Below are 57,671 nucleotides of genomic sequence, written 5' to 3'. Positions count from 1 at the left end.
CTAATAAAGATAAAGTTTTAGGATATTATTTTATAAGTAGAGAACAATAATCAAGGGTAAAAGATCTTGATTTACAAAAAAGCATAATTGCGCTAATTCGTTGAAGAGCTTCCTAATGGAAAGTTACTTAAAATGCTTTAAGTCAAATTTTTATTTTTTTGGAGCGCATGGTCACAGCAGCTATTAGCGTCTGTTCCCGTTCTCCGCTATATCCTTACGCTGCGCTTCAGGGATGCCGCTTCGCCCGGGGCTAAACAATTGGTGCTGCAAGAAATACAAAACGCCTACCTACCTCTTTCATAAGCATCCATTTTTTATTTCTTGCAAAGCCCCTCATTCAATAAACCTTATTGAAGCAGTTATCCTTTTTGTTGCACCACCAAAAATATACCGACTAACGATCACAAAAAGATAATAGCGAAAAGAAGGACTACCCGAACCGAAAAGCACCAAACTTGCTTTACAAAAGATTTAAATTGTTTTTTTTTGAAGCGCAAAGGCAGTAGCAACTATTAAGATTTGTTCCCGTTCTTCGCTGTATCCTTTCGCTGCGCTTCAGGGATGCCGCTCGCCCGGGGCTAAACAATTGGTGCTGCAAGAAATACAAATCATAACAAGGTTAAGTACCACAGTTGTCAGTCTGAGCGCAGTCGAAGACCTCTAGAGATAAATAAATTAAATAGACCTTTTGACTATACTAGCATTGATAGATTTCGATAGAATGATCGTCATCTCGACCGAAGCACCGCGAAGTGGAGAGATCTTTAAACTATATTATTGAAATCGAATTTAAAGATTTCTCCACTACGGTCGAAATGACGGTACTTCTAATTGACTCACCTCTTTAAATTCTCCTGTAATTATATTGATTTTATGAAATAAAATATCCCTAGGTTGACATTAATTTAATTTCTCGGCCAGCAATTTCATTTCGATATGTGGCGAATGGTTTTCATAAATAATACTGTGCACCGCCTTACAAATTGGCATATCTACATTGTACGCCTGATTTTTAATATGCATACATTTAACTGCATAATAACCTTCTGCAACCATATTCATCTCCAATTGGGCAGATTTTACGGTGTAACCTTTGCCTACCATGTTACCAAACGTACGGTTGCGGCTGAACTGCGAATAGGCTGTAACCAATAAATCGCCAAGATATGCCGACTCCATAATATCCCTGTTGATGGGGTGAACGGCATCGACGAAACGTTTAATCTCACGGATGGCATTGCTGATCAATACGGCCTGAAAGTTATCGCCATAACCTATGCCATGACAAATACCGCTGGCTACGGCATAAATATTTTTTAAAACCGCAGCATATTCCGTCCCGAAAATGTCGTCTGATACGTTTGTTTTAATGTAACGGGTATTTAAAAATGAAGCAAATGTTGATGCTTTGTCTACATCGGTACAGGCTATGGTTAGGTATGATAATTTTTCTAAAGCTACTTCTTCGGCATGGCATGGTCCGCTAACCACTAAAATATCATCGTATGGGATATTATAATTTTCGTGCAAAAATTCGCCGATAATCAGATTATCTTCGGGTACTATGCCTTTTATGGCTGAAATGATTTTTTTGCCCTTTAAATCTTCGGCGGTGATGGAAGTTAAAGTGTCTTTTAAAAATGCTGCCGGAACGTTTAGAATTACAAATTCGGCAGATTTTATGATGGAATTGATATCTGAAGAGATATGGTCTTCCTGAGTAAGTTTAATCTCAACAGAACTAATATAATTAGGGTTGTGTTTAAATTTTTTAATGTGCGCTATGGCTGCCTCGTTGCGCATCCACCAAAAAATTTCCTTTTCAGATAAATTATCTGCAAGCATTTTAACAATGGCAGTAGCCCAGCTCCCGCCCCCAATCATTGCTATTTTAGGTACCATGTTTTAAAGAGGTATAAGGCTTAAGGTAAAAGGCATAAGGTTATTATGTCCTACGTACTAAAGCTCAAGGTAAAAGATGTAAAGTTTAGGCTGAAGAACCATATTCCACATCCAAATCTTACATCTCAAGCTCGCAAGTTACTATTTCTTGTAGATATTTACGATAAAAAGTGTGAGGTGAATAGGCAAAACCCTACACCTCACACCTTTAACCTTACGCCTAAAAAGGCTATTTCTTAGCGTCTTTGCTAAACAATTGGTCTTTAGATGTTTTTTCTACAATCATTCCGTCTTTTAATTTGTTTTGGATGGCAGAATAAGGACCGGTAACAATTTCCTGGCCAGTTTTAACACCAGATTTCACGATAATAAACTGGTCATTTTGGATTCCTGTGGTTACCTCTGTCTTTTTAACCTTTTTAGTTTTAGCATCGTAAGCATAAATATATTGCTTCACTTTTTTATCGGTTAATTTAGATTTCTGTTTATCGGTGTTTTCCTGATTGCCCTGGTTTTGACCAGCATCGCCAGATTTACCACTATCAGTAAATACAGCCTGAATTGGAATAGCTAAACCTGTTAACGATTCGCTTTCGATATCAACTGTGGCCGACATGCCCGGGCGGAAAATAGATTGTTGTTTACCCGCTAGTTCTTCAGTAATTCTAATTTTTACAGAGAAATTGGTTACCTGATCTACTGAAGTAGATACCGCAGTACCAACAGCTGTTGATGAACTTGCAATTTCGGTTACTACACCTCTAAATTTTTTATCGGAGAAAGCGTCAACCTCAATCGAAGCTTTATCGCCAACTTTAACACGGGTAATATCGTTTTCGTTAACATCAACATTAACTTCCATTGATGATAGGTTAGAGATACGCATAATTTCTGTACCTGCCATTTGCGACGTTCCTAAAATACGATCTCCCAATTCGATTGACAATTTTGAAACCACACCATCAACCGGAGCATAAATTGTTGTTTTAGCCAAGTTTGCACCAGCTTCTTTAACATTTGCCCCTGTTTGCTCTAAAGTAAACTTAGCACCGGTTACATTTTCTTTTGCACTGGCCAAATTTGCTTTAGCTGTTAAAAAAGCAGCCTTTGCCGCATCAAACTCTGAAGCCGATATTACTTTTTTCTTAAAAAGCTCTACATTACGTTTGTAAGTTGCGTCTGCATTTACAAAGTTAGCCTGGTTTTGTGCCAATTGTTGTTGCGCAGCTGCAACACTTGATTTTTGCGCATTAAAACTCGCTACGGTTCTCTCGTAGCCTGATTGCAAAACATCAGGGCGTACTTTACAAAGCAATTGGCCTGCTTTAACAATATCACCTTCTTTTACCTTTAATTCTACTACCTCTCCCGATACTTCAGAACTTAATTTAACCTCAGTTTCCGGTTGAATTTTACCACTTGCAGTAACTGTTTCAACAACAGTTTTATCTGATGCTTTTTCTGTAGTTATTTTTTCGGTTTTGTTCCCGCCTATAACTCCAGTTAGCTTTAGTATAACTAGAAGAGCTATGATAGCAACTACGGTAATAATAATGTGCTTCAGTTTCATAATTTATTGATTGTATTTCGTTTGTTGTATTATGTTGTAATGTTTTAAAGTTAAAACGTTGTAATGTGACGGTATAAAACTAAAACTTTCGTTTTCTATTTTTCAGCTTTAAATCTTAAAATGTGATCTGTTTACCCAAATAATAATCAATTACTTTAGCCCTGAACAGTAAATCGTATTTTGCTAAGATAAAATCTATTTCGGCTTTGTTTCTATTGGTTTGAGCAGTACTGTAATCCAGCGAGTTTACCAATCCTACATTGTAACGTTGATCGATTACATAAAAAGCATCTTTCTGGGCCTGAAAAGCATTTTGGGTAGAAGAGTATCTACTTTGTGCGGCACTAAGATCGGCAACTGCCTGATTGATTACTTTGATCAAATTGTTTTTTGATAGCTGCTCATCAGTTTTGCGCTGCATCCAGTTAATTTTCGCTTTCCTTACCGCTGATCTTGTTGTAAAACCATTAAAAATCGGAATGGAAATTCCCATACTCACATACTGACCAAAGTTATCAGATAATTGATCGGTGAATTTCGATATTGGAAAACTCGAATTAAACTGATAGTAATAAGCCGATCCTAAACCAGCACCTAAACTAATCTGAGGAAAGAATCCACCCTTAGCTACAGCAATACCTTTTTCGGCTGCTTTACTGTTTAATTCCGCTAATTTAATATCAGGGAATGTGGCTAAAGCCTGGTTATAGATATCAGTAGGCACATAAGTGGTTTGAATATTACCCATCTCATTAACCAAAGGAGGCTGAACCTTAAAAGTCATTGGAGGTTGAATCTCCATCAATTGGCCTAAAGTTAAATAAGATATGGTTAGCTGGTTTTGAGCATTTGTTAAATTAAGCTCGGCTGTGGCTGCCTGCGATTTTGCCTGAGAAATATCGGCCAGGGTTTTATTTCCAACATCTAATAGTGCTTGTTCTCTTTTTAAAGTAGAATTGGCTACATCTAATTGTTGCTTTGTAGCCTTTACCTGATCTTCATTATTTAACACCTGAAGATAAGCCGTAACCACCTGAAGGATCAGATCGTTCTTTACCTTTTCTACGTTGGTTTCGTTAGCGGCCAGTAAAATTTTGTTTTGTCTGATCTGGTTCAGTTTAGTACCACCCTCAAAAAGCGAAACATTCGTACTTACGTTTGGACTTAAATTATAATTTTGAGTGTTTTCGAATAAACCTGATACCTGTTGACTTCTACCCCATTGCATCGACTGGTTAATGGTACCATTTAAGGTAGGTAAGAGTGCGTTTTTAGATTGACGAACAGTTTCTTCACTTAAAGAAGCACTAAAAGCGGCTTGTTTAATATTTAAATTGTTTTTTAATGTGTTTTCAACTGCCTGTTGAATACTGATAACTTCTTGAGCCTTAATTTTCTGACTAAAACTTAATGCTACTAATAACGCAGATCCGGTAATTAACTTATTCTTGGTAAACATCTTCATAATTTGTTTCAAATCTATATAAACAACTTTAATAATTTCAATCTGTACAGGCATTTAGTAACTTTGTAGCTAAAATGTACCTGATCAAATCACCGCTTCTGCTAAAATGGTATTATCCATCACTATTATGGAATAAATCCCGCACCGAAAAAGTTATTTATTTGACCTTTGACGATGGACCCATACCCAATGTTACAGATTTTGTATTAAAAACTTTAAAAGTCTTTAATGCTAAAGCTACATTTTTTTGCATTGGCGATAATATTGTAAAACACCCCGAAGTTTTTGAACGTGTAAAAAACGACGGACATGCCATTGGCAACCATACTTTCAATCATTTAAAAGGCTGGAAAACCGATAATGAAACCTACCTTCAAAATACACTAAAATGCCAGGAACTTACACAAACAAATCTTTTCCGCCCACCTTACGGAAGGATTAGGAAGAGCCAGATCCGCAGTTTGGAGTTTGGAGTTTGGNNCTCCAAACTCCAAACTCGAAATCGTAATGTGGGATGTACTCAGCGGCGATTTCGACACTAAGCTTTCGCCCGAAAAATGTTATCAAAACGTGATTAAACATACCGAAAATGGTTCTATAATTGTATTTCATGACAGTTTAAAAGCATTCGACCGTTTATCTTACGCACTTCCAAAAGTATTGGCTTATTTTAGTGAAAAAGGTTTCACATTTTCAACGCTTTAGCCTTAAGCTAATCCTATGCCAAGGCATTAAATACACGCCAACAATCTGATTATCAACAAATTAATATATCAAACAATAAATAACTGTTCAAAATCGCACAAATCTGTCCGATAACGAACGGTTAAGCCAGGTTAAGATCCTATCGTTTATAACTTCTTTATTACGTGATTAACAGCCGCCCAATTAACATGATGTTGTAGCGACCAGTTTTTAACTTTTTTTCTTGATGCGATCGTCATCAGGCTGCATCATATTTGTAACTCAATTAGAGTTTGTCACGTTGAGCTTGTCGAAACGCCTTTCGATCTATTTAAACAGGTCCTTCGACAGGCTCAGGATGACAATTCTATATTTATGAGACAGCCTCAGCTTTTCTGCTAGATAGACCTCGAAATGAATTACTTTCGGCAAGCTCGCTTAAAGCTCGGTTTACTACCTAGCTTTCCGCTGCGCTACAGATCAGTGTGACGATTATAATATAAAGCTGAAAGAATAGAGATTTTATTTATAACAGCCACTCAAAAAACACTTACTAATTGCATAAACCCAGCCATAACTTATGTGTTTTTACTGCCTTTAATTCCCCCTCTCTTTCGCTGTTTAGAATAATTCCAAATTACTTAATCGCCTGCCCAAATTACATTTAAGGGTTGTTTTTTGCTATTTTTGTTTTAACCAAAAAACTCGGCCCTATTGGCTCAGTAAACGCAAATTAATATACAAAAACAGTATTCTTTTTTGTAAAAAGCGGGTGTACATTTTGTTGCACAATCTTATAAGAAAAAGAATAAAATAGCTAAGATGAGTATTTATAACGATTATATCCAGGAGATTGAAGACAGAAAAGCTCAAGGTCTTCATCCCAAACCTATTGATGGAGCAGAATTATTGAGTGAAATCATCGATCAAATCAAAAGTGTAAATAATTTTAACAGGGCAGATGCTGTTAATTTTTTCATATACAACACCTTGCCGGGTACTACCGGAGCTGCTGGTGTAAAAGCAGAATTTTTAAAAGAAATTATTTTAGGCGGAACTATCGTTGCAGAAATTACACCTGATTTTGCTTTCGAATTGTTATCGCACATGAAGGGCGGATCTTCTATCAAAGTGTTGTTAGACATTGCGCTGGCCGATAATGGTGATAAAGCCCATAAAGCTGCAGATGTACTTAAAACACAGGTTTTCTTATACGATGCCGATACCGATCGTTTAAAAGAAGCTTACAACAATGGCAATGCCATTGCTAAAGAAATATTAGAAAGTTATGCCAGGGCTGAATTCTTTACTAACCTTCCCGAAGTACCAGAAGAAATCAAAGTGGTAACTTTTATCGCCGGTATTGGCGATATTTCTACAGATTTATTGTCTCCAGGTAACCAGGCACACTCTCGTTCAGATCGCGAATTGCATGGCAAATGCATGATTACGCCAGAGGCTCAGGAGGAAATTAAAGCGTTGCAGGCGCAACACCCTGATAAAAGTGTAATGCTGGTAGCTGAAAAAGGTACCATGGGTGTAGGTTCTTCACGTATGTCGGGTGTAAACAATGTTGCACTTTGGACGGGTAAAAAATCTAGCCCTTATATTCCATTTGTGAACATAGCTCCAATTGTAGGTGGTACCAATGGTATTTCTCCAATTTTCTTAACAACAGTTGATGTAACAGGCGGTATTGGTATCGACCTTAAAAACTGGGTAAAGAAAATGGATGAAAATGGCAATGTTATCCGTAACGAAAATGACGAGCCGGTTTTAGAGCAGGTTTATTCTATAGAAACGGGTACAGTACTTACCATTAATACAAAAACTAAAAAATTATACAATGGAGATCAAGAACTGATCGACATTTCAAAAGCGTTGACACCGCAAAAAATGGAATTTATCAAAGCTGGTAGTTCTTATGCTATCGTTTTTGGAAAAAAAATCCAAACTTTTGCAGCTAAAACTTTAGCTATCGAACCTTCGTTAGTGTTCGCCCCTGCTAAAGAGGTGTCTATTGAAGGTCAAGGTTTAACGGCTGTAGAAAAAATCTTCAATAGAAATGCAGTAGGTTTAACACAGGGCAAGGTTTTACATGCTGGTTCTGACGTTCGTGTAGAAGTAAACATTGTCGGTTCTCAAGATACAACAGGTTTGATGACCGCTCAGGAATTAGAAGCGATGGCTGCTACAGTTATTTCTCCAATTGTTGATGGCGCATATCAATCAGGTTGCCATACCGCATCTGTTTGGGATAAAAAAGCACAGGCAAACATCCCTAAACTGATGAAGTTTATGAATGACTTCGGCGTTATTACTGCCCGTGACCCTAAAGGCGAATACCATTCAATGACCGATGTTATTCACAAAGTATTGAACGACATCACTATTGATGAGTGGGCAATTATCATCGGTGGTGACTCGCATACACGTATGTCTAAAGGCGTAGCTTTCGGTGCGGATTCTGGCACGGTGGCATTGGCTCTGGCAACTGGTGAGGCTTCGATGCCAATTCCTGAGTCAGTAAAAGTTACATTCAAAGGTCAAATGAAAGAACACATGGATTTCCGTGATGTAGTTCATGCGACTCAATTGCAAATGTTGCAACAGTTTGATGGCGAAAACGTATTCCAGGGCCGTATCATCGAGGTACACATCGGTACTTTACTGGCTGACCAGGCCTTTACCTTTACCGACTGGACAGCAGAGATGAAAGCAAAAGCATCTATCTGTATTTCGCAAGATGATACTTTAATCCAATCTTTAGAAATTGCTAAAAATCGTATTCAAATTATGATAGACAAAGGTATGGACAACCATAACCAGGTTCTACAAGGTTTGATCAATAAGGCAAATAAACGTATTGAAGAAATAAAAACAGGTATCAAACCAGCTTTAATGCCGGATGATAATGCTAAATATTATGCTGAGGTTGTAATCGATTTGGATCTAATTGAAGAACCAATGATTGCTGATCCGGATGTGAATAACGTAGATGTTTCCAAACGTTATACGCACGATACCATCAGAGACTTAACTTTTTATGGTGGCGATAAAAAAGTAGATCTTGGTTTCGTAGGTTCTTGTATGGTACATAAGGATGACCTGAAAATCGTTTCTCAAATGTTGAAAAACGTAGAGAATAAAACGGGTAAAGTTGAGTTTAAAGCACCATTGGTAGTTGCGGCTCCTACTTACAATATTATTGATGAGCTGAAAGCAGAAGGCGACTGGGAATATTTACAAAAATACTCTGGATTTGAGTTCAGCGATGCCTTACCTAAAGCTGCAGCGCGTACGGAATATGAGAACATCATGTACTTAGAACGCCCGGGTTGTAACCTTTGTATGGGTAACCAGGAGAAAGCGGCTAAAGGCGACACCGTAATGGCTACGTCAACGCGTTTATTCCAGGGCCGGGTGGTAGAAGACAAGGATGGTAAAAAAGGAGAGTCTTTATTGGCATCTACGCCAGTAGTGGTTCTTTCTGCTATTTTAGGTCGTATTCCAAGTATCGAAGAATATAAAATAGCAGTAGAAGGTATTAATTTAACCAAGTTTACCCCTATTTCTACGAAACAATAAGAAACAAATAAACTATATTATTGTTAATAAAGCATTAAGGCTATCCGATAATCAGATAGCCTTTTTATTTACACTAACAATTGAATAGAATGGTTTTAAATAACATAATTTGACAAATCTTAAAAATAAGTATATTAAAAATTGTTTAATTTAGTTAGTGTTGTTATTAACAATAATTTAAAAAAAAATAAAGTATGGCTTTTGATATAGACATGATTAAAAAGGTTTATGCAAGCTTTGGCAGCCGCGTTGAGGCTGCGCGTAAAGTGGTTGGCAGACCTTTAACATTATCTGAAAAAATATTGTATACACACCTTTGGGATGGAGATCCTAAAACGGCGTTTAAACGTGGCTCTGACTACGTAGATTTTGCACCAGATCGCGTTGCGATGCAGGATGCAACAGCTCAAATGGCATTATTGCAATTTATGCAGGCTGGTCGCCCACAAGTGGCTGTACCTTCAACAGTTCATTGCGATCACTTAATTACGGCTAAAGAAGGTGCTGCAATAGATTTACCTCATGCTAAAACCGAAAGTGCCGAAGTTTTTGATTTCTTATCTTCTGTATCGAACAAATACGGTATCGGTTTCTGGAAACCAGGTGCTGGTATTATTCACCAGGTAGTTTTAGAAAATTATGCTTTTCCAGGAGGAATGATGATCGGAACCGACTCGCATACCGTAAATGCGGGTGGCTTGGGTATGGTTGCCATTGGAGTTGGTGGTGCTGATGCCTGCGATGTAATGGCGGGTTTACCTTGGGAGCTTAAATTCCCTAAATTAATCGGCGTAAAGTTAACAGGAAAATTAAACGGGTGGACTGCTGCTAAAGATGTAATTCTTAAAGTTGCGGGTATCCTTACCGTAAAAGGTGGTACAGGAGCAATTGTAGAATATTTTGGCGATGGCGCCACCTCAATGAGCTGTACAGGTAAAGGCACCATTTGTAACATGGGCGCCGAGATTGGTGCAACCACTTCTACTTTTGGTTATGACGAAAGTATGGAACGTTATTTACGCGCAACGGGTAGAAATGAAGTTGCTGATGAAGCAAATAAAATAAAGGAATATTTAACAGGTGATGCTGAAGTTTATGCTGATCCGGAAAACTATTTCGATCAGGTTATTGAGATCGATCTGGATACTTTAGAGCCTTACCTAAATGGCCCTTTTACACCAGATTTAGCTACTCCGGTTTCGCAGATGAAAGTGGAGGCAGAGAAAAACGGCTGGCCTTTAAAAGTCGAATGGGGATTGATCGGTTCTTGTACCAACTCTTCTTACGAGGATTTATCAAGAGCAGCCTCTATCGCAAACCAGGCTATTGTTAAAGGTTTGGTAACCAAATCGGCATTCGGTATCAACCCAGGATCTGAGCAGGTACGTTATACTGCAGATCGTGATGGTTTCCTAAAAACTTTCGAAGATTTAGACGCAACAATTTTTACCAATGCCTGCGGACCATGTATTGGAATGTGGGACCGTACCGGGGCAGAAAAAGCAGAAAAAAACACGATCGTACACTCGTTTAACAGAAACTTTGCTAAACGTGCAGATGGGAACCCTAATACTTTCGCTTTCGTGGCTTCACCAGAAATGGTTGCTGCAATTGCAATTTCAGGTAATTTAGGCTTTAATCCATTAACCGATACCTTAACAAACGATAAAGGCGAACAGGTTAAATTAGACCCACCTACCGGTTTTGAACTGCCAACAAAAGGTTTCGCTGTAGAAGATGCAGGTTATCAGGCACCAGCAGCTGATGGTTCATCCGTTCAGGTTTTGGTTTCTCCAACTTCGCACCGTTTACAATTGTTAGATCCATTTACCCCTTGGGAAGGTACCGACTTAAAAGGTTTAAAACTTTTAATCAAAGCCAAAGGTAAATGTACAACAGATCATATCTCAATGGCTGGTCCATGGTTAAAATTCCGTGGTCACTTAGATAACATTTCTAACAACATGCTCATTGGTGCGGTTAACTATTTCAACGATAAAACAGATAACGTTAAAAATGAATTAACGGGTGAATATGGCCCGGTTCCTGCAACGCAACGCGATTATAAAGCTGCTGGCTTAGGATCTATTGTTGTTGGTGACGAAAACTATGGCGAAGGTTCATCACGTGAACATGCCGCTATGGAACCCCGACACTTAGGTGTTCGTGCTGTATTGGTAAAATCTTTTGCCCGTATCCACGAAACTAACCTAAAGAAACAAGGTATGTTAGGTTTAACCTTTGCAGATAAAGATGATTATGATAAAATCTTAGAGGATGATACCATCGATATCGTAGGCTTAACAGAATTCGCTCCAGATAAACCATTAACATTAGTATTACACCATGCTGATGGTACCCAAGAGCAATTCCCGGTTAACCACAGTTATAACGATCAACAAATCGAATGGTTTAAAGCTGGTGGTGCGCTAAATATTATTCGGGCTGAAGCAGCGGCTAAGGCAGCGCTTTTGTAGATTGAAGTCCGAAGTCCAGAGTCGGAAGTTCGAGATTTTTGACATCGTATCAATCCCGTTTTGTTAAATCAGGACGGGATTTTTTTATTTGGAAACTACAATATTAGTTCTATTTTTGCTACTTGAAATAAACTAATCAAATTAATGAAAAAGCTCTTTCTTGTGCCATTACGGCCATGACTTTCTTTGCTATACAAGGCAATAACGAAACTGATATTGAAGGTTTTGGTCTTCGCACCGGTATTGCTTTAGGTTTCGGCTTTTAATTAGACATATCAAAAAATTTAATCCCGTTTTGTTTAAAAGCAAAACGTTTTTTTTATCATACCCGTAATTGCATAAACTATGAAAAAACTTCTATTATCATTTGCCATCCTAGCCATATTTAATTTAACGGCGTGCAAAAAAACTGAGTCTGAAAATAATTCTATAATTGGTAAATGGCAAGTTGAATCATATGTGATCACTAATTTCGAAAATACAGGAAAAGATCAGGACGATACCAAAGACGAAAGTCCAAGGCCAACTCTAGAATTTAAAGAAGACGGTAGTTTACATGCTATTTTTTATTTCAAAGATTTGCCAGGAAGCAACCAGAATACAATAGATGATGTGCAGGTAAAATATACCATTACTGGTGATAAAATAAACCTAAGTGGGGATTTAGCCTTTAACCACAATAGTTTTACCTTTTCTATTTCAAATAATACCTTGATTTTAAAGAGAACCGATAAATCAGCCATTGGAAATAAGAACGGAGAAACTCATACAGAAAATACAACGGTTACTGCCAGTAGATTATAGTGTTACACTAATTTTTTGTGAAATAAGGTACAATCCCGTTTTGTTAAATCAGGACGGGATTTTTATTTAAAGGCTGTTAAAGTCTAAGAGCCTGTTTAAAAATGATATTTTTTTTTACTTATAGGCAACCTGAGTTCGATTAATAATAATATTTTAAAAAGCTATTACCGGGTGTTTTTTATGAGTGCCGTCACCCTGAATTCATTTCAGGGTCTTAATAGCAAGAAAGATGCTGAAACAAGTTCAGCATGACGATCGCATTAGGCAAAGGAGCTATTAAAGCAATCATTATGATCCAATATTAATCGAACTCAGGTTTATAGGCAATATCAATCCCGTTTTGTTAAATCAGGACGGGATTTTTTGTTCTTTTACCAGATACCGCTTAAAATGATGTCTATTTATCCAATTTGTCACATTGTCCAAAGGACTCCTTTGGAGAGCTTGTCGAAATGCTTTAAAATCGTTTTAAAAAGTCCTTCGACAGGCTATCAATGACAGATTCTAAAAATCGGTCGTCTTTCCCGCGCAGGCGGGAATCTTAAAGCAACCGACAAGCCCCTACCAAGGCATTATGATTATCTTCGATGAGCACTTCGTGGTTCTCAATCGAGTTGGGGAATGACGATACCCCGTATCCTGTCACCGTCACTCCATTGTTTTTCTAAAAGTGGTTTCTCAGTATAACAAATCTATCATTTAGGATTTAACCTCTTTCTTTTTTCGGAAAGCAGTTGCAGTAGTTCTTAGGTTGGGGTTAGTCCCGCTAATGCTGCTGCTGGTTGAAGGAACCAGCATTCGCGTATATCGGGTTTAGATGGCAGAGACAGAGGTGCTTTTCACACAAAAATCCCCCTGGATGCCATGAGGGGAAGTTTGCCTTCCTTGCAGGAAATGAGCGCTCTAGCCCCGGGCGCAGCGGCATCCCTGAAGCGCAGCGTAAGGATATAGCGGAGAACGGGAACAAACTTTAACAGCTGTTACTGATCTTGCGCTTCAAAAGATCAAATAAGTATTTTCTTTTTTTTGGAAAGCAGTCGTGGTAGTTCTTGGTTGCGGCTGGTCCTTACCAATAACTATTTTGTCTGTTATTTGAAAATTTCCATTTTGAAGATTAATTATACTCATTTTTATTTCCAATCATAAGAAAGTGCTCGAACAATATTAGCAATTGCCTTGTCTGATAAATTATAGCGTTTAGCAATAAAAGTATGGCTTGTTTTACAGCCTAAGATCAAGTCAGTATTATTCCACAATTCAAAGTCACCTGCTTTTATCCAAATTTCAATGAATAAACTTAATTCACTTTCAGGTAATGTACTGTCATTTGATACATACTCGTGAAATGTCCAGGGTTGTGTCCAATTGTCGAAGTCTAATATTTTTTTTTCGAGTGTTTTCATAAATGACTTACAACGGGTTTATTTCACTTAAGACTGTTCAATAATTATTCAAATTCATAACCGCAATCGTAGCAATGATGACATTTATTCGCCTTGATGGGTGTAGTTAGGGTTAAAAAGGCAAGTATAGTTGCCCAAATACTGTATTTTTTATCGGTAGCCATTCCATAACCCACATTGGTAGATCCACATTTCTTACAAACTGTTTTATCTTCCGCTGATTCTTCTTCATCAACAATTTCATCTGATGATTCAAAAGCCAAACTATTGTCTTCAGCTAGTAAAGCATTAATGGCCTCTACATCTCTTTCAAAAACAATGAGTTTTACACCGCCAATGGCCTGATTGTAAAGTGGATTTAAGGTTGCAACATTTTCATCCGCAAGGAAACAGGCAAATCCACTATCTTCCAATTTAGCTTTAATAATATTGGCCTCCATTGGATTGTAATAAGTGCTGTAAACTACTGTTCTATCATTCATCAACCAAACTTAAGAATTTGTTTAATAATGAAGAAGAAAACAGCCATATATCAACTAACTTTTTAGGAAATTTTGCCACCAATAGCCCGAATCTTTAATGCTGCGCTCCTGTGTTTTAAAATCGTTATAAATCAATCCAAAGCGGGCAGTAAATCCTTCAGCCCATTCAAAATTATCCATTAATGTCCAGGCCATATAACCTGTTACATTTACACCTTCCTTTTTGAGCTTTAGCAGTGCATTTAAATAAAGTTTAAAATATTCGATCCGCTCAGGGTCTTCTACCCTACCGTTGATCAATTTATCATGATAAGCGGCACCATTTTCCGTGATTATGATATTTTTGACATTTGGGTAAGCGGCAAACTGTTTCACGATATTATAGAAACTATCAGCATTTACCTCCCATCCCATTGCGGTATGAGGCTTTTTTCTGCTCTTGGCTTTTACCTCCCAGGCCTGAATAACCGGAATAAAGGCATTATACTTAACCACCAAAGGGAAATAATTTTGAAGACCGATAAAGTCAAAATCAAATTTCATCCGTTCGTGAAGCCGCCAGGTACCATATTCGATCTGAAATTTCTCTAACACATCCCAATTGGCAGTGGGAAAACCCATGCCTTGTGTAGGTTCTACAAAAAGACGGTTCATTACGCAATCAACACGTTTTGCAGCAAGGATATCACTATCACTCTGGGTACTTGGGATTACTTCCGAGCAAGAAAAAGTAGTTCCGATATTAGCCTTGCTAATTTCTGCGCGTAAAATCTTGCCCCCATCTGCCTGGGCCAGTGCAGTATGTAATACCGCTGAAAAGAAATTACCTAATCCTGTTTTCCCTGGGGCATGAACGCCTAACATATACCCCAAAGAAGTATAACCGAAAGGCTCATTCAACACAATCCAGTTTTTCACTTTATCGCCATATTCTAAGGCACAGATACTCACAAAAGCATTAAAAGCAGCATTGATGCTAAAGCTTGTCCAACCGCCCTCATCTTCCAAAGCCTGTGGTAAATCCCAGTGATAAAGCGTGATGTAGGGTGTTATTCCATGGGTTAAACATTCATCAATAAGGTTGTGATAAAAGCGGATGCCTTCCTGGTTAATCTCTCCCCTGCCTGCAGGTAAAATGCGCGACCAGGCAATAGAAAATCTAAACACTTTAAAGCCCAGCAGTTTAACTAAAGCTATATCTTCAGCGTAGCGGTGATAAAAATCGCAAGCAGGATCTAATTTGTGATTCTTTTTTATTTTTCCATTTTTCGCAGTAAAGGTATCCCAAATGGAAGGGCCTTTACCGTACTGGGTGGCTGTACCTTCTATTTGAGCAGCAGCAGTAGCCACACCCCATAAAAAATTTTGGCCAAAATCACTTGCATTAATCATTCGCTATCAATTAATTGCCATAAGTTGCAAGTTTAATATTAACAAATCATTAACAAGGAATAGAAAAGACTTTTTATCTACATTTTAATTGTTATTCTTTTAATCTCAGATATTATGATCCGACGCCGTATTTAAATTAGAGATGTACCGTATAGTTAATTCGATTCGGAGAAAGCAACTACGGTGCTTTAACCACAGTAGTATCCTGTGCTAGCATTGGTACTTTATAATTTCCGGTATCTAAACTAACTTTAGGCAATAGTTTTTTTATACTGGCTAAATCTGCTTTACCTATCCTCGTTTGATACACATACAGAAACTTTAAATTTTTCAGTTTCTTTAAATGATTAATCCCTTTTGCAGTAATTTTTGTCCCGACCAAACTCAATGATTGTAACTTCTCTAAATCTTTCAGCGATGCTAAACCTGCATCTGTGATCTGGGTATTATTTAGGTTTAACCTGGTTAAGTTTTTGCAATCCTTTATTGCAGTTAAGCTTTGATCGTTTACTTTATTGTTTTCTAACTTAAGCCAAAGGAGCTGTTTTTCGATTGATTTTATCAGATCCAAAACATCTTTACCCATCGATTGTGCATTGATAAAATTGGCCGAAAGGTAATTGGTATGCTGGGCAACCGGGAATACGGTAATCCCTGCATCGGTAAACTTTTTCAATACTTTATTATCAACTGCCGAAATTTCTTCAGTTGGAATATCACTGGCTTTGATTTGCCCGGCCCCACTTTCGCCTTTTTGCAGGCTGGCTAAAATTGTTTTTATATTTTCTGGTTGGGGAAGATCTTTAAATTTCTTTTTAAAATCGGCGCCATTATCAATCCACCATTTTAATAAGGCAATCTCATTGTTAGTGAGTTGAGGCTTTTCTTTAGGAGCCATGTGGTCTTCATCATTCAACGGCAATAAAATCCGCTTCATCAGCTCACTATCATCAGCTTTACCCTTTACCAGGGTGTGTCCATCTTCTCCACCTTTTAAAATATATTCTTCCTGGTCTAACCTAAGCTTGCCTTTCTGCTTTTCGCTGCCATGGCAACTATAACACCTATTTTGAAAGAGTGGTTGAATAGCATTTTGGTATACAAAGGCTTCCTGAACATTGGGAATTGGTGGTATGGCTGCACCACCTTTTGTACTGCCCGATTTTAACGGTGCGGTTAAATAATCAGAACCATGGGTTAAAGAACCTCCCAAATGCCCTGTAATTGAAATGAGCACTATGAGAACCACCGCTATTGTACCTAGTATGGCATTTGATTTAACCTTTTGGTAAATAATCCATAAGATAAAAGATAAAACAGCAACACTGATTCCCATCCATTGGTGATTACTCACGAGTTTTCCGTCATAATCGCCTCCATTGGCCAATAAATAACCAGTAATGCAAGATACTACAGCACTTAACGCACCCAGAAGCAGCATAATAGGAATGGCTGGTTTTAGGTTGATAAACTTTGCAGCAAATGATAAGAGAATACATATACAGCTAAGTAACAAAATTCCGATAGGAAGGTGGACAAAAACTGGGTGAAAGCGGCCGAAAAACTCTAACATCTTATTGATATCTCTTTCTTAATAAATTCATCATGTAAACATTTATTGCCCATTGATCGGCAAGGGGTTGGCGCGTATAAGGCAGGGTAGGCATATAATCAGCCGGGCCAAATTCGGTAAGAATGGTCATACGCTCGCCGTTTTTCTTTTTGCGTGCTATAATTTTATCCCACCAGGCCAGGTGTGCTTCTACTACTTTTGCCCATTCTGGCGCCCGTGGATCATTTACCTGTGGTCCTTCGGGGTGCCCAACCCGCGAGTGGATATGTTCTGCCTTTTCTAAAATAAAATCGATGGTCTGTTTCTGGTCAGATAATAAACTTTCGTGCACATTGCACCAATGCGAAATATCTAAAGTGAATTTCAATCCTGGATTTTTCTCAGCAAAATTTTTAGCAACATGTGCAGCAAACATCATACGGCTACGATGCGTTTCGTGATAAACCGGTATGCCCGACGATTTGCTCTTGGCCGTTGCGTAATCGATAATCTGTTTATTTTCTTCGTAAGTGAAATAATCTTTTCCGGAATGGCAATTGATGTAAACAGGTTTTTGATAAGTATTGGCACAAATAGCATCTAAACTTTTTTTGAAAGCAGCTAAGTGCTCAGTTATGTTCGACTGCGATCCGGCGCATAAAAATCCGATTTCCAGTTTATATTTCTTAACCGCATCAAAAAGTTCTTTTATCGCTTTGTCTTCACCAGGCCACCATACTTCAATGCCTTCATATCCTTCTTTTTTGGCTGCTGCGCAAAACTCATCTCTTGTGCCTCCAAAACCCCAATCGGTTTGCATAAATAATAGTTCGTAGCCAGCTTTTGCTTTTATATTTTTAAGTTCGTTGGCGCTCATGTTTTGGATGGGGGCTAAAATTGATGCTGCCGTTACAACAGCTGTATTTTGTAAGAATTCCCTTCTGGTTTGGTTCATTGGTTTATTAGTTCATTGGTTCACTGGTCATTCGTTCATTAGTCATTGCCAACTGCCAATTGAAACTGGTTCATTGGTTCACTGGTCATTAGTCATTGCCAACTGCGAATTGAAAACTGCCAATTGAAAACTGGCTATTCCATCATTCATTTTACATCAAATTATCCATCTCTTTAAAGATCCTTCATTGCTTTCAGGATGACAGATCACGAGACCTTATCAACTTCCGACTCCTGACTTAAGCTACAATCTCTGATATCACCTTACCTGCCACATCGGTTAACCTAAATGGCCGTCCTTGGAAAGGATAGGTAAATTGTTCGTGATCGAAGCCCAACTGGTTTAAAATAGTGGCTTGAATATCAAAAGCATCAACTTTTCCGCTTATGGCACTATAGCCAATTTCATCTGTTTCGCCATGTGTAAATCCTTTTTTCACACCTCCGCCGGCCATCCATATGGTAAATGCTTCTGTATGGTGATCTCTACCTTTAAATGGATTTTGAATACCATTTCTGTTCTCCATCATTGGCGTACGCCCGAATTCACCGCCCCAAACAACCAGGGTTTCTTCTAATAAACCGCGTTGTTTCAAATCGAGTAATAAAGCTGTAATTGGCCTGTCAATGGTTCTGCATTTATTCTTCAGTCCGATGTTAAGTGAGTTGTTTGGATTATCGCCGTGCGCATCCCATCCCCAGTCGAATAACTGCACATAACGCACCCCTTTTTCTACCAGTTTACGGGCAAGTAACACATTATTGGCAAAACAAGCTTTACCTGGTTGTGTACCGTACATTTCGTGGATGTAGGCTGGTTCATCATTGATGTTCATCACCTCTGGTGCCGATATCTGCATGCGGTAAGCCATTTCATACTGTGCTATCCGCGATAAAATCTCAGGATCGTTATACTCTTGATATTGCTGCTCGTTAGCTTTATTAATGGCTTCGATAGACGCTTTTCTCAAGTCCCGGTTCATTCCATCCGGATCTTTTATAAACAGTACCGGATCTCCTTCACTTCTACATTGTACACCTTGATAAACAGAGGGTAAGAAGCCACTTCCCCAAACACTTTTTCCGGCATCAGGGAAACTACCCCCACTGGTAAGTACAACATATCCCGGTAAATTCTGGTTTTCTGATCCTAAACCGTAGGTTACCCAGCTGCCCATGCTTGGCCTGCCCAATCGCGGTGAACCTGTATGTACCAACAACTGCGCCGGGGCATGGTTAAATTGATCTGTTTTTACAGCTTTCAAAAAGCTTACCTCATCTACCATGGTAGAAAAGTGTGGTAAATTATCACTCACCAAGGCTCCTGATTGGCCATATTTGGCAAAATTAGCCTGTGGACCCAACATTTTAGGCACCCCGGTAATAAAAGCAAATTTTTTCCCGGCAAGTAATGATGGAGGGCAATCCTGGCCGTCCATTTTCATGAGCTCTGGTTTAAAATCAAATAATTCTAATTGAGATGGAGCACCTGCCATGTGCAAATAAATTACACTTCGGGCCTTGCCTACAAGTGGTGGCGATTTTGGCAATAATGGGTGTGCAGGATCGTAAGCAATCTTTGTTTGTGGACTCGAAAAAAGATTACCGCAGCTACCCAATAACGAACCCATTGCCAAAGCACCCAAACCCATCGCACTTTCTTTTAAAAAATGGCGCCGCGAGTTTAGGCGTGCATTTGCTTCATGTGCTTCTTTAATTAACCTATGTGCGTTTAATTCGTCTCTTGTCATAACCGATCAAATCAATTTTTGGTAACCACTTCATCCAGGTTAAGCATTGCATTGGCGACTAATACCATTGCCGCTTCTTCTGGCTTAAATTTCTTTTGTTTATCGCCCATAAATGCCGATACACTTGCCGAATTTTTTCTAAACTCGCCAAAAGCCTTGGCATACAGGTCTTCGAATACTTTTAACCTATTTTGAGGGATCGTTTTATATAAGATCAATTCATAGCCCTTGGCAATTTTAGATTTGCTGGTGCTTCCTCCTACTTTTTCCATGCGTAGCGCCAGTTTTCTTGCCAAATCGATATAAACACTATCATTTAAGGTTACCAGGGCCTGTAATGGGGTATTGGTTCGGATACGGCGCGGACTACAAACCACTCGCGATGCGCCATCAAAGGCAATAGCTGATGGATATGGGGCTGTTCTTTTCCAATAAGTATAAATTCCCCTGCGGTATTGTTCTTCTCCACCACTTAGCACCCATTTAGCACCACTATAAGGCGAAAACCAAATTCCTTCAGGTTGCCAGGGCATTACCGGTGGCCCGTACATTTTATTACTTAATACCCCGCAAACGGCAAGACTCTGATCTCTGATTTGCTCAGCACTTAACCTGATCCGCGAACCCCTGGCGTAAAACTTATTAAACAGATCTTTTTCTTTCAGTTCTTCGGTTACCTTACTATCTTGTCTGTAAGTTGCCATCATCACCAGTTCCTTCAACATTTTTTTAACGCTCCAGTTGTATTTGTACATAAACTGATAAGCCATAAAATCTAAAAGTTCCTGGTGGGTAGGCGCCATTCCCTGGGTGCCCATGTCTTCTAAAGTTTCTACCAAACCAGCTCCGTATAACTGCTCCCATAGTCTGTTCACCATTGTTCTCGATACAAGAGGATTTCTTTTATCGGTAAGCCACATGGCTAAACCCATCCGGTTATTAGGTGCATTTTTAGGCATAGCAAAAGCCAAAGAATTAGGTACACCAACTTTAACTTCTTTGCCTTTCGAAGTCCATGCACCACGCTCAAACACATAGTTTTTGCGCTGCATGCTCAATGGATTTTCGACCATAATCGGTGTTGTTGGCACCTTTGCATTCATTAAATCAGTAAATCTTTTTTTATTGGCCACATACTCAGGCATGCCTTTTCCGGGAAACTGTTTGGTAAAATAAAACCAATCGAAGTACACCATAAATTCGTCAGGATTTTTTACAGAAGAATTGGTGTACTTTAAATACACATCCTTTACCCCGCTTTGCTTTGCAAAATCTACTTCTACATTTTCATAACCTTTAGTTTGGGCCAGTTTCCACGATTTTACAACAGGGCCGTTTGGTGAGCCTAAATGTAAACTCATTGTACCACCAGGTTTGCTGCAGTTGTAGCGAAAAATCAATTGGTCAACATTTTCAAGGTTTACAGATTTTAACCTTGCAGATGAGCTATTTTTAAAATAAAGTGCAATGTTATGATTACCGATTACTGAATTCACCAATTCATCGGCCGTTGTAGAGTTTATTGCCGGCTGACCAGTTTTTAAGAATAAATCAACTTCGGCAGCGCTTTCTTTACCCGCAACAGTTTTAACCCAACCGGTTAAATGATTGAGCTCGTTTTTAAGACTATCATTAAAATCTTTAAGTAATGGGTATTCTGCAGAAACGTCTTCATCCCTTGTATTATTAAAATACGACGTGAATTTATAATACTCATCATGTTTAAAAGGATCGTATGGGTGGCTATGGCATTGTACACAAGAGAAAGTTGTACTCATTAACCCTTCCCAAGTCGCATTTACACGATCTAAAACCGCCGCCGTTCTAAATTCTTCATTATTGGTCCCCCCCTCGTCGTTGGTTGGCGTATTTCTGCTAAAAGCCGTAGCAATATATTGGGCATCAGTTGGATTTGGAAATAAATCTCCGGCAATCTGATCGGTAATAAATCGATCATATGGCATATCGCGGTTAAAGGCCTTAATCACCCAGTCGCGATAACTCCAGATATCTCGGTTAGGATCACTCTCGTAGCCTTTAGTATCAGCATAACGTGCTATATCCAACCACATCGATGCCCAGCGCTCGCCAAATTTAGGCGAAGCCAGCAAACTATCAACCAGCACATTGTAGGCTGCCTGTTCGTTTTTACTGTTCAAATAAAATTTGGCCAGTTCATCTGATGGGTAGGTACCGATCAGATCTAAACTCACTCTTCTCAATAGGGTAGCCTTATCAGCAGTTTTTGATGGCTCAAGTTTATTTTCTTCAAGCTTTGCAAAAATAAATTTATCCAGATCGTTGCGTATCCAATCATTATCTATATCTGGCAATTCAGTCGGTTTTACACTAACATAAGCCCAATGGTTGCCCCATTTTGCACCTTGTTTTATCCAACCACTCAAAATATCAATTTCATCATTATTTAAAGCGGGGTGCTTATATGGCATCCTTTCGTCAGGATCGCTTGATTTTAAGCGTTTGATAAATTCACTATCCTCCGGATTGCCTGGAATAATTGCCGGTTTTCCGCTTTTGGTTTTAGCCAAAGCCTCTTCCCTAAACAACACGCTAAAACCGCCTTGTTGTTTAACCCCACCATGACAGGAGATACATTTTTTATTTAAAATGGGCTTAACCTGCGTGTTAAAATCGATCCGTTTCTCCGACGAAAAAAGCGAAAAGGCTATTAAGGTAATCACAACCAGCACGAAGCCTGATGCAAATAATATTTTCTTTTTCAATAACATTTTGGTTAGAATAAATTTAAGCTAATTTTTAGACCTCTTAACTTGTATACAAAGTTAAAATTAAGCTAAACATTTATCAAAAATTACAGCAGAGGCGAAAATTAGACTAAATCGCTAGATTTCGCTTCCCATAAACCAAAGATCAAGAAAAAAATAAACCACAAAAATGCATTAACTTGCTCAAAAAATGGATTATCTTACTTTTTATTAAGCATCACAGTGGAGAAACGCCAAGTAGGACAGAAAAATAGTTTTGATTTTCAAAAAGCCTTTATCATTCCCAGGAATGTACTTATAAAACAGTGCACTAAAAATGAAATCATAAACAATTTATTTATTACCGATATTGGTTATTACCGTAAGGCATTGAATCACTATATAAAAAGAAATAATGGTTCAGATCAGCATATTCTGATTTATTGCGTAGAAGGAAAGGGAAACGTAGAATTTCAGGATACTAATTATCATATTGAAGCAGGTAATTTTATTATTATTCCGAAAGAAACAGCACATACTTACCAAGCTGACCCAGCGTTACCATGGACTATTTATTGGTTCCATTTTTCAGGAACCGGTGCTGATCAATTGGTTGCTTCGTTACAGAATTATAAGGCTTATGCGGGTTTTAGTGAAGAACGGAATATGTTGTTCGATACTATTTACAACCGATTAGAAAGAGGTTTTAGTAGAGAAAATATAATTTATGCCAATTTATGTTTTCACCAATACATTGCTGAAGTTGTTTATGCCGATAAACATCTCGTTAACGATAAAATTATGGAACCTGATAAAGTTGAAGAGGTTATAGATTTTATGCGGAAAAATATTGAAAAGATGCTTAGTTTAAAGGAAATGGCACTGGCTGTTTACCTTTCACCTTCCTATTTATCGGCCATTTTTAAAAAGAAAACCGGAACCTCACCGATCGATTATTTTAACCAGCTCAAAATTCAGAAAACAACACAATATTTGCTGTTCACCAACCTGCGGATTAACGAAATTGCACAAAAAGTCGGCATTAACGATCCTTACTATTTTAGCCGGCTCTTTTCAAGCATCATGGGCATTTCGCCGAAAAAATACCGCGATAACAGGTTTAATTAAGACATTTTGGGACTGCGGTCAGACGTAATTATCTAAGAGGATTTAATATTTCAAACCATTCTTTCAGAAATATAATGATCAATATCAAAATTTGCCCAAATAATTTCCCGATCCACCATGGTGAAACGTTGATAGTGATTATATATTGATGCCACCTTAAAATCTGGCTCCATAACCAGCCACCACGTTTTACTATCGGATTTTAGATCCACGCCAACTAAACAATACATCTCTTTTATCTCATCCAATGATTTTTCAAAGTTGGTATTCTCGAATCTTTTAAAAATTAAATATTGCAACTTGGCAATTATAGCATCATAATCAGAGGCTAGTTTTTTAACAAGTTCGACTTTATCATCTATCTGCTGATCTTGGTTTTCTGTACCAATTGATAATTCAATATTATGATAAGGATGAAGATTTGGCACTACCCCAAACCAGTTTTTATCTTTTCTGTTGTAGGTTAATCGTCCAAAAGGTTCAACAATGATGCTTTTGGAATCAGTATACACACTTTCTTCTTCTTTCCGAAGTGGGAAAACCTTTAAACAAATAAACATGATCAAAAACGAAGGTCCGTAAGTAACAACAAATTCATCAACAGTAAGAGACATTAACTTTCTAAATACCAATAAGTAAAGCATAAAAAATGCTATTGAAGCCATAAGCGCATTATTTATAATCCTCTTTTTATTATAAGCTGACTGTGCTATGCCATTAATTTTGCGCATATTAAATAAAAGCGCAAAGAAAGTTAAAGCGATAAATAGAGCGGCGTCTTTTAGATCCAAATAAACATTAACGCTATAATTTGAAGTAATAATTGGCAATATCTTAAGGTATGCCATCATAATTCCAAAGGTTACCGGAAGACTAAGCAACATGGTAGTTAATGTTACTTTTAAGATATAAATGAGGGCCTGTTTCATGAGAAATCGTAATTTAGAATAGTTTTTAGCATTTTGTTAAAAATTACCTTGCAGTCAGATGGTACCATCTGACTGGCAGTAAATACATGCGGTTTAGCGCCTTAAACTTAGCATCAGTGTCAGATGGTAACATCCGACACCACGAAAATAGCAATATCCAACACCACAGCACCAAGATTAATCCAAGGTTAAACCAATTTCCTTCAGTAAAATAGCTGCATTAAAAGTCTTACATGGTCCGTGTTTTAGTAAATAATCAAATTTCATTTCACCTTCGGTGATCTGGATATCAAAGTGGAAATTACGGACGGTTTCGGGGTGATCGATTATCAGATCTGCCAGTTGCAAATCGTGTGTAGCAAAAAGCGCAGGTGTTTTTTCGGTAATCAGTTTTTGTATAAAAACCTTCGAGCCCAAATATTTATCCCTACTGTTTGTACCCCGCAGCATTTCGTCAATCAATACAAAAGTATCTTTGTCTTTAACTACATTATCTAAAATCATTTTCAGGCGGTTTAACTCTGCCTTAAAAGTTGAGGTACTTTCGTTCAGCGAATCTTTAATCCGCATATAAGTATTGATCGAAAAAACCGATAATTGCATGGTTTTCGCACAAACCGGTGCACCAGTGTAAGCCAAGATCATATTAATACCCAAAGTACGCAGAAAAGTGCTTTTGCCGGCCATGTTAGAACCCGTTACAATATCTACAGTTGGTTTTGCTTCTAAATGAAAATCGTTATCCACCCGAACTTGCTTGTTAATAAGCGGATGGCCAATATGGGTGGTGGCTAATACAAATTGATCGGCTACCACCGGAAAAACCCAATCTGGCTGATTATAGGCTGTTGTAGCCAATGATATCAGCTCTTCAAAATCGCCTAAATGGTCAAGGGCCGAAATCACATCCTCTGATGAAGATTTATACCAAATATCTAAACTGATGCAGCACTTTAAATCCCAAAGTAAAAGTGCGTTCAATATACCACCAACCAGGATATTCAGCCTGGCATCAAAATTCTGGATAATTTTAGATAGGCCCTTAATTTCTTTGCTTACCGGGATTTTCGAATCTAATAAACTTAAGGTGTATGAACGCTGCCAGTTTTGATTCTCTGTCCATAAAATAGCGCTGGCATAACCGTTTAACAGATTCGAACTTCCACCAAAGGTGTAAAAAACCTTATTAATTTTTGAGCCTAATAAAACGTTCCACCCTGTATGTATTACAAATAGAAGTGCCAGTATTTTCCAAAAAGCAGCGCTAATAAGAAGTGCCGCCAAAATTAAACCAAAAGAAATATAAGGCACCAGCTTTACGTAAAACCTCAAAAAACTACGCTTTACAAATTCCAATTGTGCACCCAATTGGTGTTTAAGCTGTATTTTAATCTGCTCTATTTTATCGGGGTCGTAACCATGCAGATTAGCCCTGAAACTATAAGTTTCTGCTATCTTATCTGTTATTTCTTTTATGGCTTCCTGGCGGAGTAATATCTTATCTCTAGTCGGTTTTTCTACGAATTTTTTAGCCAGGAGGTTATTTCCGCTTTTGGTACTACAACGGTTGATCAGTGCAAACAGAGATGCGCTTCCAAAAATATCAAGATCGGAGGTATAGGGATGCAGTTCAGATTCGAAAGCCTTACCATGATCGTAACCATTCGCTGTTCCGTTCAAAATATTCCATTCATTCTGATAAACCCACAAGAGTTGTTTTTTAAAATCGATTTCGCGGTCTAGCTTACTTTGCCTCCGTACAATAAAGGCAAAGGCAATAATTGGCACCAGCAATGCAAACTGAATTAATGTGCGTAATCCATCATCCGCAGAACGTAACAGTAGAACAAAAAATAAAATTTCGGCCAGGAACAGGCCTATCCGGATGAAGGAAAGTTGATCGATTATTTTTTTGGTCTCTGCTATATCAGTGGTAACCTGCTTAATTTTTTGGTCGTAATCGGCTATTATTTCTGCTTGTTGTTTTAACATGATATCGCTTCGGTGTATATATTTTCGAAGGTATAAGATCGATAGATTGTCTTTTTTGTTACAATTTTCTCTAAGTTTGAATCTCGAAATTCTAAAGATAGGTAAAATATTAAATGAAGATTACACTGATCGCCATTGGCAAAACAGAAGATAAATATTTAATTGAAGGAATTGATAAATACATCAACCGTTTAAAGCACTATATTAACTTTAGTTTTGTGGCTTTGCCAGATGTAAAGAATGTTAAAAACCTAAGCGAGGCCCAGCAAAAGGCAAAAGAAGCAGAGTTGCTGCATAAACAAATTAACAATGGCGATGTTGTTATTTTATTGGATGAAAAAGGAAAAAAATATTCATCCGTAGAATTTTCAAACTACTTAAATAAACAGATGGTTGGTAGCGTACAGCATTTAATTTTTATTATTGGCGGGCCTTATGGATTTGATGAAACCATTTACAAAAGGGCAAATGGATTAATTTCGCTGTCTGACATGACCTTTTCTCATCAAATGATCAGATTGTTTTTTGTAGAGCAGCTTTACCGGGGATTTAGCATTTTAAAAGGAGAACCTTATCATCACGCTTAGAAAAATGCCATTAGGTTAAGGGTTTTTAACCACAGATGCACACAGATAAACACAGATTTTTATATCTGTGTGCATCCTTTTTATCTGTGGTTAAATTATGTTTACCGCCACGGAGCTTAACATAACGACATCATGCTTAGAGATGGAAAATGGTTGAGGTAAAGATGGGATATGGAAAAACAGGATTAAAATCATCATTAAATAAAAGAAACGATGTTACTAGATAAATATAAACGGGAATACAGATATAAAAGCAATCAGAACGGCAACAATAAATACCTATGGATCAGCATTATTGCATCATTGGTTATTATAGCTTTGCTTTATTATTTCTTCGATTAAACCCCACAAAAAAACACCAGACAAATTGCCTGGTGTTCGCTATAATTTGGGTAAATAAAGCTTAAACGCCTTTTTTACTGGTCATACTTGCTTTTTTAGCTGGAGCTGAAGTTTTAGTAGTTGCTTTAGCACTTGCTGATGCTTTAGATCCTGTAGCTTTTTGTTTTTTATCTGAAGCTGCTTTTTCTTCTGATAACTTAACCTCTGCTGGTGTACCCGGCGTTTCTGGAGTTTCTTCAGTAAACAATGGCAGGTCTTTTAATAGGTTATACCAAGTGATAATTTTCTTCATATCAGAAGCATAAACTTTCTCCTGATCGTGACCTGGTGCTACTTCAAGGAAATAAGCGCGTAAATCGCCTTTCAAATCCGGAGTAGATCCTTTTGCTGAAATTTTAGCAAAAATATCTGCCAATTTAATTTCCTCATCTTCGCCATACACGGTAATATCTTCTAACGAAGCTAATTTTGTGTTCGTGATGTTAGCTACAACTTTAGTTTTTTGAGCATCCAAGCCCTCTAAAATGTAACCTACTTTATTTTGTCCAACCAGTTTAAACAAACCCGGTCTGCCAGATACGGCAACAATTCCTCTTAAATTCATATTTTTTTTGAGATATGAGATTCGAGATATGAGATATGAGAAATCACTCAAATCAAATAACTAAAACTCTTTGTTCAATTATTAAATGAGATAGAGCATCAATCGGAGAAATCAAGTCTCAAATCTAATGTCTCAAATCTCGTATCTATTTTTAATCTTCTAAAACTTCAATGTTTAAAATTTTATCACCTTGACGGATATCATCTACAAGGTCTACATTCTCAACTACTTTACCAAAACAAGTATGGTTACGGTCTAAGTGAGCGGTATTTGTTCTGCTGTGGCAAATAAAAAACTGTGAACCACCAGTGTTGCGGCCAGCGTGAGCCATAGATAAAACACCACGATCGTGATATTGATTTTCTCCGTCTAATTCGCAATCAATTTTGTAACCTGGGCCACCAGTACCTGCTAAATGCGCTTTAGCCGGATCTTTTGAATTTGGGCATCCACCCTGAACCATAAAGTTAGGAATTACACGGTGAAAAGTTATACCATCATAAAAGCCTTCTTTAGCTAATTTTTTAAAGTTTGCAACGGCTTTCGGCGCATCATTATCGTAGAATTCTACAGTCATTTCGCCTTTTTCTGTTTTTATTATTGCTTTACTCATATCAATATCGGTACTAATTTTAAATTTTATTCACCTAAAAAACAATCGTATTTTTTTAGTAGAGGGCAAAAATAACAAAATTGTATAACTTATAACATCATTAAATTTTTCTATACAGTTTAAATGCGGTATTTTAGTGTTTTAAGCATACCGATTTGATAAAGAAATATTATATCCTGCTCATTTGCCTGCTTTGCTCCCTGGGGCTAAGGGCTTCTTCTTTGTTAATTTACATGGATGAAGACCAAAAGAACCACCTTAAAGCATATGGTATTGCCTATTGGACAATCAGCAAACAACTAGAGGTTGATTGGCTTTTAAACTATCGTGGAGGAAGTTTTTTAATTAAATACAATAAAACAGTTGAAGACGAGCTTAAAATCCGTGGCGTATCGTACGAAGTAATGGCTGATGGAAAGGTAACCAACCTTTTAAACGAAATCAGCGATCCTGCGGTGAATATGGAGATGGTTAAGCTGGAGAAAACACCAAAAATTGCGGTTTACTCTCCAAAAAGCAAATTACCATGGGATGATGCCGTTACACTCGTTTTAACCTACGCCGAAATTCCATACGATGTAATTTATGATGATGATATTTTACAGGATAAATTGAGCAAATACGATTGGTTACACTTGCACCATGAAGATTTTACCGGGCAGTACGGCCGTTTCTGGGCTAATTTCAGGTACGCAACCTGGTACCAGGAAGATGTTAAAAACCAGGAAACCTTAGCTAAACGCATGGGTTATAAAAAGGTTTCTGAAATGAAATTAGCCGTTGCCAAACACATTAAAGAATACTGTGCTGGTGGAGGCTTTTTGTTTGCAATGTGCTCGGGCACTGATAGTTTCGACATTGCTCTTGCTGCTGATGGGGTAGACATTTGTGCCCAAATGTTTGATGGTGATGCTGCAGATCCAAATGCACAAAGTAAACTGGATTTTAATAAAACCTTAGCCTTCCAGAATTTCAAGTTAGATAACAACCCAATGAACTATGAATTTTCAGATATCGACGCTACTCAAACCCGTACCCTGAACCAAACCAACGATTACTTTACTTTATTCGATTTTTCGGCCAAATGGGACCTCGTTCCAACCATGCTTACCCAAGACCACGATAAGGTGATTAAAGGTTTTATGGGGCAAACCACAGCATTCAGAAAGAGTTTAGTGAAAACAAGCGTAACTGTTTTAGGCGAAAATAAAGGTGCCGCAGAAGTAAGATATTTACATGGCGAAATTGGCAAAGGTCAGTTTACTTTTTACGGCGGGCACGATCCGGAAGATTATCAGCATGCTGTAGGTGATCCGCCAACAGATTTAAACCTGCATCCAAATTCGCCGGGGTACCGCCTGATCTTAAATAATGTGCTTTTTCCCGCAGCAAAAAAGAAACCTCAAAAAACATAAGTTGCAGGATTTAGCTCATGGCATTATTTATTTCAGGTTTAAAAAATTGTTAATTCTCCCCTGTATTCCTGTTATGTATACAGTAACTGGCTCCTCATACCATTTCTGATTCGTATCATCACTACACTTAAATGTTGCAAAAATCATACTGAAAACCAATACATTAGCTATTCAATTGTAACACGCTTGATACTTTGGCACAGCTTTTGGAATTGAGGCTTGTAATTAACAACAGGTTTAAGCCTGAAATTTTAAACAAGATTCTTCTAAAAGAAAAATATTATGAAAAAGTTACTATTAAGTGCATCAGTTTTATTATTAGCAACAGGTGCATTTGCACAAACAAAAATGACTAGTGAAACTGCTCGCTTTGGAATAAAAGCTGGCGTTAACCTTTCTAAGTTTCATGCGGGGGGCGATGATGCCGCAGCCAATAATTTTAATGATAATGCAAAAAACAATGTTGGCTTCAATGTGACCGCATTTGGTGATTTTGGTGTAGGAAATAATTTCTTCATTCAACCAGGCGTATCATTACAGAATAAGGGTAATAAATTTGAATCCGTAAACACAGCAACTGCAGGAAACAATACCATTACGACCACATCTTCTATTAAAACCAATTTAATGGCGATTGAGGTACCCGTAAATGCGGTATTAAGAATTCCTACCGGTGATGCCGGCGCAGTTCAGATTAGTGCTGGTCCGTATATCGGTTTTAACATCTCAGGTAAAGACAAAGGAGAAAACACGGTTACAACAGTGAACAACTCCAATAATACCAGCGCTACTGTTACGACTTCTAATGATAGAGACTTATCTTTTGGTAGTGCCAGCGATAAAAATTATAACAGTACCGAATTTGGTGCAAACTTTGGTTTAGCCTACCGCACAAATTCAGGATTTTTAGTAGGTGCTAACTATGGCTTAGGTTTAACAGATTTGACTCCGAAAGACAGACAGGCTAATACCAATAAATTAACTAACCGCGTGTTAGGTTTCTCAGTTGGTTATTCTTTCTAAGCGAAAAGCCTTAAAAGCAAAAGCCTCCTGGATTATTAAATCGGGAGGCTTTTTTATGCGCTATTATTTAGTCGTAAAAGTTCCAGCTTACCCCAAATTTTAATAGGGCATCTTGCATGGGGTACCTGTTTACAGTGTAATAACCCGGTTGGAATAAACCCTGGTTTACAAAATCGTATTTAACAAAAATATTGGCCCTTTTTAAATTTGCTTTAAAAAAGACATCAATTACTGGTTTTGAAGCTAGGTTTGTTGGATTGCGTTCATCAATATAAAACTGCGCTGTTGCGGGTGAATATAAGTAGTTTGCATATTCAGAATTGTACCTTACATCAAATCCCACATTAGCCTTTAATACTTTAAAAAAAGTATTATCAAAATAAATACTGTTATAAGTATAAAGTTCAGGTGTTCTTAACACTGCATTTTTATCTGTTTTTTGATAAGCGATATAATTTTCCATCACAAACTTACCAAACCTCGATTTCTTTGATACATCCAACCTGATTAAGCTAATATCGGCAGTAGCCTGTTTTGGTAAAATGGCAGTTGTACCATTGGTATGGTCGGCGGCAAAATAAACATAGTTACTGGTTAAGAAATATTTGGCTCCGGCAGTAAAACCATACTTATCATTGATATAGTTAAATGATAAATTGGCAATTTTAGTGTTCTTAAAATCGCTGTTTGTCCATTGGTAATGGTTGCCATGATAGTAATTAAAAATAGCCGCTGGCGATTGGTTTTGTACATAAGCACCCAACTCGATCCTTCCTATGGTTTTACCTAAAAGGATTTTACTTTTTGCCTCATATAAGTAATCGCCTGCATTTTCACCTTGCAAAATTTGCTGTACATCTAAATTGAAATCGATATTATTAGAGAACCGATAGCCCGCTGCACCTAAAATGGTAATGTTTTGATAAGCAAACCTACTGCGCTCGTAATTGGTTGCATCTTGTTTTATACCAAGATATTCGTGTTTATAATAATCGTGTTTAATCCCCGCATCAACCTTCAGTTCATTTTTTATAACCGAACTATTTTTTGGTCTTAAAAAGAAACTATAAATAAATTCATTTTTGATATGTTTTACATGGGTCGAATCATTCGTAAATATTGTGCTCGCAATTCCAGGAGGCAGTACATGATTAACATCCGTTCCATTTTTGTAAAAATCGAAACTGTCGTTATTATACTCAAACGTATACGAAACCTTGTTGGTTGGTAAAACAGCATTGTTAACATTTGCAGAGGTATCTATCCTTCCTACGTAATAAGTTTGCTTTAAGAAAACGGTGTTTTTGCGGTACAAATTTCTTGAGTCTGATAAATTTACCGGTTCTGCCTCTCTTGCAATTTTAGAATAATCAGGATCGAATAAACCTGTGGCTACTGTAGAACCATTCTCGTAGGCACGCATGGTATTAAAAATTGCCGATGCCCACATATTGTAACGTTTGCTTGGCGATTGGTACCATGAAAATACGGCAACATTCAAATTATCGCCACGTTGTCTGGCGTAAAAGCCTTTAGAATCGCCACGGTTAAAATTAAGCCCAACATTCCAGTTTTTTTTAATATTCTGTGTGTGGATGGCTCTAAAAAGCTGCTCTTTTTGTCCCGCACTAACAAAATATAAGCTGGTAAAAGGGGTTCTGGCCTGATAGTAAATAATATCTTCAGGCGTTAAAGCGTAATAATCAAGCGAATGAAATCCTGCGTCAAAGCCAATCCTTTTACTAGGCTCGTATAATAATGGCCTTGCTGCCAAGCCCATATTACCATTGTTTATGGTTGGGTGCAAGGGCTGTAAGAGTGGGCTGTAATTCTGGATATTGGTAGTTGAGGTATCTAAAGGCAGCAACACAATACTGTCTTTAGTTAACGACAGCTTGGTAAATCTGATATATTTTGCGGTAAAAACGACAGAATCCTTCCCCGAGTCTAGTTTCTTCCGAACAGAATCCAATTCTTTGTTGGTACCAACACTTGTTTTTAAATCTTGTGCAAAGGTTTTGTTAATGCCTAACAGCAGTAAGATAAAAAAACAGATTTTAACGACTTTATGCATCTTATAGTTCAGAAATTAAGCGGGTTAAAATCTCCGTCATTTTAGGCTCGGCTTTGGCGGCTGCTGCTAAAATTTCTTCTAAATTAAAAGGTTGCAGATCTTCCGGAAAACCCTCATCCGTTAACACGGAGATGGCAAAAACAGGTAAACCAGCGTGATTGGCCACAATAACCTCAGGCACGGTACTCATACCAACGGCATCAGCGCCAATTAAACGCAGATATTTATACTCAGCTTTGGTTTCTAAATTCGGTCCGGAAACGGCAACATATACCCCTTTATGACAGTTAATATCTACATCTTTAGCTATTTCCAGCGCTTTAACTATGATATCGCGTTTATAGGGCTGGCTCATATCCGGGAAACGGGGCCCTAATTCACTTTCGATTAAGCCACGCAATGGGTTATCTGGCTGCAGATTAATATGATCGTCTATAATCATTAAATCGCCCTTTTTAAACTCAGGATTTAACGAGCCCGCAGCATTAGATACAATTAAGTTTTCTATACCCAAACCTTTCATTACCCTAACCGGGAAAGTGATCTGTTGCATGCTGTAACCTTCATAATAATGTAGGCGCCCTTGCATCGCAATAATTTTCTTTCCGTTCAATGTTCCAAAAATCAGTTTCCCGCTATGAAATTCTAAAGTAGAAATTGGAAAATTTGGAATATTAGAATACATCAATTGATGCTCAACTTCGATTTCTTTTACCAAGCCACCCAAGCCAGTACCTAAAATAATCCCTATTTCTGGCTTAAAGTTCTCTGTTTTACGTTTTATATATTCAACGGTTTCTTCTATTGCTCTTAACATAGTTTAAAATGAGTTCGTCAAAGGTAATCTTATCTTCTTCAAATAATTCAACCTCTATGGGTAAATAATATATAGGTAAATCTACCAGTAAATCTTCAAATCCGGTAGCTCTTAAACGCTTGCTATCCTTTTCTGTTGTGATAATGATTTTATCTTTTTTAGTCCCTGCCAAAAAAACCGATTTAAACTTTTTAATATCATCATTTTTAAAAGCATAATGATCCCGAAATTCTTCGTGTTTAATGGTTTTAGTATATTTTTCAAGCTCTTCTATTAACGGAGCGGGATTTGCAATTCCGGTGAGCAGGAAAATTTCGAAATCTCTAATCGACTCGAGCGTGCGACTTTCGTTACGGTATAAATGAATAAGATCGCCATACTTGAGATAAGAATGTAATACTGGTTGATTGGCATTTGGCTGCAGTTCATTTATAGCGGCCTGCTGGGCAACATGTAACAAAGGAACCGGCGATTTTGTGACCAATAATATATCGGCCCTTTTACGCGAGGAGAAAACATCTCTTAAATTTCCCGCCGGCAACAAAAACTGTAAGGTACCCAACTTTCTAAACTCGAAAAGCACAATATTAAAACCTGCCCTTACCGCGCGGTGCTGAAAGGCATCATCAAGGATAACTAAATCATGATTCTCTTTTAATTGCTTAATCCCATTTACACGGTCTTCGCAAACAGCAACGGTAATACCTGTAAATTTTTGATGGTACTGTAATGGCTCATCTCCTATCGTTTCGGCCGTCGCAGCGCCATCGGCAACAATAAAACCTTTCGTTTTCCGGCCATATCCCCTACTGAGTATGGCTATTTTAAAGCCGGCCAGCAACTTCACTAAATATTCTGTTGTTGGTGTTTTGCCCGATCCGCCAACGGCTAAATTGCCTACACAGATTACCGGCAAATCGAACTTTACAGATCGCATCAATCCCCAATCATAAAGTTTTTTACGAAGAAGAATAGCCATTCCATAAATGATCGAAAAAGGAAGCAGTAAAAGGCGTAAATAGTTCAGTAGCATATCGTGGTTTCAAAAATACTGATTATTTAAAAAAGAAAGGCATGGCTTTAATCCAATGCACAGTAAAGCAACCATTGGTCTGACGAAATGGTTTGTAAGAATTTCGGCTAACGCTCGTTTCTAGTGAGTGTTAAATAATTTATCGTTTATAAACGATGAAATCGTATAGCTACTTCTGCACTCTTTTGGGAACGAGCAAAACCAAGAGAAAAATCGATTAAGATTATTAGAAAAGCAGTGCCAGCAGGCAGAATTAATGTTAGTCGGGCTTTCCGCTAAACCTTTTGTTTTGAAGAAAAACAAAAGTGTATCGCTGCAATCCCGTTTAATCAAAACCAGCAATACTGCTATTAAAGTTTTTTGAGCTTTCTTTAAAAAACAATTAGTTGTATAAACTATTTATCGTTTATAAACGATGAAATCGTAGTTATTTCTGCACGCGTTTGGAAACGCGTGCAAGCGTATTTAAAATTGTTCCAAAATATCTTTATCCGATTTATAGGTTTCTGCAATTACCTGGGGAATTGTTAAATTATGTTTCTGATAGAGTACTGTCCAAAGCTCAATATTATTTTTTTTAGGGTACTGATAAAAATCTTGTCTAAGTTTTAAGGTAGAGTAATTATCGCTGTTTTTTTGTTCAGGATCGATATTTTCCAGAAAAAGCAGCTCCATTTCTGCCGACGGCTCACCTTCCGAAAATAAACCGGCCACTACATTACACTTTAAATACGTAGAAGATAACTTCGACAAACCATTATCGATGGTATAGTTTTGCCTGTTTATCCAGATCATGCTTTTATTTATCGTAGCGATATTACTTTCCATTCCTTTAATCAGGTGTTTATCTACCGTGATATAAACCCAGCCATTCTTGCGTTTGTACAATGCATTTCTCTCTCTTGTGAAAGAGATCTTGTAACATTTTGTCCCTTCATATTCAACCTGTCCTTCAATTTCGTAATCATTATCCTCGCTGAGCATATTATCGTTAAGATTACTTACAAAATAAGATTTAAGCTCAATTCTTAAATCAACAGCGTAATTAATCTTCACCCCTCCTGTTTTTTTGAGCTCCTTAAGCCTTCTTAGTCCCTCTAGCTGTAACCTGATATCGTTTTTATATTCATCGGTATGAAGGTTAAATAATCCCTCGGCATAACTGTAATATTTGCCATCCTTTACCATATACTGCCTACACAACAATTTTTCGCTCACCACACCGGTATCGGCAAGGTGCGCGACCGCATTTTTAATTAAGGCAGAGGCAAAATTGGCAGCATAAATATGCACATCGTCTAATTTAGTGTATTTGTCTTTTAGCTTAACCATGAGGTCACTTGTACTGCTGCGCTCATCAACTTTAACTGAATTGCCTTCGTAACCCACCGAACTGAAAGAAAGCGATTGACCTTTATTTAAGGAATCTATTTTAAAGCTGAAGTTTCCTTCAGGATCACTCAGGGCAATTAATTTCTGCTTATTATAAATCGATACGGATGCGATACCTTTATTGGCTTCGTTAACCACTTGTCCTTTAATAAGCTGTTGCGCCAAGGCGCGCGAGGAGATGAAAAAGCAGCCTATTACGATTGAGAATATGATTTTTGAGTGATATGACATAGGTAGGTTGAGGCTTTATTTAGCTAATATTTGGTTATTTAGGTGTAAAATAATTATTCTCTTTAAATAACATAAATATACTGGATTAAGTTGGGTATTCGGCGCAGGGCGTTTGGGGTCGGTTAAGTATTAAACAATGAACTAACAAAAGTTATTCGACCATATTTTATCTTTTTTTATTATCATTGTTATCTACCAAAACATATTTTAATGTCTCCGAACAAAAGATTAGTAGTGGGCCAAGGCCAGATTAGTGGATATATTTCTATTTTTTTAGCCGTATTGGCCTTATTTGGCATTCTCTGTTTTCATTATCCAGAGAAGTTAACCACACCTGAATTCCGTGAAATATACACAAAAAACAGTATGGAAGCCCTAATGCTTGGAGGCGTTATTGCAGCATTCTTCTTTTCACTGTTAAGTTTAATCCTCAGTAAAAAACTAAAATGGGCCTGGCCAGGCTTTGCACTCGGTGCTTTAGCTGTAATATTGGGTGCTTTGAGTGTAGAAGGTAGAGATGTAGCCAAATCGGGCTGGCATTTTGGCCTTGATTGGATGATTTTAGATCTCCTATTAATGGTTGCCATTTTTGTTCCATTAGAATTATTCTTCCCCAAAAACAATGAGCAAACCAAATTCCACGAAGAATGGCGTACCGATTTAACCTATTTTGTAATCAGCCACCTTTTCATCCAGTTTTTCGGTATTGTAACCCAAAAACCTGCCGTATTGTTTTTCGGCTGGATAGGTTTAGATAAACTGCACACCTGGGTACAGGGTCTCCCATTTATAGTGGCCTTGTTTTTGGCTTTTTTCAGTACCGATTTGTTTCAATACTGGGCACATCGTTTTTTCCATACCCGGGTATCGTTATGGCGTTTCCATTCCATACACCATTCAACACAAAATATGGATTGGCTGGCGGGAAGCCGTACCCATTTTATTGACATCTTTTTCACCAGAGCAATGACTTTTATCCCGCTTTATGTTTTGGGCTTTTCATCTACCGTTTTCAATGTGTACATTATATTTATTGCGATACATGCGGTACTCATCCATGCCAACACCAGGATTAATTTTGGTCCGTTAAAATACATTTTTACAACACCCCAATATCACCATTGGCACCATTGCGAAGACCCTAAATATTATGGACATAACTTCGCCTCAATATTTCCCTTTATCGATATGATGTTTGGCACCTATTATTTACCTGGCAAAGAATGGCCGGCAGGAACAGGTGTACACGAAGCTTCGTATCCGAAAGGTTTTGTCAAACAATCCATTTATCCCTTTACAAAAAGTCCTTTTGATACCGATTTAAATATGGAAGAAAGAAGCGATAGATAAAGCAGATTAGCTAACGCTCGTTTAATGACAAGCGCAAAAGAGATAATAATTATAAAGATTATTTGGAAAGCAGCGTCTGTAAACATAATTAATGTTAGTCGGGCTTTCCGCTATATTCCCGATGAAGAATCGGGAGATGCCGCTGCAATCCCGTTTATTCAAAACTGACACTGCTACTATTAAAGGTTTTTGAACCTCCCAGAAAAGACAATCAACCGTCACAAACGATAAAATCGTAAAGCTATTTGTGCACTCGTTTGGAAACGAGCGCAAACGAAAAAATGAAACTGTCTGATGGTAACATCTGACAGCACCTTGCTCCGACAACACATTGCACACCCACCTCGCTGCCCTCTGTGTTTTTTCTCCATGATCTCTGTGGTTAAAGAAGCTTAAATGGAACAAACCCGAGTTTTAAATGTTATATTGGGATTCCATCTTATCATATGCAGGCCGAAACAGAAATTTTAATTATTGGTGGTGGATTGGCAGGTTTAACAGCTGCACTTCACCTGAATAAGGCGGGTTTAAATGTTACGTTGATCGAAAAAGATACCTATCCCCACCATAAAGTTTGCGGCGAATATATTTCGAATGAGGTGCTCCCCTATTTTGAATGGCTCGGTTTGGATATTGAAAATCTGGCACCCACATTAATAAGCGAATTGCTTTTCACTTCCCTTTCTGGCAAAAGCATAAAAACTAAATTACTCCTTGGCGGCTTTGGTTTAAGCAGATACACCATCGATCATTATCTCTATACCGAACTGATCAGGAGAAAAATAAACGTAATTCATGATCGTGTAGTACAGATTAACTTTGCCAACAATCAATTTACGGTAACAACTACAAACCACTCTTTTGTTGCAGCTTACGTTATTGGCGCTTATGGAAAAAGATCAGCAATTGATGTTAAGCTAAACCGGAATTTCATCAATAAACAATCGCCCTATCTGGCAGTTAAAGCACATTACAAAGCCGATTTCCCCAATAATCTGGTAAGCCTTCATAATTTTGAAGGTGGCTATTGTGGCGTTTCGAAGGTTGAAAATGACCGATTGAATATCTGTTACCTAGCTAACTATGAGCGTTTCAAAAAACACAAAAACCTGCTTGCCTTCCAGGAAAACGCACTCTATAAAAATAGACATTTGAAAACTATTTTCGAAAATGCTACCTGTTTATTCGATACACCATTAACCATCAGTCAGATTTCTTTCGAAACTAAAGAACCTGTGTATAACCATATTTTAATGATTGGCGATACTGCCGGATTAATTCATCCACTTTGTGGCAATGGCATGGCCATGGCCATCCACAGTGCCAAAATTGTTTCAGAACTTTTGCATCAAAGAATGGAGGGAAAAATCGGTTCGCGTGCAGCATTGGAAAAAACTTATACTTTACACTGGAATAAAGAATTTAAAAGCCGCTTAAAAGTGGGCAGCGTATTATCTTCTTTGCTGAGGAACAATAAATTCGAAAGTTTGGCCATGAGTGCGTTGACTAAAATGCCCTTTCTTCTCCATAAAATAATTAAACAGACACATGGTAAACCGATCAAGATTTTATAATAAATGCCAGTAGATACCACATATAGAAGCACAGCACCGGAGATTATGGATGACTTTGCCATGGAAGGTGAGATATTACGCGATGCACTGGATAAAATAGCCAGCATCAACCAACTCCTTGGTGGTAACAAAGTTACACTCGAGGGGATTAAAAGCCTAATCAACAGCAAACCAAAGGACAAGGTTATTCGTATTACTGATATTGGTTGTGGAAATGGAGATATGTTGCGCACTTTAGCTGATTATGCAAATAAACAAGGTTTGCACTTTATTTTAAAAGGGATAGATGCCAATAGGTACACTATAAATCATGCACAAAGTTTATCTAAAAACTACCCCAACATAACCTACTCCTGTAGCGATATTTTTGATGATTTTAGTAAAACAGAACCTTGCGACATTATGCTTTGTACTTTAACCCTACATCATTTTAAAGATGAAGAAATTATTGATCTGCTTGAGAATTTTAAAAGGTTGGCAACAATGGGCATTGTAATAAACGACCTACAAAGAAGTGCAGTGGCGTATTACCTGTTTAAAGCATTGTGTTATGTGTTCCGTTTAAATGATATGTCGAGAGAGGATGGCCTAGTATCAATTTTACGTGGGTTTAAAAGGGCAGATTTGCTTAATTACAGCAAACAATTAAAGCTAAAATCGAGTTCAATAAAATGGAAATGGGCTTTCCGCTACCAATGGATAATTAAAACAATATGAGCGTAACCGTAAAAGCAGTAAGTAAAGCCTTGCCCGAATTTTGGAGGTCAACCGATGAGATTTTAACATTTTTAGATATTTGGCTAAAAGATCAGGATGATCGCTTTATCCGAAAGGTAAAAAAGATTTTTGAAAGTGCCGCGGTAGATAAAAGATACTCGATCATGTCGCCCGAAGCGGTTTTTAGTAATTTAAGTTTTGAGGAGCGAAACAACATTTATGTAAGAGAAGGGATAAAGCTGGGTGCCAAATGTTTGGAAACCGCACTAGAAAGAGCCAACTGGCAAGCTCAAGATTTAGACTACATCATTACGGTGAGCTGCACCGGTATCATGATCCCTTCTTTAGATGCTTTTCTGATTAACTTACTTAAACTGCGTCAGGATATCGTGCGGCTGCCGGTTACTGAAATGGGCTGCGCCGCTGGTGTATCAGGCATGATTTATGCAAAGAATTTCCTGAAAGCAAATCCTGGTAAACGGGCCGCAGTTGTTGCGGTAGAATCACCAACGGCAACCTTTCAATTAAACGATTTTTCGATGGCCAACATTGTAAGTGCAGCAATATTTGGCGATGGTGCCGCCTGTGTACTGTTAAGTTCGAATGAAGAAGATAGTGGCCCAGAAATTTTGGCTGAAGAAATGTACCATTTTTATGATGCTGAAGAGATGATGGGATTTAAACTTACCAATACCGGACTACAAATGGTACTGGATGTAGCAGTTCCAGAGACCATTGCCAATCATTTTCCAGATATTATTCATCCTTTTCTTTCCAAAAACGGCCTCGATATTAATAATATAAACCATTTAATCTTTCATCCGGGTGGAAAAAAGATTATCCAGATTGTTGAAGAATTATTTGGCCGGCTTGGCAAAAATATAGACGAAACGAAAGAAGTTTTAAGGCTTTATGGAAACATGAGTAGCGCAACAGTTCTTTATGTTTTAGAACGGATTATGGATAAAAAGCCAATGCCTGGGGAAAAAGGACTGATGTTAAGTTTTGGCCCTGGATTTTCGGCACAGCGCATACTTTTACAATGGTAATCATTCAACTAATCACTAATGAAAAAAGAGATCCTAGCTAAACTCCCTTACGGCAAATCTTTTCTATTTGTTGATGAGTTGCTGCATGTTGACGAAAACGGCGTAATCGGGACATATACCTATCCTGAAAACCTTCCATTTTACGAGGGTCATTTTAAAGACCGTCCGGTAACGCCCGCGGTGATCCTCACTGAAACCATGGCACAGATTGGATTGGTCTGTTTAGGCATTTACCTGTTAAAAGATATTGATCAAAATATATCCATCGCCATGACCTCAAACGCTATTGACTTTTTAAAACCGGTTTATCCTGGTGAACAGGTTACAGTAACCAGTGAGAAAGTGTATTTTAGGTTTAATAAACTGAGTTGCAAAGTAAAAATGGAAAATGCAGCAGGCGAAATGATTTGCAAAGGCAGCATTTCGGGCATGTTAATATCAAAAAAAAATGGGTAACAGAGTAGTAATTACCGGTTTAGGCGTATGCGCACCCAATGGCGCTACCATTGATGAGTTTTCGGATGCCATAAAAAAAGGGCTTTCAGGCATCCGCCATCAGCCCGATCTGGAAGCCTTAAACTTCTCTTGTCAGATAGCAGGCAAGCCAGTACTTAGCGAAGAGCAGATCAGCCAATATTTTACACCGCTTGAATTACGAAACCTAAACAGTACAGGAATTATATATGGTGTTATTGCTGGATTGGATGCCTGGAAAGATGCGGGCTTAACCATCGAAAATAATGAAGAGCCCGACTGGGACAGCGGTACTATTTTCGGAGCAGGCACTTCTGGTATAGATAAATTTAGATGGGCAATTAATAAAATAGATGCGCTTGAAATCAAAAAATTAGGAAGCTCTGTAGTGATACAAACCATGGCCAGCGGCGTAAGTGCATTTATCAGTGGCAAGCTCGGCTTGGGAAATCAGGTAAGCACCAATTCATCTGCCTGTGCAACAGGAGCAGAAAGCATATTGCTGGCTTACGAAAGGATTAAAGCAGGTCAGGCTACAAGAATGCTAGCAGGAAGTACAAGCGATAGCGGCCCTTACATTTGGGGCGGTTTTGATGCCATGAAAGTTTGCACCTTTAAACACAATGATGAACCGGAAAAAGGTAGCCGCCCTATGAGTGAAACGGCAAGTGGCTTTGTACCTGGAAGCGGCGCGGGTGCTTTGTTATTAGAATCGCTCGAAAGTGCAGTGGCTAGAAAAGCCAAAATATATGGCGAAGTGCTCGGCGGTCACATCAATTCTGGCGGTCAGCGGGGCTTAGGTACTATGACTGCACCAAATCCTACCGCTGTACAGCGATGTATCCAAACAGCATTAAAAAATGCGGGTATTGAAGCCCAGGAAATCGATGTGATTAATGGCCATCTTACCGCGACAACCAAAGATGCTCTGGAAATAGAAAACTGGAAAGCAGCACTAGAACTACCTGCTGATGATTTTCCGTACATAAATTCTATAAAAGGTATGATTGGCCATTGTATTGCTGCATCAGGGAGTATAGAATGCGTGGCCTCGATGCTTGAGCTTTCAGAAGGATTTATTTTTCCCAATATTAATTGCGAAGACCTAAGCCCTGAGATTACCGCTTTAATTGATGCGAAATGCATTCCGCAAACTTTAATTCAACAACCAATTAATATCTTAGCTAAAGCCAGTTTTGGTTTTGGTGATATTAACGTCTGCATTATTTTTAAAAAATATACCCATGAATAAAGAAGAGATCATTGAAGCCTTAAAAACAATAGTTGAACCTTATAGCGAGGAGGTATCAGCATTGGCACATATTGACGAAAACACCGATTTTATAAACGATTTAAAAATAAATTCGGCCAACCTGGTTGATATTGTTTTAGATATTGAAGAGAAATTCAACATCGAAATAGACAACGATTCGATGGCTAAAATGCTTACAGTAAAAGCGACCACAGAAATTATAACTCAAAAACTGGAAGCGCATGCTGGGTAACGATATCGTTGATCTGGATCTGGCTAAAATCCAAAGTAACTGGAGGCGTAAAAATTATCTCGATAAAATTTTCACCACCGAAGAACAGTTACTGATTTCATCAGCAAAAAGACCTGATGAAATGGTATGGCTGTTATGGAGCATGAAAGAATCGGCTTATAAAATTTATAACCGTAAAACCGGAATCAGAAATTTCGCCCCTAAAAGTTTAAATTGCACTATTTATCCAAACATCGATCAGATAAAAGGCATAGTAAGTATTGACAACAATACATATTTCACTAAAAGTGATATACAGCTACAATATATTCATACCATTGCTGCCCCTGTTTGTAGTGCGCTAGAAGAAATTATGGTAACCATTTACGAATCACCAAATCATCCAAGTGATTATAAATGCACTAAACCAGGTTGTGTAAGCCACCACGGACGATATTTGGCTTTGGCTTATAATTGATTATATCGCTTTAATGAATGGATAAAAAGATCTGCAAGACTAAAAAAAGCTATGTGCCGATATTTCGTGCTTAATTTTAAATTCACTCAATTCATCACAATTCCCTGTTTGTTCGAGGTACTTTTCTAACCCACACTTATTGGCATCAAAATTCCATTTATTTGTCTCATCACCTATGTGGCGGAACAGGAATATTTCATCGTTTGTTGAATAAGAATTTCTGCCAATAACTTGTTTAGCACTTATAGACCCAGAAAAGAGTTCATTGTTCCGGTAAGAATAATCGTAAAACAAATAATGTTTTTTATTTACATATTGTTCATAGTACTGAGCTTGTTTCAATGAATTAGTCTTCTTATCTAAAATCCATAGGTAAGAAACCACAAGCTTTTCATTAAGAGAAAGATTCCCTTTAACCTTAATAATCGTATTAAGGCTATCAGATTGAATACTTTCTTCTGTAATATTGAGTTTTAGGAGTTCGTGGAAATGATTAGGCAATAATCCCAAACGTAATTTAATTTGAGGATTACTCCCGTAAGTTACCTTCGGACGGCTATTTGAGTTAATCGGATTACAAGAGTAATCGACATTTAATTTTACTTTTTTACTGCTACCAGCGACAATAAGATCTTTTAAATCAGGACAATTCAGGTTTAATAATCCTTCATTTAACAAGATAACATTTTCGTTATTTCGAACAACAGACTGCCTCAAAAAAATCTTCGCGTTAAAAGCATTTGGATTTAATTGTAGAAAAGATGCATTCAATAATGAATCAATTGTTTTTCTTTTGTTAAAATTTATTTGAACATCATTTAACTGAAATGTCTTTGCTGCTAAGTTTATATTTTTCGCAAGTGAATCAGTCAAAACAAGAATAGAAACTTCATAAAAAGGAAAGGTTACCTTCAACGTATCACCCAATTTTGCACTGGTTTCAAAATAACCAGATGCATCACTATTGCCAACATGTTTGCTGGAAATTATTATTGAGGCGCCTATTAAAGGTTCTTTACCATCAAAAACATGTCCAGTAAGGTAAAATGTTTGCGCATCAACATTACCAGAGAATATAAAAAACAAAGTCGCTAAAAAAACATTTTTAGCGTTACATATATAGTTAAACATAAGATGGTTTGTAAGAGGGAATAAAAAGAGCAGGGCAAATACCTGCTCTTTTCGCTTAATTATTTTCCATGTGCTCCGTCTGAGCCCAAAGTAAGGCCAATATTATCCTGTAACCAATGATAAGCATCATCCAAAGCATTACCAACTGCTTCGAATGCTCTGCTAAACCAGCTTCCACCATCAATTGATTTCATTTCTGTTAAAGATAATTCTTCAACCTCATATTTTTTTAGATTTTTCATATTGTAATTTTTAATTGGTTTTAGGCATGCCATTTAGGCCATCGGGTTTATTTTAGTTATTTAAAGGTTTGAGGTGGGATCAGTACCTACCACATCGGTAACAATTTCGTGCACTACATCCAAAACAAATTCTTTTATCGAATTCCACGCCCTGCCAATCCAGCTACCTCCTTCAACAAGAGATATTTCTGAGAGGCTCATCTCCTGAACATTGAAATGCTCTAGATTTAATTTTTTCACAATTTAGATTTTATTTAATTCACCTACTCTTTAAAGGCTTTTCGGTTTACGCCTTTTGTTGCAACACTACTAAATTACTTTTGCCCACTCTACAAAAAAAGGAGTGGATAATTTTGCTGATAAAAAACCCCAGCATTTATATTCATTAACTCCTGTGGTTTCAAAACCGTAAAATCGGCTCTAATATTTACTTCAAATGCTTGGGTATAATAATATGTTTGTAACTGTCGCGAGTATTCTATTGGAGCCCCCATTAGTTTCAACTCATCTAACACCACGTATAGTCTCGAGGTTGAAATTGATAACCTTCTTGCTAAATTTTCAGGAGCACCTGTACGACTTTCTTTTATCAGTTTATGGATGATTTTAATGCGATCGATGTATTCTAATAGTTTCATAATAAGACTTTGGATAATTAAATGCTATCTCTTACAAATTCAAGTGAGGGGGTTATTAAACTTGTTAGGTCCTCATCACCAAATTGCTGTTTCCATAAATTGGCGTAATGGCCATTTGCAATCATCATTTCAGTATGGCTCCCCTCTTCTACAACCTTTCCTTTATCTAATACAATAATCTGATCAGCTTTTCTAATCGTAGGTAACCGATGCGCAATGATGATGATTGTTTTCTTTTGCATTCTCAACAAGTCTATTGTTCGCTGCACATACTGCTCCGAAGCCGAATCTAGAGAGGAAGTGGCTTCATCCAGAATTAAAATTTCAGGATTACGGTACAGTGCCCTTGCTATTGCAATCCTTTGTTTCTGTCCGCCTGATAAAGAGGCTCCGTTTTCTCCTAAATATGTCTGAAAACCTTCTGGCAGAGCTTCAATAAAATCGATAATCCCTAGTTGTGTACAAATACTAATAATCTGTTGCATATTTGGCTCATAATCGCCAATGGCAATATTTTCGATTACATTTCCTGCAAAAAGGTCAATTTTTTGCGGCACAACGCTTAGTAAATTTCTTAAAGAGGCATTGTTCAAATACTTAAGCGCATGATTACCAATAAAAATATTGCCCGATTGTATGGGATAAATATTTTGAAGTAATGACATTAAGGTAGACTTCCCAGATCCGCTCTCTCCTACAATTGCGGTAAAACTTCCAGCCTTAATTTTTAGGTTTAAATCATCAAACACATTTACACGACTGCCATATCTAAAGGCTACATGTTCAAACCTGATATCGCCCATTAATTCTTTCGTAAGGAAAATGCTCGATGAATTTTGTTCAATCTCCAGGTCCATAATTTCGAATAAACGATCGGAGGCGATCATTGCATCCTGGATAGATTTATTTGCTCCAATTAAGGAAGTAGCAGGACCAGTAAAATAACCAATAAGGGTATAGAAAGAAAACAATTCCCCAGGGGTAATTTCGCCATCTAAAACATAACCTGCACCCACCCAAAGCAAGATGATAGTGAGCATACGGGCAATAACCTCAGTTGATGTTCCAGAGAAAACAGAGTTTAATCCTGATTTATAAATTGTTCTGAGCAGGCCAATAAAATGAGCTTCTGTTTTTTCGTTGGTAAACCTTTCAAGGCCAAATCTTTTAATTGTGGCTACATTATTTAAGCCCTCCACCAATTGCGATTCCAACTCGGCCGATTCCTCCATCAACTTGCGCTGCATTTTCTTGTTCAGTTTATTGCTGATGAAATAAATCAATAAATACAATGGAATTACAGCCAACATCATTAAAGCGAGTTTCCAATAGTAACTGAACATTAAAATAAAAGAGAATACAACAATAAAGCCGTTTACAACAAGGTTAATGGAAACATCGTTGATAAAAGCCCTTATTTTAACGGCATCGTTTACCCTTGAGATAATTTCGCCCACCCGCATGGTATCGAAAAACTGCTGAGGCAGTTTTAAGAGGTGTTTGTAGTAGCCCAATATCAATCGGGCATCTATCTGCTGGCCCGTGCGGATCGTAAAAATAGTTTTAGCCGTTCCAATAAATAATTGCAGCGCTAAAATTGCCACCATCATTAAGCTCATTAAATTAAGCAGGTTCCGATTACCTTCTACCAGAACATGGTCGGTTATTTTTTGAACAAAAACTGAGGTAGATAGTCCAAGAATGGTATAAATCAAAGCACCAAAAAGTGCCTGCGTTACAATACTTTTATGCGGTTTAATCAGGTTCCAAAAACGGCTTCTGGTATCAATCTTTTCATTGCCTTGCTTAAAACCCTCATCAGGTAACAACAGAACCAGTACGCCTGTCCATTCGCTTGTAAATCCATCAAAAGTTTTACGGTGTTTTTTCCCATCGCCCGGGTCCATTACTTCAATGTATTTATCGGTTACTTTATAAATAACTACATAATGCTGCAATTGCTTCCTTACCACCACATGCGCAATGGCTGGCAATGGAATTTTAGAAAGACTATCTAAACTGCCCTTTACGCCTTTTGCTTCAAAACCCAGTTTATTTGCAGCCTCTATCAAACCTAAAACATTGGTTCCTTTTTGATCGGTGCTGGCCAATTGGCGGATGCGCGCAACGGGCATCTTTAATTTATAAAATGCAGCTATAGATGCCAAACAAGCGGCGCCACAATCGGTAATATCGCGTTGTTTTATTAGTGTAGACATTAGAAGGGAGATGTGAGATTTGAGACTGGTGATGTGAGATTTGAAAATTTTCTGCTTTGGTCTTTTAGCTTTTAACTCCGTTTGGATTTAACCAATCGTCAACTTTATCATAAAGCAATTGATACAAGTTTCGTTTTGCAATAGTAAAGTGTGCGTTAAAGGTCATCCCCTTCTTTACTTGTCCTCTATAACCGTTTTTTAACTTTAAATAATCCCGGTCTAATTTACACTTCACTTTAAAATAAGGGCTTTGGTTAATCAATATAATATCGTCAGAAATGTCGGCTACTACACCAGCAAGCAAACCCCATTGGTTATAGTTAAAAGCATCGACCTGAAACCTGACGGTTTGGCCAGCTTTAATTAAACCGATATCAGCAGGTTTAATATAACAGATGGCCAGCAAAGCACTATCAGGCGATATCTCACCAATTTTCTGATTGGCGGTAATGAACGAACCCAATTGTAAACCTGATAGATTTTGCACCGTTCCGGATACCCCTGCGGTTAAATGATATAATTTCTCCTGCTCGGTTAGCTGGATTTTCTGACTATCGAGATCTTTTAATTCTTTTCTATATTGATTAGATTCTGTTTGCCACTGTGTTTTGTACTTTTTAGCCACTAAATTATAATCAGAAAGCGCCTGATCGTAATTAAACTTATATTGCTCATACTCTGCTTCGGTAACAACCTTTTTGGTATACAATGTTTCATACCTTTTATAAATTTTGTATGCCTGTTCGCGTGCGTTTAGTGCATTCTGAATCTGCTCCGCGTATTGTTGCCAGCTTGCCGCGTACAGGCCGGTTTGCAATGCAGGTGTCACTGCATTGCTTAAGTCGACCAGTTTTAAAACGAGGAGCGCATCATTTAATAAATTTTTTAATTCACCAGAACGATTATTCAAAATCAAATTTTGTGTTGCAGGTATAGTAGGGTCTATATTTAAAAGGAGTTGTCCTTTTTTTATTTTTTTGTTATCGGTTAAATTAATCAGGGTAATTTTCCCAGCCACAGGTGCCAGCAGTTCTGTTCTTTCGATATTACTCTGCAAAGAACCATTCCCCTTAACGCTTACTGTTGTATAAATAAAAGGTAGGGCAGCTAAAGCCGCAATAATGAATAGTATGGTGGCAGAATAAATAATTTGTGTCCGTACCTTGGTATGGTGTAAAAAAATGATGGAATTATCTTCAAAATTGGCGTCTTCTATAAAAGGCATAATCATCAATTGGCTGGTTAAGGCCAAGTTTGTAATTATTAAATTATACAAGAAAAAAGATACACGAAAAGGGGGATTGTAGGGATGAAACTGTTTTTAATCTTTATAAAATAAAAAAAACCGATAGATGCATCAATATGCATTATCGGTTCTCGATATTTCAAGCGTACCTGGCTTTCTAGGAATTAATTTATTTCATATTTAATTAAACACAACTTGTTTTTGCTCAAATTGCAGTTTAGATTAATTTAAGGTGATTAACGTTATTTAGACAAATCAACACCTACATTTTTACCATTAGGGTTTCCATCATTTCTGCCAATTTTATATGCAACCATCATGGCACTAAACAAGAGTAAAAACAAGATCAACTTAACCCAATTATTTTTTAGTGTTTTCATGGTGATATGTGGTATGAGCATCACTTATTTCCTTCTTATGGAGATTAAAATCTTTAGCAATACTACGTCCAAAAGATTCTGTTATTTCACCTAAGAATAGAACAGATAAAAGGATACCCCATATTGTAGAGAGTGTTTTTATTTTTTTTTCAGAATTGTTATTCATATTGCTTTAATGAAGGTTAATTGTAAGAATCCTTTTTATAGGCTCTTCCTTTAATTCTATTCATAAGACTAGTTAAAGCTAATTTCATAATATAGACTACCTAGCTCTTTACCGAAAAATAACCGGTAAAAATTAAGACAGAGTGATAAGAAATAGTACAAAGAAATAAAGTCTGTCTTCTTTTTTTATTGAGTAATCCATAGTATTAAATTATATCAGTTATAAATTTATACCCAAAAATCAATGGGTAATTATATAAATTACCCATTGATTAATTAACCTTTTACAGTAGGTATAAAAGTTATCTGGCACATCTATTATTGTTCAATTTACTTACTATGTAAAAAAGAATTATACATTTTTCTACCATAATCTTCACCCTTTTGCCATGTTGCGAAACAAATAAATGTAATTATTGCAACTACCAACAAAGTCTTATATTCTGACTTATTATTGTATTTATTCATAAATATTTGATAAAATTTTCAAAAACAATTCTTATTCAAATACTATCCATACAAATGCATCTTATATTATAGATAGTTTACTCGTAAATATACAGAATTAAGTGAAAACTTGCTTCAGTAAACGATTATTTGTGCTTTGTAGATTCATCCCAGTACCCATAAGCTACAGCTGCAATAAATATTAAAGGTACTAATCCAAATCCACCATTGATTTCGGATTGCTCTTCTGTTGTTAGTTCAACTATCATCATGATTAATGTAATTGATTATACAACGTTCTGCCCATTTTCTCTCCAAGGAACCATGCTCCTCCACAAACTGCTACTCCCGCTGCAATAATTGCAGGAATAATGCCGCCATTAATTTTTTTCATTTCCTTAGCGCCCAATTCCTGAACGCCAAAATTTTCTAATGCTAATTTTTTCATTTCGTTTAATTTAAATTTTATTGCTTACTCGTTAAAGGCTTTTCAGGTTTTGCCTATGTTGGCCTAACATGAAACAAGTATTGGACATTAAATTTCAATCAAAAAAAAAGATACACTAAAGGGCATTTAATAAGGACGAAAAGAGGTTATAACAGCTGAATAGCCAATATTGAATGAAACTGGCGCTACCCCAGATATTACATTTCATACGCAAAATATAAGACAAATATGTATTTTAAAATAGTTTATCCTTTAAGTATAAATATCGACTATAATTGTAACTGAAAACTATGAAAAAAAATATCTTCTACTTATTGCTCCTATTTCCATTTTACAATTTACAAGCGCAAAACTGCAATTGTGGTGATAACTTCAGCTATCTTACCAATAGAATAACAAAAAATTATGTTGGTTATGCTGATAAAGTAACGCCCGCAAATAGTCAGCACTTTAAAAAATTTACTGACAGTCTGCAACAGGTAGCCAATCAGGCCAATTCATACAAATGTTTAAGTTTGTGCCGGGAGTGGTTAAGTTTTTTTAAAGACAAGCACGTTGATTTCGGTATGGATTTCGGCAAACTTAACCCCGATTCCGTAAGGATATTTTTTGCGAATGAAGAGAAAACAAGCTGGACAGAAAATACTTTTAAATCTTATTTACAGCAAAATAAGACAACATTAGATAGTATAGAGGGAATCTGGAATTATGGGATATACGAAATCGGGATCGTTAAAGACCAGACAAAAACAGCTACTGAATTTATTGGTTTTGTAATGAAAGCAGATAGCTCACGGTGGATGCCACAGCAAATAAAACTTAAAATTAGGGAAACGGATAATCAATATCAAACCATCTTTTTTAATGGTGGCGATCATTCTGTTAACTATCCCAAATTGAATATACGAAAAGACCTTTTAGATTTTGGCTTTTTTGGGCAATGGAAAAGAGGAGAGAAAAAAACAAAAACAGTATACCCGCCCAAATTTACTGCCCCCGATTTAATGTCAAGTTTTAAAGTTTTGGACAATCAGACTTCCTTATTAACGCTTCCATCTTTTGATTCTAAATATAAACTAAGGATAGACAGTCTGGTTGCCAGTAATAAAGATAATTTGGAACATACAGAACATTTGATTGTTGACGTACGCGATAACCCAGGAGGATCGACCCATTGCTTTGAAAAACTCATTCCATATTTATATACCAACCCGATCCATGTTGATGGTGGTTTAGTGCTAGCAACAGCAGATAATATCCGTGATTGTTATGAAAAGGATTATCCATATGCAACGGCAGCTTCGAAAAGAACCATGAAACGGAACAATAAAAAATTAAGGGCACATATGGGTGAATTATACCAGCTTTATAATGGAAATACCATAAAGCGCTCAAAGGTTTTAAAGAATCCTTCGCGCATTTCTATTTTAATTAATGGAAGCACAGCAAGTAGTGGAGAGCTTTTTATTTTAAGAGCAGAACAAAGCAAAAAAGTAACCTTATTTGGTCAAAACTCTGCAGGCTGTGTAGATTACGGCGAAATGGTAATTATACATCTGCCTTGCAATGTTTTTAATCTGGTTTACCCTGCAGCAAAATCTTTTCATGCTGTAAAGCGCCCTCTTGATAATATTGGCATTACACCTCAGGTAAAAATCGGAGACAATGTGACAGATTGGATTGAGTTTGTTAAAAAGTATAAAAACTAAATATAAGTTTAAACTTATACCATACAATCCACTGGTTTCGTATATACAAACAGCTATTTGGTGTATATATTTTGGCTTTTACATTAAAAAAAAACATCTTTAAGCACATTTATTTAACTACCTAATAAAATACCTTAATGAAAAACAACAAATTAGAAAAAAAGACGGTGTTTCTTTTTAAGAAAAAAGCAATTGCAAATTTGAGTAAAGAGCAGATGAGAAAAATTAACGGAGGGAGTAATCCAACTACTGAAAACCCTGTTTCAACAGGCACCAATATTTGCAATGAGACTCTTAACCAAACTATTTCTCTTTAACTTAATTCAATTTATTCTCCAGGAAACCAATCAACTACTTTCTAGTAACTTTATTAAGTTGATAAAAAAATTATGAAAATTATATATTTATTACTTTGTCTATTTCTCTCGATTAATTGTGGGGCACAGGTTTGTAATTGTTCGGATAATTTTGAATTTATGGTGCAAAGAATTAAGAAAAACTATGTTGGCTATAATGACAAGGTTAACAAATTGAATCAAAAACAATTTGAGCATTTTACGGATAGCCTTCAAAAAATAGCAAATAAAACTGAAAGTAATAAATGTATTTCTCTTTGCAGAGAGTGGCTTGACTTTTTTAAGGACAAGCATATGACTGTTTTATTTAACGCGAATCAACCAAAAGATTCTATTATTCATTTTTTCTCAAAAGAAGCGAAAACGAATTGGACTGAAGATAAACTAAAATCTTATTTAAATAATCCTAAAAGATCTGTAGATAATATAGAAGGCATTTGGAATCATGAATCTAATATCTTCAAACTTGGTATAGTTCGCGATAGTTTAATCCATAATGAGTTTATTGGGTTCGTGATTAAAGCTGATGGAATATTTTGGTCTCCACAACAAATTAAATTCAAGGTAAAAAAAATAAATCAAGCTTATAATTTCACCTATTTTCTCGCCAGAGATCACTCAGATTACCTAGCCAAAATGGACTTACTAAAAGATACCATTAATCTAAATGAGCTTGGTAAATTCTACAAAAATACACCGCCTGAGCATAGATCTCAGCTGGGAATAAACAATCCTAAATTTAAAAATCTTGATGACAAAACAAGTCTTTTAACTATCCCTAGTTTTTCCATTGAGCTTAAAAAGGAGACAGATAGTTTGATGATTAAAAATGCTTCAGTACTACAAAATACCGAGCATTTAATTATCGATGTAAGAAATAATGCTGGCGGAGCTGCAAGTGCTTTCGGAGAAATACTACCTTACCTGTATACCAATCCAATTTTAACAGAGGAAGCACAGGTGTTAGCCACAGATGATAATATTAAAGATGGATATGAACGAATTATAAACTTAACTTCTGGCGATATAAAGGAAAGTTATATAAAAAAAGTAGCTAACCTAAAAGCACATCGTGGCGAAATGTATCTGCTTTACCGTGCTGATACTATCAAGTACAACTCTATATTAAAAAATCCTCAGCGTGTATCCATTTTAATGAACAAAAAATCGGTTAGTAGTGCAGAACTCTTTATTTTACAAGCTAAACAGAGCAAAAAAGTTAAACTTTATGGCACCAATAGTTCAGGTTCCATTAACTACCTCGAACGCGTAGAAACCCAAATGCCTTGTAATTTTTTCACACTAGTTTATCCACCGGCAAGATTACTTATCGCGAACAAAGAAAAAGCCAATATTGGTATTAAACCCGATGTAGAAATACCTGCAAATGTTAAGGACTGGATAAAATTTGTTAAAGATTATAAATTGTAAATTTTGCTTTTACTCAAAAAACATAAAGTACTGTTATACCATATCTACTTTTGGGTAGCTTTTACAGCTTTAAACATAATTTTGCGCTTTTCAAGAAATCCAAATTATGTGGCTAATGTATGGGAAAACTTGCTTACCGATATTTTAATATTAAACATTCCAACATTATACGGATTCTATATAAGTTGGTATGCTTATTCCAAATTTTTAGAACCAATTAAAGTAACCAAATTAATTGTATCTATAATTTTAATATTTATTACCTATACAATAGTTTGGTATGTGGTAGATTACTGGATACTGCCGCAGCTTGGCAAAGATTACACGCCAACATCAGAATTTATATTCTGGCAATTTATTGCAGTTATATTTTATATTTTTATTGAGTGTAACATTGTGGCATTCGGATTTCAATATTTCAAAAAAACGCTCAAGCATCAAAAGCGCTTAAGGCAAATACAAAACGAAAAATTAGAAATTGAATATGCTTTTTTAAGGGCTCAGATAAATCCACACTTTTTAAACAATACTTTAAACTTTTTTTACGCTAAATCATTGCCACTGTCCGAAGAATTGTCAAACGGAATAATGACATTATCAGAGATTATGCGCTATTCACTACAAATAGATCAAAATAATCAGTTGATGCCCTTAACGGACGAAATAGAACATGCAAGAAACATCATCAATATCAATCAATTACGTTTTAACAATCGTTTGTGTATAGATCTAAATGTTGAAGGGGATGCACAAAATGCTACAATTGTCCCCCTAACCTTGGTTACCCTACTTGAGAACATTTTGAAACATGGAGATTGCATTAATCAAGACGCTGGCGCTCTGATTAGTTTGAAAATTGAGGAAGATAAAACCCTCATAATAAAAACTTTTAATAAAAAATATAGTAAACAAAATAAATCCTCTAATGGAACAAGTCTCGAAAATTTACAAAAAAGACTTAAAAGTTATTATGGGGCTTATTTTAAATTAAGTATAAATAATCAGGATGATTTTTATGCACTTAGCTTAACCCTACCCAATAAATATAAAACGCGTTAAATAATTTAATTATCACAATTAATTATAAAATGATAACCAAGTTAGAATTTCTCAAAAAGCACCGATTAATCATCTATCATATAAGCTTGTGGTTAGGATATATTGTGCTGACTATTCTAGCGGGTCTTTTCAAGTCACCTAAAGCTTATTCAACAGGCATCCTTTATTTCTTCTTTACTTACTTGCCCGATATATATGCCTTTTATTTATGTTGGTATATTTATTCCCTCTATACCTATCCTTTAAAAGCGTGGCGATTAATTATTGGTTTAATTTTTGCACATGCTTCTTATGCTGTTTTTTGGTACATTACTGGCTATTACATCAGGCCTTTTGTTTGGCCAGATGGGCCTACACCAAGGGCGTTTCAATTCTTCGATTTTATCACTTTAAATCTATACAAGTTTATTAAATATGCCCTTTTATCCTTTAGTTTATTTTATTTCCGCCAATCCATTAAACGAGAAAAAGAGTTAAAAATAATTGAAAAAGAAAAGTTTGATACTGAAAATGCTTTTCTCCGTGCACAGATTAATCCTCACTTTTTAAATAATACGCTGAATTTCTTTTTTGCAAAGTCTTTACCCTTATCACAAGAGCTTGCCGATGGCATTATGACACTCAGTAAAATCATGCGCTATTCCCTGGAAATGGATAAAGATGACCGCATGACATTAATAGAAGAGGAAATTGAGCATATTAAAAATGTAATTAAAATTAATCAGCTTCGTTTCAATAACAAGTTACAGATCGATTTTAGTGTGAATGGAAATACCGATAATGTAAGATTGATTCCATTAATTCTAATTACTGTTGTAGAGAATATCTTAAAACATGGCAATTGTACAGATAATTTGCATCCTGTTAAAATAGCCTTAAGCATTAACGAAACCGACCATCATATTCGTTTAAGCACTTGGAACAAAAAGAAAAAAGGGCCTAAAGAGCTCTCGAGTGGTATAGGTATGGAAAACATAAAAAAAAGACTCGCAAATCATTACAAAAAAGGGGTTGCGTTAAACATTAATGAAACCGAGATTGATTACAGCCTTGAATTAACTTTGCCTTACAATAAGGTTACCGATCACCAAGAAAAACCATCATCATCTGACAATTTAGGCTTTTTGGAACATTTCAAGATACCACAAATTAAACCTCAACCATACGCCTCATGATTAATTGCATTATTGTTGATGACGAAGATCATGCCATTGAAGTAATACAACATTACCTGAAATCTGTTGCCGCAATACAGATCGCCGCAACATTCACCAATCCGATTGATGCCCTGAGTTTTTTAAGCAGTAACCCGGTAGATCTCATTTTTTTGGATATTCATATGCCAGAGATATCGGGCATTGATTTCATCCAAACGATGAACAACAAAGATGTGCAGGTGATACTTACCACTGCCTATAAAGAGTTTGCCACTGCAGGCTTTGATCTTGATGTGGTTGATTATTTAGTTAAGCCTATTCCTTTGCCCCGTTTTTTACAAGCCATAAACAAGGCTCAAAAGATTATTAACACTAAAAAAAACAGCGCACCTGTGAACCAGCAGGATGATGATTATTTCATGGTTAAAACAGAGGCTAAAGGTAAAATGCTAAAAATTAATATTGCCGAAATTGATTTTGTTGAAGGCATGAAAAATTATATTGCTTTTCACCATAATGGAATTAGAACGCTTGCGCTTCTAACCATGAAAGATGTAGAGGAAAGATTGCCCAAAGCGCAATTTATCCGTGTGCAGAAATCGTTTATAGTGGCGCTTAATAAAATCATCTCCATTGATGGAAACAGGATTATTCTAAAAGGTATTTCTGCAGAAATATTGATAGGAGAAACTTATCGCAAAGATTTTTTAGACATGATGAAGCAAAAGCTGATTTCGTAGCTAGTTGCCTATCCACAGGCCTATTTAACCGCGAAGAGCGCATAAAAGGGACGCAAAGCACACGAAGAAACTATAGCGCACCACAGGCTATACATTAAGAATTTTGCAAACTCACCGCCCTCTGCCTCCAGCTCTTCGAGGAGAGGGATTGCACACCATTTGCCAATCACATGCCTTAACAGAGTGAGGTTCTATCCCCCTATTTTACTCACTGCCGGTTCTACCTAGCCCCGCTCATATCTTTACC

Annotated in this window: 51 protein-coding genes; 24 read left to right on the top strand and 27 right to left on the bottom strand. The window is 37.0% G+C overall.

What is annotated here, in order from left to right:
• Positions 1-900 precede the first annotated feature (900 nt).
• The 3 genes from J7E57_RS20455 to J7E57_RS20445 form a co-directional block, all read right to left on the bottom strand.
• Positions 901-1,902, bottom strand: a complete 1,002-nt coding sequence (locus J7E57_RS20455; protein ID WP_251029987.1) for an NAD(P)H-dependent glycerol-3-phosphate dehydrogenase — start codon at positions 1,900-1,902, stop codon at positions 901-903.
• Positions 1,903-2,131: 229 nt separating this feature from the next.
• A complete protein-coding gene (locus J7E57_RS20450; RefSeq protein WP_215125464.1) occupies positions 2,132-3,472 on the bottom strand; it encodes an efflux RND transporter periplasmic adaptor subunit in 1,341 nt (446 codons plus the stop codon).
• A 115-nt stretch (positions 3,473-3,587) separates the two neighbouring features.
• Positions 3,588-4,991: a TolC family protein gene (locus J7E57_RS20445; protein ID WP_251029986.1), complete on the bottom strand. Its 1,404-nt coding sequence runs from the start codon at positions 4,989-4,991 to the stop codon at positions 3,588-3,590.
• Positions 4,992-5,011: 20 nt separating this feature from the next.
• On the opposite strand from J7E57_RS20445, the gene J7E57_RS20440 reads away from it, so the two are divergent.
• From J7E57_RS20440 to J7E57_RS20425, 5 genes are all read left to right on the top strand, one after another.
• The gene (locus J7E57_RS20440) at positions 5,012-5,479 is read left to right on the top strand and encodes a polysaccharide deacetylase family protein (RefSeq protein ID WP_317196563.1); all 468 of its coding nucleotides are present in this window, start codon (positions 5,012-5,014) and stop codon (positions 5,477-5,479) included.
• Complete coding sequence (locus J7E57_RS27360) at positions 5,445-5,642, top strand: hypothetical protein (RefSeq protein ID WP_317196567.1); 198 nt, start codon at positions 5,445-5,447, stop codon at positions 5,640-5,642. The genes J7E57_RS20440 and J7E57_RS27360 overlap by 35 nt, the downstream gene beginning before the upstream one ends.
• Before the next feature lie 801 nt (positions 5,643-6,443).
• Positions 6,444-9,209, top strand: a complete 2,766-nt coding sequence (locus J7E57_RS20435) for a bifunctional aconitate hydratase 2/2-methylisocitrate dehydratase (RefSeq protein ID WP_215125462.1) — start codon at positions 6,444-6,446, stop codon at positions 9,207-9,209.
• Positions 9,210-9,403: 194 nt separating this feature from the next.
• The gene (locus tag J7E57_RS20430) at positions 9,404-11,686 is read left to right on the top strand and encodes an aconitate hydratase (RefSeq protein ID WP_215125461.1); all 2,283 of its coding nucleotides are present in this window, start codon (positions 9,404-9,406) and stop codon (positions 11,684-11,686) included.
• A 345-nt stretch (positions 11,687-12,031) separates the two neighbouring features.
• Positions 12,032-12,490, top strand: coding sequence for a lipocalin family protein (locus J7E57_RS20425; RefSeq protein ID WP_215125460.1), 459 nt, complete (start codon positions 12,032-12,034; stop codon positions 12,488-12,490).
• Between the two features lie 1,130 nt (positions 12,491-13,620).
• Here the strand turns inward: J7E57_RS20425 and J7E57_RS20420 are convergent.
• From J7E57_RS20420 to J7E57_RS20390, 7 genes are all read right to left on the bottom strand, one after another.
• On the bottom strand, positions 13,621-13,893 hold the full coding sequence (locus J7E57_RS20420; RefSeq protein ID WP_215125459.1) for a hypothetical protein: 273 nt from the start codon (positions 13,891-13,893) through the stop codon (positions 13,621-13,623).
• 44 nt (positions 13,894-13,937) lie between these two features.
• Positions 13,938-14,375: a DUF2007 domain-containing protein gene (locus J7E57_RS20415; RefSeq protein ID WP_215125458.1), complete on the bottom strand. Its 438-nt coding sequence runs from the start codon at positions 14,373-14,375 to the stop codon at positions 13,938-13,940.
• Between the two features lie 54 nt (positions 14,376-14,429).
• The gene (locus J7E57_RS20410; RefSeq protein WP_215125457.1) at positions 14,430-15,767 is read right to left on the bottom strand and encodes a GH1 family beta-glucosidase; all 1,338 of its coding nucleotides are present in this window, start codon (positions 15,765-15,767) and stop codon (positions 14,430-14,432) included.
• A 178-nt stretch (positions 15,768-15,945) separates the two neighbouring features.
• Complete coding sequence (locus J7E57_RS20405; RefSeq protein ID WP_215125456.1) at positions 15,946-17,340, bottom strand: c-type cytochrome domain-containing protein; 1,395 nt, start codon at positions 17,338-17,340, stop codon at positions 15,946-15,948.
• Between the two features lies 1 nt (position 17,341).
• Positions 17,342-18,274 carry a sugar phosphate isomerase/epimerase family protein gene (locus J7E57_RS20400; protein ID WP_215125455.1) on the bottom strand — a complete coding sequence of 311 codons (933 nt, stop codon included), beginning with the start codon at positions 18,272-18,274 and terminating at the stop codon, positions 17,342-17,344.
• Positions 18,275-18,512: 238 nt separating this feature from the next.
• Positions 18,513-20,024 carry a DUF1501 domain-containing protein gene (locus J7E57_RS20395; protein ID WP_215125454.1) on the bottom strand — a complete coding sequence of 504 codons (1,512 nt, stop codon included), beginning with the start codon at positions 20,022-20,024 and terminating at the stop codon, positions 18,513-18,515.
• 11 nt (positions 20,025-20,035) lie between these two features.
• Positions 20,036-22,774 (bottom strand): DUF1553 domain-containing protein, encoded by a 2,739-nt coding sequence (locus tag J7E57_RS20390; protein WP_215125453.1) that lies wholly within the window; start codon positions 22,772-22,774, stop codon positions 20,036-20,038.
• 219 nt (positions 22,775-22,993) lie between these two features.
• On the opposite strand from J7E57_RS20390, the gene J7E57_RS20385 reads away from it, so the two are divergent.
• A complete protein-coding gene (locus J7E57_RS20385; RefSeq protein WP_215125452.1) occupies positions 22,994-23,878 on the top strand; it encodes an AraC family transcriptional regulator in 885 nt (294 codons plus the stop codon).
• Positions 23,879-23,928: 50 nt separating this feature from the next.
• On the opposite strand, the gene J7E57_RS20380 is transcribed toward J7E57_RS20385, so the two are convergent.
• Together J7E57_RS20380 and J7E57_RS20375 are read right to left on the bottom strand one after the other, a co-directional pair.
• Entirely contained in the window at positions 23,929-24,807 is an 879-nt protein-coding gene (locus J7E57_RS20380; RefSeq protein WP_215125451.1) for a hypothetical protein, read from the bottom strand.
• A 177-nt stretch (positions 24,808-24,984) separates the two neighbouring features.
• Positions 24,985-26,799, bottom strand: a complete 1,815-nt coding sequence (locus tag J7E57_RS20375; protein ID WP_215125450.1) for a MutS-related protein — start codon at positions 26,797-26,799, stop codon at positions 24,985-24,987.
• 113 nt (positions 26,800-26,912) lie between these two features.
• Here J7E57_RS20375 and rlmH point away from each other — a divergent pair, with 113 nt between their 5' ends.
• Complete coding sequence (rlmH, locus tag J7E57_RS20370; RefSeq protein ID WP_108198206.1) at positions 26,913-27,386, top strand: 23S rRNA (pseudouridine(1915)-N(3))-methyltransferase RlmH; 474 nt, start codon at positions 26,913-26,915, stop codon at positions 27,384-27,386.
• A gap of 213 nt (positions 27,387-27,599) precedes the next feature.
• Positions 27,600-27,728, top strand: a complete 129-nt coding sequence (locus J7E57_RS27295) for a hypothetical protein (RefSeq protein WP_256449212.1) — start codon at positions 27,600-27,602, stop codon at positions 27,726-27,728.
• A 61-nt stretch (positions 27,729-27,789) separates the two neighbouring features.
• Here the strand turns inward: J7E57_RS27295 and J7E57_RS20365 are convergent, their stop codons facing one another.
• Both J7E57_RS20365 and J7E57_RS20360 read right to left on the bottom strand, forming a co-directional pair.
• Positions 27,790-28,332, bottom strand: a complete 543-nt coding sequence (locus J7E57_RS20365; protein WP_057932097.1) for a DUF5606 domain-containing protein — start codon at positions 28,330-28,332, stop codon at positions 27,790-27,792.
• A gap of 151 nt (positions 28,333-28,483) precedes the next feature.
• The gene (locus J7E57_RS20360; protein WP_215125449.1) at positions 28,484-28,945 is read right to left on the bottom strand and encodes a peptidylprolyl isomerase; all 462 of its coding nucleotides are present in this window, start codon (positions 28,943-28,945) and stop codon (positions 28,484-28,486) included.
• A 233-nt stretch (positions 28,946-29,178) separates the two neighbouring features.
• Here J7E57_RS20360 and J7E57_RS20355 point away from each other — a divergent pair, with 233 nt between their 5' ends.
• The gene (locus J7E57_RS20355) at positions 29,179-30,360 is read left to right on the top strand and encodes an asparagine synthetase B (RefSeq protein ID WP_108198204.1); all 1,182 of its coding nucleotides are present in this window, start codon (positions 29,179-29,181) and stop codon (positions 30,358-30,360) included.
• Positions 30,361-30,642: 282 nt separating this feature from the next.
• Positions 30,643-31,383: an outer membrane beta-barrel protein gene (locus J7E57_RS20350; RefSeq protein WP_215125448.1), complete on the top strand. Its 741-nt coding sequence runs from the start codon at positions 30,643-30,645 to the stop codon at positions 31,381-31,383.
• A 67-nt stretch (positions 31,384-31,450) separates the two neighbouring features.
• On the opposite strand, the gene J7E57_RS20345 is transcribed toward J7E57_RS20350, so the two are convergent.
• The 4 genes from J7E57_RS20345 to J7E57_RS20330 all read right to left on the bottom strand — a co-directional run bounded on the left by J7E57_RS20345 (position 31,451) and on the right by J7E57_RS20330 (position 36,930).
• Positions 31,451-33,457 (bottom strand): putative porin, encoded by a 2,007-nt coding sequence (locus J7E57_RS20345; protein WP_215125447.1) that lies wholly within the window; start codon positions 33,455-33,457, stop codon positions 31,451-31,453.
• Between the two features lies 1 nt (position 33,458).
• Positions 33,459-34,274: a purine-nucleoside phosphorylase gene (locus J7E57_RS20340; protein ID WP_215125446.1), complete on the bottom strand. Its 816-nt coding sequence runs from the start codon at positions 34,272-34,274 to the stop codon at positions 33,459-33,461.
• A complete protein-coding gene (lpxK, locus tag J7E57_RS20335; protein WP_215125445.1) occupies positions 34,246-35,307 on the bottom strand; it encodes a tetraacyldisaccharide 4'-kinase in 1,062 nt (353 codons plus the stop codon). Before lpxK ends, J7E57_RS20340 begins: the two co-directional genes overlap by 29 nt.
• A gap of 465 nt (positions 35,308-35,772) precedes the next feature.
• Positions 35,773-36,930 (bottom strand): carboxypeptidase-like regulatory domain-containing protein, encoded by a 1,158-nt coding sequence (locus J7E57_RS20330; RefSeq protein WP_215125444.1) that lies wholly within the window; start codon positions 36,928-36,930, stop codon positions 35,773-35,775.
• Positions 36,931-37,140: 210 nt separating this feature from the next.
• Between J7E57_RS20330 and J7E57_RS20325 the strand changes: the two genes are divergently transcribed.
• The 8 genes from J7E57_RS20325 (at position 37,141) to J7E57_RS20290 (ending at position 44,056) form a co-directional block, all read left to right on the top strand.
• Positions 37,141-38,280: a sterol desaturase family protein gene (locus J7E57_RS20325; protein ID WP_215125443.1), complete on the top strand. Its 1,140-nt coding sequence runs from the start codon at positions 37,141-37,143 to the stop codon at positions 38,278-38,280.
• 446 nt (positions 38,281-38,726) lie between these two features.
• On the top strand, positions 38,727-39,854 hold the full coding sequence (locus J7E57_RS20320; RefSeq protein ID WP_215125442.1) for an NAD(P)/FAD-dependent oxidoreductase: 1,128 nt from the start codon (positions 38,727-38,729) through the stop codon (positions 39,852-39,854).
• 3 nt (positions 39,855-39,857) lie between these two features.
• Positions 39,858-40,571: a methyltransferase domain-containing protein gene (locus J7E57_RS20315; RefSeq protein WP_215125441.1), complete on the top strand. Its 714-nt coding sequence runs from the start codon at positions 39,858-39,860 to the stop codon at positions 40,569-40,571.
• Positions 40,568-41,620 carry a type III polyketide synthase gene (locus J7E57_RS20310; protein WP_215125440.1) on the top strand — a complete coding sequence of 351 codons (1,053 nt, stop codon included), beginning with the start codon at positions 40,568-40,570 and terminating at the stop codon, positions 41,618-41,620. The genes J7E57_RS20315 and J7E57_RS20310 overlap by 4 nt, the downstream gene beginning before the upstream one ends.
• An 18-nt stretch (positions 41,621-41,638) precedes the next feature.
• Positions 41,639-42,076 carry a 3-hydroxyacyl-ACP dehydratase FabZ family protein gene (locus J7E57_RS20305; RefSeq protein WP_215125439.1) on the top strand — a complete coding sequence of 146 codons (438 nt, stop codon included), beginning with the start codon at positions 41,639-41,641 and terminating at the stop codon, positions 42,074-42,076.
• Complete coding sequence (locus J7E57_RS20300; RefSeq protein ID WP_215125438.1) at positions 42,069-43,346, top strand: beta-ketoacyl-[acyl-carrier-protein] synthase family protein; 1,278 nt, start codon at positions 42,069-42,071, stop codon at positions 43,344-43,346. The genes J7E57_RS20305 and J7E57_RS20300 overlap by 8 nt, the downstream gene beginning before the upstream one ends.
• Entirely contained in the window at positions 43,339-43,599 is a 261-nt protein-coding gene (locus J7E57_RS20295; RefSeq protein WP_215125437.1) for an acyl carrier protein, read from the top strand. Before J7E57_RS20300 ends, J7E57_RS20295 begins: the two co-directional genes overlap by 8 nt.
• Positions 43,589-44,056 carry a 4'-phosphopantetheinyl transferase superfamily protein gene (locus tag J7E57_RS20290; RefSeq protein WP_215125436.1) on the top strand — a complete coding sequence of 156 codons (468 nt, stop codon included), beginning with the start codon at positions 43,589-43,591 and terminating at the stop codon, positions 44,054-44,056. Before J7E57_RS20295 ends, J7E57_RS20290 begins: the two co-directional genes overlap by 11 nt.
• A 39-nt stretch (positions 44,057-44,095) precedes the next feature.
• Here the strand turns inward: J7E57_RS20290 and J7E57_RS20285 are convergent, their stop codons facing one another.
• The 9 genes from J7E57_RS20285 to J7E57_RS20250 form a co-directional block, all read right to left on the bottom strand.
• On the bottom strand, positions 44,096-45,187 hold the full coding sequence (locus J7E57_RS20285) for a carboxypeptidase-like regulatory domain-containing protein (RefSeq protein ID WP_215125435.1): 1,092 nt from the start codon (positions 45,185-45,187) through the stop codon (positions 44,096-44,098).
• 59 nt (positions 45,188-45,246) lie between these two features.
• A complete protein-coding gene (locus tag J7E57_RS20280) occupies positions 45,247-45,429 on the bottom strand; it encodes a hypothetical protein (RefSeq protein WP_121283822.1) in 183 nt (60 codons plus the stop codon).
• A 60-nt stretch (positions 45,430-45,489) separates the two neighbouring features.
• On the bottom strand, positions 45,490-45,669 hold the full coding sequence (locus J7E57_RS20275; protein ID WP_215125434.1) for a hypothetical protein: 180 nt from the start codon (positions 45,667-45,669) through the stop codon (positions 45,490-45,492).
• 89 nt (positions 45,670-45,758) lie between these two features.
• Positions 45,759-46,067 carry a hypothetical protein gene (locus J7E57_RS20270; RefSeq protein WP_215125433.1) on the bottom strand — a complete coding sequence of 103 codons (309 nt, stop codon included), beginning with the start codon at positions 46,065-46,067 and terminating at the stop codon, positions 45,759-45,761.
• 17 nt (positions 46,068-46,084) lie between these two features.
• Entirely contained in the window at positions 46,085-48,286 is a 2,202-nt protein-coding gene (locus J7E57_RS20265; protein WP_215125432.1) for a peptidase domain-containing ABC transporter, read from the bottom strand.
• Positions 48,287-48,350: 64 nt separating this feature from the next.
• The gene (locus J7E57_RS20260; protein ID WP_215125431.1) at positions 48,351-49,511 is read right to left on the bottom strand and encodes an HlyD family secretion protein; all 1,161 of its coding nucleotides are present in this window, start codon (positions 49,509-49,511) and stop codon (positions 48,351-48,353) included.
• Between the two features lie 263 nt (positions 49,512-49,774).
• Positions 49,775-49,912 carry a hypothetical protein gene (locus tag J7E57_RS20255; RefSeq protein ID WP_215125430.1) on the bottom strand — a complete coding sequence of 46 codons (138 nt, stop codon included), beginning with the start codon at positions 49,910-49,912 and terminating at the stop codon, positions 49,775-49,777.
• 758 nt (positions 49,913-50,670) lie between these two features.
• Positions 50,671-50,796: a hypothetical protein gene (locus J7E57_RS27290; protein ID WP_262897871.1), complete on the bottom strand. Its 126-nt coding sequence runs from the start codon at positions 50,794-50,796 to the stop codon at positions 50,671-50,673.
• 2 nt (positions 50,797-50,798) lie between these two features.
• Positions 50,799-50,972 carry a class IIb bacteriocin, lactobin A/cerein 7B family gene (locus tag J7E57_RS20250; RefSeq protein ID WP_215125429.1) on the bottom strand — a complete coding sequence of 58 codons (174 nt, stop codon included), beginning with the start codon at positions 50,970-50,972 and terminating at the stop codon, positions 50,799-50,801.
• 290 nt (positions 50,973-51,262) lie between these two features.
• Here J7E57_RS20250 and J7E57_RS20245 point away from each other — a divergent pair, with 290 nt between their 5' ends.
• The 6 genes from J7E57_RS20245 to J7E57_RS20220 all read left to right on the top strand — a co-directional run bounded on the left by J7E57_RS20245 (position 51,263) and on the right by J7E57_RS20220 (position 57,424).
• The gene (locus J7E57_RS20245) at positions 51,263-52,681 is read left to right on the top strand and encodes a S41 family peptidase (RefSeq protein ID WP_215125428.1); all 1,419 of its coding nucleotides are present in this window, start codon (positions 51,263-51,265) and stop codon (positions 52,679-52,681) included.
• A 137-nt stretch (positions 52,682-52,818) separates the two neighbouring features.
• Positions 52,819-52,998, top strand: coding sequence for a hypothetical protein (locus J7E57_RS20240; RefSeq protein ID WP_215125427.1), 180 nt, complete (start codon positions 52,819-52,821; stop codon positions 52,996-52,998).
• 72 nt (positions 52,999-53,070) lie between these two features.
• The gene (locus tag J7E57_RS20235; protein ID WP_215125426.1) at positions 53,071-54,468 is read left to right on the top strand and encodes a S41 family peptidase; all 1,398 of its coding nucleotides are present in this window, start codon (positions 53,071-53,073) and stop codon (positions 54,466-54,468) included.
• A gap of 3 nt (positions 54,469-54,471) precedes the next feature.
• Complete coding sequence (locus J7E57_RS20230) at positions 54,472-55,527, top strand: sensor histidine kinase (protein ID WP_215125425.1); 1,056 nt, start codon at positions 54,472-54,474, stop codon at positions 55,525-55,527.
• 86 nt (positions 55,528-55,613) lie between these two features.
• Positions 55,614-56,702 carry a sensor histidine kinase gene (locus J7E57_RS20225; RefSeq protein WP_215125424.1) on the top strand — a complete coding sequence of 363 codons (1,089 nt, stop codon included), beginning with the start codon at positions 55,614-55,616 and terminating at the stop codon, positions 56,700-56,702.
• A complete protein-coding gene (locus J7E57_RS20220) occupies positions 56,699-57,424 on the top strand; it encodes a LytR/AlgR family response regulator transcription factor (protein ID WP_215125423.1) in 726 nt (241 codons plus the stop codon). The genes J7E57_RS20225 and J7E57_RS20220 overlap by 4 nt, the downstream gene beginning before the upstream one ends.
• The last annotated feature ends 247 nt before the right edge of the window (positions 57,425-57,671 follow it).

The sequence above is a fragment of the Pedobacter sp. ISL-64 genome (assembly GCF_018613605.1).
In the GTDB taxonomy this organism is placed as follows: domain Bacteria; phylum Bacteroidota; class Bacteroidia; order Sphingobacteriales; family Sphingobacteriaceae; genus Pedobacter.
Note: the sequence above shows the minus strand (reverse complement) of the source record. Positions and strands in the feature narration are given on the sequence as shown.

Coding starts and splice junctions, on each gene's coding strand:
- J7E57_RS20455 (WP_251029987.1), bottom strand. CDS start 1,902: ATGGTACCTAAAATAGCAATGATTGGGGGCGGGAGCTGGGCTACTGCC.
- J7E57_RS20450 (WP_215125464.1), bottom strand. CDS start 3,472: ATGAAACTGAAGCACATTATTATTACCGTAGTTGCTATCATAGCTCTT.
- J7E57_RS20445 (WP_251029986.1), bottom strand. CDS start 4,991: ATGCCTGTACAGATTGAAATTATTAAAGTTGTTTATATAGATTTGAAA.
- J7E57_RS27360 (WP_317196567.1), top strand. CDS start 5,445: ATGTGGGATGTACTCAGCGGCGATTTCGACACTAAGCTTTCGCCCGAA.
- J7E57_RS20435 (WP_215125462.1), top strand. CDS start 6,444: ATGAGTATTTATAACGATTATATCCAGGAGATTGAAGACAGAAAAGCT.
- J7E57_RS20430 (WP_215125461.1), top strand. CDS start 9,404: ATGGCTTTTGATATAGACATGATTAAAAAGGTTTATGCAAGCTTTGGC.
- J7E57_RS20425 (WP_215125460.1), top strand. CDS start 12,032: ATGAAAAAACTTCTATTATCATTTGCCATCCTAGCCATATTTAATTTA.
- J7E57_RS20420 (WP_215125459.1), bottom strand. CDS start 13,893: ATGAAAACACTCGAAAAAAAAATATTAGACTTCGACAATTGGACACAA.
- J7E57_RS20415 (WP_215125458.1), bottom strand. CDS start 14,375: ATGAATGATAGAACAGTAGTTTACAGCACTTATTACAATCCAATGGAG.
- J7E57_RS20410 (WP_215125457.1), bottom strand. CDS start 15,767: ATGATTAATGCAAGTGATTTTGGCCAAAATTTTTTATGGGGTGTGGCT.
- J7E57_RS20405 (WP_215125456.1), bottom strand. CDS start 17,340: ATGTTAGAGTTTTTCGGCCGCTTTCACCCAGTTTTTGTCCACCTTCCT.
- J7E57_RS20400 (WP_215125455.1), bottom strand. CDS start 18,274: ATGAACCAAACCAGAAGGGAATTCTTACAAAATACAGCTGTTGTAACG.
- J7E57_RS20395 (WP_215125454.1), bottom strand. CDS start 20,024: ATGACAAGAGACGAATTAAACGCACATAGGTTAATTAAAGAAGCACAT.
- J7E57_RS20390 (WP_215125453.1), bottom strand. CDS start 22,774: ATGTTATTGAAAAAGAAAATATTATTTGCATCAGGCTTCGTGCTGGTT.
- J7E57_RS20380 (WP_215125451.1), bottom strand. CDS start 24,807: ATGAAACAGGCCCTCATTTATATCTTAAAAGTAACATTAACTACCATG.
- J7E57_RS20375 (WP_215125450.1), bottom strand. CDS start 26,799: ATGTTAAAACAACAAGCAGAAATAATAGCCGATTACGACCAAAAAATT.
- rlmH (WP_108198206.1), top strand. CDS start 26,913: ATGAAGATTACACTGATCGCCATTGGCAAAACAGAAGATAAATATTTA.
- J7E57_RS27295 (WP_256449212.1), top strand. CDS start 27,600: ATGTTACTAGATAAATATAAACGGGAATACAGATATAAAAGCAATCAG.
- J7E57_RS20365 (WP_057932097.1), bottom strand. CDS start 28,332: ATGAATTTAAGAGGAATTGTTGCCGTATCTGGCAGACCGGGTTTGTTT.
- J7E57_RS20360 (WP_215125449.1), bottom strand. CDS start 28,945: ATGAGTAAAGCAATAATAAAAACAGAAAAAGGCGAAATGACTGTAGAA.
- J7E57_RS20355 (WP_108198204.1), top strand. CDS start 29,179: ATGGATGAAGACCAAAAGAACCACCTTAAAGCATATGGTATTGCCTAT.
- J7E57_RS20350 (WP_215125448.1), top strand. CDS start 30,643: ATGAAAAAGTTACTATTAAGTGCATCAGTTTTATTATTAGCAACAGGT.
- J7E57_RS20345 (WP_215125447.1), bottom strand. CDS start 33,457: ATGCATAAAGTCGTTAAAATCTGTTTTTTTATCTTACTGCTGTTAGGC.
- J7E57_RS20340 (WP_215125446.1), bottom strand. CDS start 34,274: ATGTTAAGAGCAATAGAAGAAACCGTTGAATATATAAAACGTAAAACA.
- lpxK (WP_215125445.1), bottom strand. CDS start 35,307: ATGCTACTGAACTATTTACGCCTTTTACTGCTTCCTTTTTCGATCATT.
- J7E57_RS20330 (WP_215125444.1), bottom strand. CDS start 36,930: ATGTCATATCACTCAAAAATCATATTCTCAATCGTAATAGGCTGCTTT.
- J7E57_RS20325 (WP_215125443.1), top strand. CDS start 37,141: ATGTCTCCGAACAAAAGATTAGTAGTGGGCCAAGGCCAGATTAGTGGA.
- J7E57_RS20320 (WP_215125442.1), top strand. CDS start 38,727: ATGCAGGCCGAAACAGAAATTTTAATTATTGGTGGTGGATTGGCAGGT.
- J7E57_RS20315 (WP_215125441.1), top strand. CDS start 39,858: ATGCCAGTAGATACCACATATAGAAGCACAGCACCGGAGATTATGGAT.
- J7E57_RS20310 (WP_215125440.1), top strand. CDS start 40,568: ATGAGCGTAACCGTAAAAGCAGTAAGTAAAGCCTTGCCCGAATTTTGG.
- J7E57_RS20305 (WP_215125439.1), top strand. CDS start 41,639: ATGAAAAAAGAGATCCTAGCTAAACTCCCTTACGGCAAATCTTTTCTA.
- J7E57_RS20300 (WP_215125438.1), top strand. CDS start 42,069: ATGGGTAACAGAGTAGTAATTACCGGTTTAGGCGTATGCGCACCCAAT.
- J7E57_RS20295 (WP_215125437.1), top strand. CDS start 43,339: ATGAATAAAGAAGAGATCATTGAAGCCTTAAAAACAATAGTTGAACCT.
- J7E57_RS20290 (WP_215125436.1), top strand. CDS start 43,589: ATGCTGGGTAACGATATCGTTGATCTGGATCTGGCTAAAATCCAAAGT.
- J7E57_RS20285 (WP_215125435.1), bottom strand. CDS start 45,187: ATGTTTAACTATATATGTAACGCTAAAAATGTTTTTTTAGCGACTTTG.
- J7E57_RS20280 (WP_121283822.1), bottom strand. CDS start 45,429: ATGAAAAATCTAAAAAAATATGAGGTTGAAGAATTATCTTTAACAGAA.
- J7E57_RS20270 (WP_215125433.1), bottom strand. CDS start 46,067: ATGAAACTATTAGAATACATCGATCGCATTAAAATCATCCATAAACTG.
- J7E57_RS20265 (WP_215125432.1), bottom strand. CDS start 48,286: ATGTCTACACTAATAAAACAACGCGATATTACCGATTGTGGCGCCGCT.
- J7E57_RS20260 (WP_215125431.1), bottom strand. CDS start 49,511: ATGCCTTTTATAGAAGACGCCAATTTTGAAGATAATTCCATCATTTTT.
- J7E57_RS20255 (WP_215125430.1), bottom strand. CDS start 49,912: ATGAAAACACTAAAAAATAATTGGGTTAAGTTGATCTTGTTTTTACTC.
- J7E57_RS27290 (WP_262897871.1), bottom strand. CDS start 50,796: ATGATGATAGTTGAACTAACAACAGAAGAGCAATCCGAAATCAATGGT.
- J7E57_RS20250 (WP_215125429.1), bottom strand. CDS start 50,972: ATGAAAAAATTAGCATTAGAAAATTTTGGCGTTCAGGAATTGGGCGCT.
- J7E57_RS20245 (WP_215125428.1), top strand. CDS start 51,263: ATGAAAAAAAATATCTTCTACTTATTGCTCCTATTTCCATTTTACAAT.
- J7E57_RS20240 (WP_215125427.1), top strand. CDS start 52,819: ATGAAAAACAACAAATTAGAAAAAAAGACGGTGTTTCTTTTTAAGAAA.
- J7E57_RS20235 (WP_215125426.1), top strand. CDS start 53,071: ATGAAAATTATATATTTATTACTTTGTCTATTTCTCTCGATTAATTGT.
- J7E57_RS20220 (WP_215125423.1), top strand. CDS start 56,699: ATGATTAATTGCATTATTGTTGATGACGAAGATCATGCCATTGAAGTA.